Annotated in this window: 51 protein-coding genes (1 of these 51 running past the window's edge); 33 read left to right on the forward strand and 18 right to left on the reverse strand. The window is 70.0% G+C overall.

The window, feature by feature from the left end:
- Positions 1-149: 149 nt before the first annotated feature.
- On the reverse strand, positions 150-1,565 hold the full coding sequence (locus AQJ84_RS43720) for a hypothetical protein (protein WP_310591745.1): 1,416 nt from the start codon (positions 1,563-1,565) through the stop codon (positions 150-152).
- Between the two features lie 328 nt (positions 1,566-1,893).
- Between AQJ84_RS43720 and AQJ84_RS13005 the strand changes: the two genes are divergently transcribed.
- The 3 genes from AQJ84_RS13005 to AQJ84_RS13015 all read left to right on the forward strand — a co-directional run bounded on the left by AQJ84_RS13005 (position 1,894) and on the right by AQJ84_RS13015 (position 5,315).
- Positions 1,894-3,144, forward strand: a complete 1,251-nt coding sequence (locus AQJ84_RS13005; protein WP_078632212.1) for a glycosyl hydrolase family 18 protein — start codon at positions 1,894-1,896, stop codon at positions 3,142-3,144.
- Positions 3,145-3,278: 134 nt separating this feature from the next.
- Positions 3,279-4,283 (forward strand): phosphotransferase family protein, encoded by a 1,005-nt coding sequence (locus AQJ84_RS13010; RefSeq protein ID WP_053190202.1) that lies wholly within the window; start codon positions 3,279-3,281, stop codon positions 4,281-4,283.
- Positions 4,284-4,373: 90 nt separating this feature from the next.
- On the forward strand, positions 4,374-5,315 hold the full coding sequence (locus AQJ84_RS13015) for a class I SAM-dependent methyltransferase (protein ID WP_030042884.1): 942 nt from the start codon (positions 4,374-4,376) through the stop codon (positions 5,313-5,315).
- Here the strand turns inward: AQJ84_RS13015 and AQJ84_RS13020 are convergent.
- From AQJ84_RS13020 to AQJ84_RS13035, 4 genes are read right to left on the reverse strand one after another with little or no spacing between them, the layout of a single operon-like run.
- Positions 5,307-6,083, reverse strand: a complete 777-nt coding sequence (locus AQJ84_RS13020; RefSeq protein ID WP_030042883.1) for a succinate dehydrogenase/fumarate reductase iron-sulfur subunit — start codon at positions 6,081-6,083, stop codon at positions 5,307-5,309. The two genes, AQJ84_RS13015 and AQJ84_RS13020, sit on opposite strands and share 9 nt — an antisense overlap.
- The gene (locus AQJ84_RS13025; RefSeq protein ID WP_030042882.1) at positions 6,080-8,023 is read right to left on the reverse strand and encodes a fumarate reductase/succinate dehydrogenase flavoprotein subunit; all 1,944 of its coding nucleotides are present in this window, start codon (positions 8,021-8,023) and stop codon (positions 6,080-6,082) included. Before AQJ84_RS13025 ends, AQJ84_RS13020 begins: the two co-directional genes overlap by 4 nt.
- Complete coding sequence (locus AQJ84_RS13030; protein WP_030042881.1) at positions 8,023-8,862, reverse strand: hypothetical protein; 840 nt, start codon at positions 8,860-8,862, stop codon at positions 8,023-8,025. Before AQJ84_RS13030 ends, AQJ84_RS13025 begins: the two co-directional genes overlap by 1 nt.
- 60 nt (positions 8,863-8,922) lie before the next feature.
- Positions 8,923-9,213 carry a hypothetical protein gene (locus AQJ84_RS13035; RefSeq protein ID WP_030042880.1) on the reverse strand — a complete coding sequence of 97 codons (291 nt, stop codon included), beginning with the start codon at positions 9,211-9,213 and terminating at the stop codon, positions 8,923-8,925.
- Between the two features lie 298 nt (positions 9,214-9,511).
- On the opposite strand from AQJ84_RS13035, the gene AQJ84_RS13040 reads away from it, so the two are divergent.
- From AQJ84_RS13040 to AQJ84_RS13090, 11 genes are all read left to right on the forward strand, one after another.
- A complete protein-coding gene (locus AQJ84_RS13040) occupies positions 9,512-11,839 on the forward strand; it encodes an ABC transporter family substrate-binding protein (protein WP_053190201.1) in 2,328 nt (775 codons plus the stop codon).
- A gap of 139 nt (positions 11,840-11,978) precedes the next feature.
- A complete protein-coding gene (gene typA / locus AQJ84_RS13045; RefSeq protein WP_030042878.1) occupies positions 11,979-13,886 on the forward strand; it encodes a translational GTPase TypA in 1,908 nt (635 codons plus the stop codon).
- A gap of 666 nt (positions 13,887-14,552) precedes the next feature.
- Positions 14,553-15,590: an ABC transporter permease gene (locus AQJ84_RS13050; protein ID WP_030042877.1), complete on the forward strand. Its 1,038-nt coding sequence runs from the start codon at positions 14,553-14,555 to the stop codon at positions 15,588-15,590.
- 100 nt (positions 15,591-15,690) lie between these two features.
- Positions 15,691-17,499 carry an ABC transporter substrate-binding protein gene (locus AQJ84_RS13055; protein WP_030042876.1) on the forward strand — a complete coding sequence of 603 codons (1,809 nt, stop codon included), beginning with the start codon at positions 15,691-15,693 and terminating at the stop codon, positions 17,497-17,499.
- 98 nt (positions 17,500-17,597) lie between these two features.
- Positions 17,598-18,578, forward strand: coding sequence for an ABC transporter permease (locus AQJ84_RS13060; RefSeq protein WP_030042875.1), 981 nt, complete (start codon positions 17,598-17,600; stop codon positions 18,576-18,578).
- A gap of 10 nt (positions 18,579-18,588) precedes the next feature.
- Complete coding sequence (locus AQJ84_RS13065) at positions 18,589-19,650, forward strand: ABC transporter ATP-binding protein (protein ID WP_053190200.1); 1,062 nt, start codon at positions 18,589-18,591, stop codon at positions 19,648-19,650.
- A gap of 11 nt (positions 19,651-19,661) precedes the next feature.
- Positions 19,662-20,786, forward strand: coding sequence for an ABC transporter ATP-binding protein (locus tag AQJ84_RS13070; protein WP_059198819.1), 1,125 nt, complete (start codon positions 19,662-19,664; stop codon positions 20,784-20,786).
- Positions 20,787-21,096: 310 nt separating this feature from the next.
- Positions 21,097-21,672: an IS607 family transposase gene (locus AQJ84_RS13075; protein ID WP_030038357.1), complete on the forward strand. Its 576-nt coding sequence runs from the start codon at positions 21,097-21,099 to the stop codon at positions 21,670-21,672.
- Positions 21,665-23,293, forward strand: a complete 1,629-nt coding sequence (locus AQJ84_RS13080) for an IS200/IS605 family element transposase accessory protein TnpB (protein WP_030038358.1) — start codon at positions 21,665-21,667, stop codon at positions 23,291-23,293. The genes AQJ84_RS13075 and AQJ84_RS13080 overlap by 8 nt, the downstream gene beginning before the upstream one ends.
- Before the next feature lie 298 nt (positions 23,294-23,591).
- A complete protein-coding gene (locus AQJ84_RS13085; RefSeq protein WP_030038359.1) occupies positions 23,592-24,008 on the forward strand; it encodes a VOC family protein in 417 nt (138 codons plus the stop codon).
- A 161-nt stretch (positions 24,009-24,169) separates the two neighbouring features.
- The gene (locus AQJ84_RS13090; RefSeq protein ID WP_030038360.1) at positions 24,170-24,673 is read left to right on the forward strand and encodes a DinB family protein; all 504 of its coding nucleotides are present in this window, start codon (positions 24,170-24,172) and stop codon (positions 24,671-24,673) included.
- 174 nt (positions 24,674-24,847) lie between these two features.
- On the opposite strand, the gene AQJ84_RS43025 is transcribed toward AQJ84_RS13090, so the two are convergent.
- From AQJ84_RS43025 to AQJ84_RS13120, 6 genes are all read right to left on the reverse strand, one after another.
- Complete coding sequence (locus AQJ84_RS43025; protein WP_128092197.1) at positions 24,848-25,360, reverse strand: hypothetical protein; 513 nt, start codon at positions 25,358-25,360, stop codon at positions 24,848-24,850.
- Between the two features lie 437 nt (positions 25,361-25,797).
- Positions 25,798-26,844, reverse strand: a complete 1,047-nt coding sequence (locus tag AQJ84_RS13100) for an ABC transporter ATP-binding protein (protein ID WP_059198820.1) — start codon at positions 26,842-26,844, stop codon at positions 25,798-25,800.
- A 26-nt stretch (positions 26,845-26,870) separates the two neighbouring features.
- Positions 26,871-27,908: an ABC transporter ATP-binding protein gene (locus AQJ84_RS13105; RefSeq protein ID WP_053193167.1), complete on the reverse strand. Its 1,038-nt coding sequence runs from the start codon at positions 27,906-27,908 to the stop codon at positions 26,871-26,873.
- 49 nt (positions 27,909-27,957) lie between these two features.
- Positions 27,958-28,938 (reverse strand): ABC transporter permease, encoded by a 981-nt coding sequence (locus AQJ84_RS13110; protein WP_030038352.1) that lies wholly within the window; start codon positions 28,936-28,938, stop codon positions 27,958-27,960.
- Between the two features lie 99 nt (positions 28,939-29,037).
- Positions 29,038-30,795 carry an ABC transporter substrate-binding protein gene (locus AQJ84_RS13115; protein ID WP_030038351.1) on the reverse strand — a complete coding sequence of 586 codons (1,758 nt, stop codon included), beginning with the start codon at positions 30,793-30,795 and terminating at the stop codon, positions 29,038-29,040.
- 83 nt (positions 30,796-30,878) lie between these two features.
- Entirely contained in the window at positions 30,879-31,913 is a 1,035-nt protein-coding gene (locus AQJ84_RS13120; protein ID WP_209442713.1) for an ABC transporter permease, read from the reverse strand.
- A 506-nt stretch (positions 31,914-32,419) separates the two neighbouring features.
- Here AQJ84_RS13120 and AQJ84_RS13125 point away from each other — a divergent pair.
- Genes AQJ84_RS13125 through AQJ84_RS13145 form a run of 5 tightly spaced genes read left to right on the forward strand, consistent with a single transcriptional unit; the run spans position 32,420 to position 38,013 of the window.
- On the forward strand, positions 32,420-34,051 hold the full coding sequence (locus AQJ84_RS13125) for a peptide ABC transporter substrate-binding protein (protein ID WP_030038349.1): 1,632 nt from the start codon (positions 32,420-32,422) through the stop codon (positions 34,049-34,051).
- Positions 34,052-34,057: 6 nt separating this feature from the next.
- The gene (locus tag AQJ84_RS13130) at positions 34,058-34,981 is read left to right on the forward strand and encodes an ABC transporter permease (RefSeq protein WP_030038348.1); all 924 of its coding nucleotides are present in this window, start codon (positions 34,058-34,060) and stop codon (positions 34,979-34,981) included.
- The gene (locus AQJ84_RS13135; RefSeq protein ID WP_030038347.1) at positions 34,974-35,987 is read left to right on the forward strand and encodes an ABC transporter permease; all 1,014 of its coding nucleotides are present in this window, start codon (positions 34,974-34,976) and stop codon (positions 35,985-35,987) included. Before AQJ84_RS13130 ends, AQJ84_RS13135 begins: the two co-directional genes overlap by 8 nt.
- 9 nt (positions 35,988-35,996) lie before the next feature.
- The gene (locus AQJ84_RS13140; protein ID WP_030038346.1) at positions 35,997-36,971 is read left to right on the forward strand and encodes an ABC transporter ATP-binding protein; all 975 of its coding nucleotides are present in this window, start codon (positions 35,997-35,999) and stop codon (positions 36,969-36,971) included.
- Positions 36,964-38,013 (forward strand): ABC transporter ATP-binding protein, encoded by a 1,050-nt coding sequence (locus AQJ84_RS13145; RefSeq protein ID WP_030038345.1) that lies wholly within the window; start codon positions 36,964-36,966, stop codon positions 38,011-38,013. The genes AQJ84_RS13140 and AQJ84_RS13145 overlap by 8 nt, the downstream gene beginning before the upstream one ends.
- A 148-nt stretch (positions 38,014-38,161) precedes the next feature.
- Here AQJ84_RS13145 and AQJ84_RS13150 read toward each other — a convergent pair whose 3' ends face one another.
- Positions 38,162-40,282, reverse strand: a complete 2,121-nt coding sequence (locus AQJ84_RS13150) for a S9 family peptidase (RefSeq protein ID WP_053193155.1) — start codon at positions 40,280-40,282, stop codon at positions 38,162-38,164.
- 199 nt (positions 40,283-40,481) lie between these two features.
- Between AQJ84_RS13150 and AQJ84_RS13155 the strand changes: the two genes are divergently transcribed.
- The 7 genes from AQJ84_RS13155 to AQJ84_RS13180 all read left to right on the forward strand — a co-directional run bounded on the left by AQJ84_RS13155 (position 40,482) and on the right by AQJ84_RS13180 (position 46,814).
- Positions 40,482-40,676 (forward strand): hypothetical protein, encoded by a 195-nt coding sequence (locus AQJ84_RS13155; RefSeq protein WP_030038342.1) that lies wholly within the window; start codon positions 40,482-40,484, stop codon positions 40,674-40,676.
- Positions 40,677-40,706: 30 nt separating this feature from the next.
- The gene (gene mshB, locus AQJ84_RS13160) at positions 40,707-41,564 is read left to right on the forward strand and encodes an N-acetyl-1-D-myo-inositol-2-amino-2-deoxy-alpha-D-glucopyranoside deacetylase (RefSeq protein WP_030038341.1); all 858 of its coding nucleotides are present in this window, start codon (positions 40,707-40,709) and stop codon (positions 41,562-41,564) included.
- Positions 41,561-41,974 carry a DUF6113 family protein gene (locus AQJ84_RS13165; protein ID WP_053193153.1) on the forward strand — a complete coding sequence of 138 codons (414 nt, stop codon included), beginning with the start codon at positions 41,561-41,563 and terminating at the stop codon, positions 41,972-41,974. The genes mshB and AQJ84_RS13165 overlap by 4 nt, the downstream gene beginning before the upstream one ends.
- A 158-nt stretch (positions 41,975-42,132) precedes the next feature.
- Positions 42,133-44,598, forward strand: a complete 2,466-nt coding sequence (locus AQJ84_RS43455; RefSeq protein ID WP_053193151.1) for a hypothetical protein — start codon at positions 42,133-42,135, stop codon at positions 44,596-44,598.
- Between the two features lie 244 nt (positions 44,599-44,842).
- On the forward strand, positions 44,843-45,016 hold the full coding sequence (locus AQJ84_RS43030; protein WP_157875025.1) for a hypothetical protein: 174 nt from the start codon (positions 44,843-44,845) through the stop codon (positions 45,014-45,016).
- A 20-nt stretch (positions 45,017-45,036) separates the two neighbouring features.
- Positions 45,037-46,203, forward strand: coding sequence for a sensor histidine kinase (locus tag AQJ84_RS13175; protein ID WP_053193149.1), 1,167 nt, complete (start codon positions 45,037-45,039; stop codon positions 46,201-46,203).
- On the forward strand, positions 46,200-46,814 hold the full coding sequence (locus tag AQJ84_RS13180) for a response regulator transcription factor (protein WP_030038337.1): 615 nt from the start codon (positions 46,200-46,202) through the stop codon (positions 46,812-46,814). Before AQJ84_RS13175 ends, AQJ84_RS13180 begins: the two co-directional genes overlap by 4 nt.
- A 24-nt stretch (positions 46,815-46,838) precedes the next feature.
- Here the strand turns inward: AQJ84_RS13180 and AQJ84_RS13185 are convergent, their stop codons facing one another.
- Together AQJ84_RS13185 and AQJ84_RS13190 are read right to left on the reverse strand one after the other, a co-directional pair.
- On the reverse strand, positions 46,839-47,690 hold the full coding sequence (locus AQJ84_RS13185; RefSeq protein ID WP_053193147.1) for a transglutaminase family protein: 852 nt from the start codon (positions 47,688-47,690) through the stop codon (positions 46,839-46,841).
- Between the two features lie 29 nt (positions 47,691-47,719).
- Complete coding sequence (locus AQJ84_RS13190) at positions 47,720-48,736, reverse strand: GNAT family N-acetyltransferase (RefSeq protein WP_030038334.1); 1,017 nt, start codon at positions 48,734-48,736, stop codon at positions 47,720-47,722.
- A 140-nt stretch (positions 48,737-48,876) separates the two neighbouring features.
- Here AQJ84_RS13190 and fdxA point away from each other — a divergent pair, with 140 nt between their 5' ends.
- Both fdxA and AQJ84_RS13200 read left to right on the forward strand, forming a co-directional pair.
- On the forward strand, positions 48,877-49,197 hold the full coding sequence (gene fdxA, locus AQJ84_RS13195; RefSeq protein ID WP_003973842.1) for a ferredoxin: 321 nt from the start codon (positions 48,877-48,879) through the stop codon (positions 49,195-49,197).
- Positions 49,198-49,336: 139 nt separating this feature from the next.
- Positions 49,337-50,431: a bifunctional succinyldiaminopimelate transaminase/glutamate-prephenate aminotransferase gene (locus AQJ84_RS13200; protein ID WP_030038333.1), complete on the forward strand. Its 1,095-nt coding sequence runs from the start codon at positions 49,337-49,339 to the stop codon at positions 50,429-50,431.
- 80 nt (positions 50,432-50,511) lie between these two features.
- On the opposite strand, the gene AQJ84_RS13205 is transcribed toward AQJ84_RS13200, so the two are convergent.
- Both AQJ84_RS13205 and AQJ84_RS13210 read right to left on the reverse strand, forming a co-directional pair.
- Positions 50,512-50,961, reverse strand: a complete 450-nt coding sequence (locus AQJ84_RS13205) for a hypothetical protein (protein WP_030038332.1) — start codon at positions 50,959-50,961, stop codon at positions 50,512-50,514.
- Positions 50,962-51,301: 340 nt separating this feature from the next.
- The gene (locus AQJ84_RS13210; protein WP_078631587.1) at positions 51,302-52,282 is read right to left on the reverse strand and encodes a heavy metal transporter; all 981 of its coding nucleotides are present in this window, start codon (positions 52,280-52,282) and stop codon (positions 51,302-51,304) included.
- Between the two features lie 86 nt (positions 52,283-52,368).
- On the opposite strand from AQJ84_RS13210, the gene dapE reads away from it, so the two are divergent.
- Positions 52,369-53,448 (forward strand): succinyl-diaminopimelate desuccinylase, encoded by a 1,080-nt coding sequence (dapE, locus tag AQJ84_RS13215; RefSeq protein WP_030038330.1) that lies wholly within the window; start codon positions 52,369-52,371, stop codon positions 53,446-53,448.
- Between the two features lie 128 nt (positions 53,449-53,576).
- On the forward strand, positions 53,577-54,335 hold the full coding sequence (locus AQJ84_RS13220; RefSeq protein WP_030038329.1) for an LOG family protein: 759 nt from the start codon (positions 53,577-53,579) through the stop codon (positions 54,333-54,335).
- 98 nt (positions 54,336-54,433) lie between these two features.
- Here AQJ84_RS13220 and folP read toward each other — a convergent pair whose 3' ends face one another.
- A complete protein-coding gene (gene folP / locus AQJ84_RS13225) occupies positions 54,434-55,294 on the reverse strand; it encodes a dihydropteroate synthase (RefSeq protein WP_030038328.1) in 861 nt (286 codons plus the stop codon).
- Positions 55,295-55,447: 153 nt separating this feature from the next.
- Between folP and AQJ84_RS13230 the strand changes: the two genes are divergently transcribed.
- The gene (locus tag AQJ84_RS13230) at positions 55,448-55,798 is read left to right on the forward strand and encodes a DivIVA domain-containing protein (protein ID WP_030038327.1); all 351 of its coding nucleotides are present in this window, start codon (positions 55,448-55,450) and stop codon (positions 55,796-55,798) included.
- Positions 55,795-56,382 carry a DNA-3-methyladenine glycosylase I gene (locus AQJ84_RS13235; protein WP_030038326.1) on the forward strand — a complete coding sequence of 196 codons (588 nt, stop codon included), beginning with the start codon at positions 55,795-55,797 and terminating at the stop codon, positions 56,380-56,382. The genes AQJ84_RS13230 and AQJ84_RS13235 overlap by 4 nt, the downstream gene beginning before the upstream one ends.
- Before the next feature lie 67 nt (positions 56,383-56,449).
- Here AQJ84_RS13235 and chcB read toward each other — a convergent pair whose 3' ends face one another.
- Entirely contained in the window at positions 56,450-57,253 is an 804-nt protein-coding gene (gene chcB, locus AQJ84_RS13240) for a 2-cyclohexenylcarbonyl CoA isomerase (protein WP_030038325.1), read from the reverse strand.
- Positions 57,254-57,635: 382 nt separating this feature from the next.
- On the opposite strand from chcB, the gene AQJ84_RS40820 reads away from it, so the two are divergent.
- Positions 57,636-57,671, forward strand: the 5' end (the start) of a protein-coding gene (locus tag AQJ84_RS40820; protein ID WP_069086806.1) for a DUF3117 domain-containing protein. The gene runs 132 nt beyond the window's last position; only the first 36 of its 168 coding nucleotides appear in the window; the start codon lies at positions 57,636-57,638; its stop codon lies off the right edge, out of view.

Raw genomic sequence — 57,671 nt, forward strand, 5'->3', positions numbered from 1 at the left:
CCCGTGAACTGCGGAATCTGATCCGGCTTGATCACGCCCCACTCACCCCGTTAATCCGTACCGCACACTTGGAATCACTCGCGTTGCGATCGGATCAGCGTACTAAGTGGGCGAGATGGCGGCTGGAAGCGTCACGGACAACTGCGTTGCTACGTGGCTGAAAATCCCCGCCGCCCCCGGGTCTCCGGCCCACCGAAACTGCCCGCCGGGCTGGCCGGTGAGGTGCCGTCCAGGAGGATGCCGCCCAGTACCGCACCGGCGGTGCCGCTTGCGTGTCCGTCCGCTCCTGCGTGGGGGTTGCCGTGTGTTCGTACGTCCTGTTCGGCGATCTCGCGGGCCCGCTGGGCGAGTTCGTCGGCGCGGGGGCGGTCCTCAGGGGTGCCGGTCGCGAGCACGCGTTCCGCTTCTGCCAGGTGGAGGCGGGCGGTGGCGCCCACCGCGGCTCGGTGCGTCGTGACGAAGTCGGCAGCCGCGGTGGTGGTGCTGCGGGCAGCGCACAGGGCGGCGGTCGCGAGGACGCCGGAGCGGCCCGTGGCGACGGGGGTCACCGCCCGGACGATCCGGCGCAGGGAGTCCAGGGGGTCGTAGGGCTGTCCGGACGTCAACTCGACTCGTACGGCGGCCAGTACGGCGTTCGCGTGCAGGACCGTCGTCCGCACCTCACCGGGCGGCATGTCCGTCACCCGGGTCCCCGCGTCGGCGATCTCCGCCTCCGCACCGGTGAGCGCGGCCGGGACGAGCGCGGCGGCCTCCTCCAGTTCGGCGGCGAGCCGGTCGACTCCGGTGATGAGGACGGTCGCCTGGGACACGGCGCCCTCGGCTGCGCGCAGATCGTTCGCCGCTCGCTCCGCCTCCCCTCGATCCGACGCCTGACGGGCCTGGTTGAGATGGGTGGTCGCGAACACCAGCCGGTCCTTGGCCTGTTCGGGGTATCCCGTCACGGCCGCCGACGCGGACGACGCGTAGCGTCGGCCCAGGTCGGCCAGGACCACCTCGGTCGTGCCGACGCGCCCCGCCAGTTCCCGGAAACGGGTCTCGGCCGTCTCCAGTGCCTCCGCCAACTGCCCCTCCAGTGCGCGGAGCCGGTCGAAGGCGGGGGCCTCGGAGTCCAGGCGGCGGCCGACCTCCTGGCAACGGCCCACGATCCCGGCGAGGGCATGGTGCCGGGACGCCTTGTCGGCCGGGATGCCGGCGTCGTACTGCTGCCGTATGCGGAAGGCGGCCGACAGTTCCGACTCCGCGTCCCGAAGCGCCTGCGCGAAGGGGGCGACGGCCGTCGATCCGGCGCGAGCCTCGGCGAAGTCCAGGTCCTCGCGGCTGGTGCGGATCCAGTTGTCGGCCTCGGTCAGCAGTGACCGGGACTGCTCGTCGAGGTCGGTGACGGGCGGGGTGGTGGGGGCGGCGGAGGCGGAGTGGGCGGGGTGGGCGCTTCCGCCGGGGGTGGTGCGGGTCCGGGCTCGTCGGGTGCGGCGTACGTACCCGTAGCCGGCCAGTGCGCCGACCGCGCCCAGAACCACGAGCGGGAGGGCCAGGTCCGCGACCGATGCGTCCGAAGTGTCGGACACGTCAGAGCCGCCCTCGCCCTCCGGGGCAGCCGCGGACACGAAGGTACCGGCGCTCGCGGTGACCGGAAGGTCCCTGCTGATCGCAACCGGAACGTTGGTGCTGATCGTCATCCCCGGCAACACCAGCCACGCGATCCCGACCGCCCCGCCTGCCACGGCATGCGCCACCCGCACCGGTATGTGGGAGCGGGTCCGCCGCGGTCGGCCCCGGATCAAGGATGACGTCACATTCCGGAGCGTATGGGGAGGAATGCCCCCTCGCGACCGGGGTGGGGTGGGCGGGCGATCGGGCCAGGGACGCGCAACGGAACGTTCTGGGGGGACAGGGATGGCAGCACCGCAGGAGCAGGAGCAGGAGCAGGGACACCAGCGGGAGGAGACCCGAAGCCCAGAGCGAGAGCCGGAGGAACAGGCACCGGAGACACTGGCAGCGGAGGAACAGGTACCGGGGGAACAGGCACCGGACGAACAGGCACCGGAGAAACCGGAGCAGGAGCGAATACGGGCCGAGGCAGCCGGTCAGGATCAGGAACAGCGACCCCAGCCCGACACTGCCCGCAAGCCCCCGCGCCGCCGCTGGGTCCGCTGGACCCGCCGGACCGCCCTCGCACTCGTCCTGATCGTCGTCGTCCCGGTCCTCGCCTCCCAGATCGCCCTCAGGATCAACTACGCGGGCGACCCTGCGGACGGCACGTACACCCGGAACAAGGACGCGATCTGGCTGGGCCACGCCTGGGTCGACGGCCGGAAGAAGGACGCCGACGTCACCGCACTCGCCCGGGACCTGGAGACCACCGGGATCCGCGACCTCTACGTCCACTCGGGTCCGCTGGAGCACGACGGCACGCTCCCCGAGTCGGCGTACCCGCGTGCCCGGTGGTTCATCGACGCCGTGCACACCGCGGCGCCCGGCATCCGCGTCCAGGCCTGGCTCGGAGACGTACTCGCCACGGAGAGCCCCAACGGCATGCGGCTGGAGCGTCCCGAGACGCGCGCGGCCGTCGTCGCCTCCACCCGGCAGATCCTCGCCACCGGCTACGACGGGGTCCACTTCGACCTCGAGCCCCTGCACTCGGACGACGACGACTACCTGACCCTCCTCGACTCCCTGCGCGAGGTCACCCGCGCGGACCGGGCGCAGCTGTCGATCGCGGCCCACCAGATCGACCCGGTCCCGGGCTTCCACTCCTTCTGGGGCACGGTCGCCGGCCACCCGAAGTGGTGGTCGCAGGAGTTCTTCGGGCAGGTGGCCCGCCGCGTCGACCAGATCGCGGTGATGTCATACGACACCATGCAGCCGCTGCAGAGCACCTACGGCGGCTATGTCGCCCAGCAGACCTCGCTGGCGTTGGAGGTCACCCCGAAGTCCACCGACCTGCTGATGGGCCTGCCCTTCTACCACGAGAACCGGTTCGGGCACTGGAACCACGCGGAGACGGTCTCCGCCGCCGTCCGGGGTGTCCGGCTCGGCCTGTCCCGCACGGACGCCGACCGCGCCGACTTCGGCGTCGCCGCGTACGTGGACTTCGCGGCCACGGAGGAGGACTGGACGGCATACCGCGAGGGATGGGTGCGCTGACGGCCCACGGCCCACGGCCCACGGCTGACGGCTGACGGCTGACGGCTGACGGCCGATTGACATCGACGCCGACGACGGCCGACCGCGCCGGAAACCGGCTGCGGTAGGCCTTCGGCGGGTGCGAGCATCCGACGATGACCGTCACCCGCAAGCCCCTCACCCGCGCCGATCTGGCCCCCCTCGCCCGTGCGGCCACCGGCCCCCGCCGCACGCTCGCCGGCGTCGACAGGCTGCGTGGCGGCTCCAAGAAGGGCGTCTACCGGCTGACCTTCGACGACGACTCCACCTCTGTCGCCTACGTCTGGTCGGCGGACGAGGACTACTGGGACGCCGGGCCCTCGGACCCGCGCGACCCGTTCTCCCACGGCACCGGCCTCGACCTGCTCACCGCGGCGCACGACCGGCTGGCCGCGGCCGGTGTCCGCACGCCCCGCCTCCTGTACGCCGACGCCACGCACACGCACCTGCCGGCGGACGCGGCGGTCGTGGAGGACGTCACGGGCGGGAGCCTGGAGGAGACGCTGGAGCGCGACCCGGTCGCGGGCCGGGCGGCGCTGGAGCGGCTGGCCGACCTGCTCGCCACGCTGCACGCGCAGGAGGGGCCGGCCTTCGGCAAGGTCGCCCTCGTCGACAACGGCGGTGTCTCGTCGGCGCGCTCCTGCGAGCAGCGCGTCACCGAGGGCGCGCTCGGCGACATCGCGGCCACCGCCGTACGCGACGAACGGATCGCCGCCGCACGCGACGACCTGGAGAGCGCCGTACGGAAGCTGTCCGCCGCGGTCCGGCCGCGTGGCCGGCACACCCTCGTCCACGGCGAACTCGGCCCGGACCACGTCCTGCTGGACGGCGGGGGCGCCCCCGTCCTGATCGACGTCGAGGGACTGATGTACCTCGACGTGGAGTGGGAGCACGTCTTCCTGGAGCTGCGCTTCCACGAGGCGTACGACCTCCTGCGCACCCCCGGCCTGGACGAGGACCGGCTCCGCCTCTACCGCCTGGCCATGCGCCTGTCCCTGGTCGCCGGCCCCCTCCGTCTCCTCGACGGCGACTACCCCGACCCGGGGCCGATGCGGGCCATCGCCGAGCACAACCTGCGCAGGGCGCTGGAGCTGGTCGGGCGTCGGGGCGCGGTGACGTAAGCGTTCCGTGGCCGAGACGTCATGCGCCCTTCGCCCGCGCGGGTGCGTCTGTTGGTTGTGAGCGGGCTGTGAGCGTCCTACCGTCCCCGGATGCGAGCGCTACTCACCAGCAGGACGGCCCGCCGTGCCCTGCGGCCGATCGTCGAACTCATCGACCAGCGCATCGAGCGCCAGGTCCGCCGAGCCCTCGGGAACACCGTCGGCCACCCCGCCGGCGGTGCCACGCCCGACGCGGTGCGGAGGGAAATGGAGAAGCTGCGCAGCCGCCAGCGCCCCCTGGAGCTCTTCTTCGACGGCACCGGACGCGGCGCGTCCCGGCTGCCCTCCGCACCCCACCTCGACCGCACGATCGCCGAGCTGGCGCAGGTCACCGGCGACCGGGAAGGCGCCGAGCGCAATGTCGCCCAGGCCTTCCGGCTGCTCATCGCCATGGAGGCGCTCGGGGTCGGCCGGATCGCCGGCGGCACCATGAACATCGTCGGCAAGCTGTCCGCCGTACCGCTGCTGGATCCGCCGAACGACGACATCCTGGAGATCGGCACCCTGTACGGGATGTTCGGCGCGGCCCTGATCCGGATGATGGAACGCGCGGGGCGCGACCCGCGGCTGACGATCGTCGATCCGCTCGCGGGCACCCAGTTGCAGCCCGGCGCCAGCATGGGCGACGACGCCTCGGGCACACCCGTGCAGGGAGCGGCGGTACGCGTCAACCTGGGCCTGGCGGGAGCGGCCGGTGCCGCCGCCCGGATCCGGCAGGGCTTCTCCGAGGACCCCGAGGTGCGTGCCCTGGTCGCCGACCGCCCCTACGGCGTGATCGTCGTCGACGGCGACCACTCCGCGGCCGGTGTCGCCGCCGACCTGGAGTGGGCCGAGCAGATCGTCGCGCCCGGCGGCATCGTCGTCCTGGACGACTTCGGGCACCCGAAGTGGCCGGGCATCAAGGAGGCCTTCGACAAGCACATGGCCACGGACACCCGGTTCACCTTCCTCGGTCAGGTCGCGCACTCGGGGTACCTCAGGGCCTCAGCCTGACGAGGTCCGCCGCCGGATCCTGTCGCCGAGCCACACGAGCGGGTCGTACTTGCGGTCGACCGCCCGTTCCTTCAGGGGGATCAGCGCGTTGTCCGTGATCTTGATGCCTTCGGGGCAGACCTCCGTACAGCACTTGGTGATGTTGCAGTAACCGAGGCCGTGCTCGTCCTGCGCGGTCCGCTTGCGGTCCAGGCCGCTCTCCTCGGCCGCGTCCAGCGGGTGCATGTCCAGCTCCGCGACCCGCATCAGGAAGCGCGGCCCGGCGAAGGCCGCCTTGTTCTCCTCGTGGTCGCGGACCACATGGCAGGTGTCCTGGCACAGGAAGCACTCGATGCACTTGCGGAACTCCTGCGACCGGTCCACGTCCTCCTGCGTCATCCGGTACTCACCGGGACCGAGGTCCTCCGGCGGCACGAAGGCCGGCACCTCGCGCGCCTTCTCGTAGTTGAACCCGACGTCCGTGACGAGATCCCGTACGACGGGAAAGGCGCGCAGCGGGGTGACGGTGATCGTCTCCTCGCGGGTGAACACCGACATGCGGGTCATGCACATCAGCCGGGGCCGCCCGTTGATCTCCGCCGAGCACGAACCGCACTTGCCCGCCTTGCAGTTCCAGCGGACGGCGAGGTCGGGGGCCTGGGTGGCCTGGAGGCGGTGGACGATGTCCAGCACCACCTCGCCCTCGTTCACCTCGACCTCGAAGTCCTCCAGGCCGCCGCCCCGCACATCACCGCGCCACACCTTGAAGTGGGCCGTGTAGCCGCTCATTCGTAGAGCTCCTCTTCGGCGAGGTACTTGACCAGCTCCTCCTTGTCGAAGAGGGCGAGCAGGTCGGGACGGACGGGGTCGGTGGACTCCCGGGTGAGGTCGATCTGGCCGCGCACCGGGTCGGTGGCCGCCAGCCCACCGGTCGGGTCCGTGAGCCGGCACAGCAGGTTGACGCGGCGCCACGCGCGTTCCATCGCCGGGTGGTCCTCGCGTGTGTGACCGCCGCGCGACTCCGTGCGCTCCAGCGCGGCCCGGGCCACGCACTCGCTGACCAGGAGCATGTTCCTGAGGTCGAGGGCGAGATGCCAGCCGGGGTTGAACTGGCGGTGCCCCTCGACGCCGGCCCGCCGGGCCCGTACGCGCAGCTCGGCCAGCTTGTCCAGGGCCTGCCGCATCTCCCCCTCGCGGCGGATGATGCCGACGAGGTCGTTCATCGTCTGCTGGAGTTCCTGGTGGAGGGTGTACGGGTTCTCCGGCGGGCGGCCCTCCTCCTCGCCTGGCGGCTGCCCCTCGGCGGAGAAGGGGCGCAGCGCCTCCGCGGCCGCCGCGTCGATCTCGACGTCGTCCACGGGAGGCCGGCCCCCGGCGAGCCCGGCCGCGTACTGCGCCGCGTGCAGTCCCGCCCGGCGCCCGAAGACCAGCAGGTCGGAGAGCGAGTTGCCGCCGAGGCGGTTCGAGCCGTGCATGCCGCCGGCGACCTCACCGGCCGCGTACAGTCCCGGCACCCCGCGGGCGGCCGCCGTGTCGGACTCGACGGCGATGCCGCCCATCACGTAGTGACAGGTGGGCCCGACCTCCATCGGCTCCGCGGTGATGTCGACGTCGGCCAGCTCCTTGAACTGGTGGTACATCGACGGCAGCCGACGCCGGATGACCTCGGCGGGCATCCGCGTCGACACGTCCAGGAAGACCCCGCCGTGCGGGGAGCCGCGGCCCGCCTTCACCTCGGAGTTGATGGCGCGGGCCACCTCGTCGCGGGGGAGCAGCTCGGGGGGACGCCGGTTGTTGTCGGGGTCCTCGTACCAGCGGTCGCCCTCCTCCTCCGACTGGGCGTACTTCTCCTTGAAGACGTCGGGGATGTAGTCGAACATGAACCGCTTGCCCTCGGAGTTGCGCAGCACTCCGCCGTCGCCGCGCACCGACTCCGTGACGAGGATGCCCTTCACCGACGGCGGCCAGACCATGCCCGTCGGGTGGAACTGCACGAACTCCATGTTCAGCAGGGGCGCGCCCGCCAGCAGGGCCAGCGCGTGGCCGTCGCCGGTGTACTCCCACGAGTTCGACGTGACCTTGAAGGACTTGCCGATACCGCCGGTCGCGATCACCACGGCGGGGGCTTCGAGGACGAAGAAACGGCCCGTCTCGCGGTCGTAGGCGAAGACCCCGGACACGCGGCTCCCGTCCTTGAGGACCCGGGTGACCGTGCACTCCTGGAACACCTTCAGGCGGGACTCGTAGTCGCCGGTCTCCTTGAAGTCCTCCTGCTGCAACGACACGATCTTCTGCTGGAGGGTGCGGATCAGCTCCAGGCCCGTGCGGTCGCCGACGTGGGCGAGCCGCGGGTACTCGTGGCCGCCGAAGTTGCGCTGCGAGATCCGGCCGTCCTTCGTACGGTCGAAGAGGGCGCCCCAGGTCTCCAGCTCCCACACCCGCTGCGGAGCCTCCTGGGCGTGCAGCTCGGCCATCCGCCACTGGTTGAGGAACTTGCCGCCGCGCATGGTGTCGCGGAAGTGGACCTCCCAGTTGTCGCCGGAGTTCACGTTGCCCATCGCCGCGGCGATGCCGCCCTCGGCCATCACCGTGTGCGCCTTGCCGAACAGCGACTTGCAGATCACCGCGGTACGGGCACCGCGCTCGCGCGCCTCGATGGCGGCCCGCAGTCCGGCGCCGCCGGCACCGACCACGACGACGTCCCACTCCTGGCGGTCGACCACGGACATCAGAACAACCTCGGATCGTCGAAGGCGCCGGAGGCGACCAGGTACACGTAGAAGTCGGCCAGCGCCACGCTCACCAGCGACGCCCAGGCCAGCTGCATGTGGCGGGCGTTCAGCCTGCCCACCAGTTGCCACGCCTTGTAGCGCACGGGGTGTCGGGAGAAGTGCTTGAGCTTGCCGCCGACGATGTGCCGGCAGGAGTGGCAGGAGAGGGTGTACGCCCAGATCAGCACGATGTTGACCAGGAACACCAGGGTGCCCAGGCCCATGTGGCCCCACGCGTAGTGCTCGTCACGGAAGGCGAGCACGGTGTCGTAGGTCAGGATCCCGGCGACGAGGATCGCGGCGTAGAAGAAGTACCGGTGGATGTTCTGCAGCACCAGCGGGAAGCGGGTCTCGCCCGAGTACTTCTTGTGGGGCTCGGCGACCGCGCAGGCCGGCGGGGACGCCCAGAAACCCCGGTAGTAGGCCTTGCGGTAGTAGTAGCAGGTCAGGCGGAAGCCGAGTGGGAAGATCAGGATGATGATCGCGGGGGAGATGCCCCACCAACTGCCGAAGAGGTCGGCGTTGGGGCCGCCGCGCATCGGCTCGCAGTTCTCCGCCAGGCAGGGGGAGTAGAACGGCGAGACGTACGGTGCCGCGTAGTAGTCGGTGTTCGCGAACGCCCGCCAGGTCGAGTACACGATGAAGGCGAACAGGCCGGCGGCCGTGGCGGCCGGGGCCAGCCACCAGCGGTCGGTGCGCAGGTGCGGGGCGGCGATCGCGGCGCGCGTACCGGTGCGTACGCCGCCGCGCGGGGGATGTGGTTCCTCGGTGGCTGGGGGTTCCGTACCAGTGGCCAATTCATGACTCCGGTCGGGTCGGGACTCCGGACGCTCAGGCCTCTTCGCAGGACAGGGGTCCTAGGGAGCGCGGCGGTCCCGGGCGCCGAGTCCCTCGTCGTCCGAGTCCGTCCACAGGCTGTTGTCGTACGGGGTGTCGGGGATCGATACGAGTTCCGGGCGCCGGGGCTTGGCCGGTCCGGCGTCGGTCTCCCGCAGCAGCGCGAGGCTCTCGCGCAGGCGGTCGGCGTCCGCCCGGACGCGGCGCATCTCCAGGCCACCGCTGCCGAGCTGCTGTTCCAGGCGTTTCACGGACCTGAGCAGCTCGTCGAGGCATCGCTGGGCTGACGTCAGTTCGTCGTGCACGGACATGACGTGACCTCACTTCCGTGGGCGGCGTCGCCCTGGGCGGGAACGGTCATGCGCCTGCGAGTGTTGCGCGTCACACCTCCCGGTGGGAAGCCGTGTGCATGGATTGGCGGATCGTGTCTCTCTCCGCGCGCCCCCGGCGCGCCGCGGATTGCGCCGCACGGGTGGCTTCGAGCCGTCCTCCGCCGTGTCGCCGCCCCCTGCTGAACCCTTTCCTCTTCAGTGGCCGCATACATCTGATCAGCTCCATATACCGCCAAACGTGATCAAAACCGGCGGCCCACTCCCGGAGGTAGAAGGCATGTCTCACGACGGCGTCGGACTGCGCGCGGTCATGCGCTCGGTCGCCTTCCTCACCGCGGGCGCGCTCGCGGTGCCCCTGCTCGCCGGATGCAGTTCCGAGGACCAGGCCGGCAAGCCCCTCGCGAAGCAGGACATCGCGCCGGCCGGGCGGGCCCGGATCGCCGACGGTGGCACGCTGCGCTGGGCCGTGGACGCCGTGCCGGAGACGCTGAACACGTTCCAGGCGGACGCGGACGCGGCGACCAGCCGGGTCGCGCAGGCCGTACTGCCGTCGATGTTCCGGCTGGACGAGCGGGGCCGGCCGGAGCGCAACCCGGACTACCTGGAGTCCGCGAAGGTCGTCGACACCGAGCCGAAGCAGGTCGTGCTCTACAAGCTGAACCAGCAGGCCGTGTGGAGCGACGGCCGCGAGATCGGCGCGGCCGACTTCGCCGCCCAGTGGCGGGCCCTGTCCGGCAAGGACACCGCGTACTGGACCGCGCGCAACGCCGGGTACGAACGCATCGAGAAGATCGAGCGCGGGGCGAACGACCTGGAGGTACGGGTCACCTTCGAGCGGCCGTACGCCGACTGGCGGTCGCTGTTCTCGCCGCTGTACCCCAAGGACGTCATGGGCACCCCGGACTCCTTCAACGACGGGGCCCGCCGCAAGCTCAAGGTCACCGCCGGTCCCTTCGCCGTGAAGAAGGTGGACCGCGGTGACGACGAGGTCGTCCTCACCCGCAATCCGCGCTGGTGGGGACAGCCCGCCAAGCTCTCCGAGATCGTGCTGCGGGCCGTACCGCACGACAAGCGGGCCGCCGCGCTGGCGGCCGGGACCCTCGACCTGGCCGAGGTCGACCCCGAGTCCGCCGAGCACCTCACCCTCGCCCAGCGGGCCGGCGGCAAGGGCACGCGCACGCCGCTGCAGGGCCCGGGGGAGCGCAAGACCTCGGAGGACGAGGCGAGCGCCGACGAGGAGAGGGGCTCCGACGAGGACGGGACGAGCGCCGACCAGGAGCGGAGCTCCGAGCGGGAGGCCGGCTCCGACGAGGCCGCGGGCTCCGGCACGGGCTCCGACTCGGACAGCGACTCGGACAGCGACTCCGACTCCGACTCCGACGGGAAAGCGGGCTCCGACGAGAAGCAGGGCAAGGCGGCCGGCGGGTTCGAGCGTCGTCGGGCGGCCCTGCCGGGGTTCGAGGTCCGCACGTCGCTGGAGCCCGCGTACACCCAGCTCGCCCTCAACGGCGCAGGCGGTCCGCTCGCCGACGAGCGGGTCCGCCGGGCCGTGGCCCGCGCCCTCGACCGGGAGGCGCTCGCGAAGGCCGTCCTCAAGCCGCTCGGACTGCCCGCCGTACCGGTCGGCAGCCACCTCGCCCTGTCCGGGCAGGCCGCCTACGCCGACAACAGCGGCGCCCTCGGCGGCCAGGACACCGACGAGGCGCAGGCGCTGCTCGCCGACGCCGGTTGGGTGCTCGGCGGGCCGATCACGAAGAAGAAGGGTGAGAAGGCGGCCGGCGCCGAAGGGGAGAAGTCGGGGAAGTCGGAGAAGTCGGAGAGCTCCGAGGAGGAGTCGGCCGGCGGCGACGACGGCACGTACATCGTCGGCGAGGACGACAAGGCGCCCGGCGAGGCCGACCGCGGCGGGGAGAGCGGCAAGCACCTCGCCCAGGACGGCAAGCAGTACACGAGCAAGTCGAAGCCGGGCGGCGCGCCCGGCGCCTACGCCCCCCTGGGCACCGCCGCCCCTGCGGCCGTCCCGGCCGGGCCCGCCACGCTGGCCAAGGACGGCAAGCCGCTCACCCTCCGTTTCGTGCTCCCCTCGGGCAGCGGCTCGCGGACCCTGCGCACCGTGGCCGACCGGATCAGCCGCATGCTGAAGAAGGTCGGCATCCGCACCGAGATCTCCAAGGTGGCCGACGAGAGCTACTTCAAGGACCACATCGCGTCCGGCCAGTACGACCTCGCCCTGTACTCCTGGCCCGCCTCCGCCTTCCCCGCCACCGACGCCCGGCCCATCTTCGCCAAGCCGGTGCCGGCCGCCGACGGCTCCCTGAACGTCGAGCAGAACTACACCCGCGTCGGTACCGACCAGGTCGACCAGCTCTTCGACCAGGCCGTCGGCACCCTCGACGAGGGCGAGCACCGCGGGCTCATCCGCAAGGCCGACTCCCGTATCTGGGCGGCGGCGGGCTCCATCCCCCTCTACCAGCGTCCCCAGCTCACGGCCGCGCGAAAGGACCTGGTCAACGCCGGTTCCTTCGGATTCGAGACACCGGTCTACGAGGACATGGGCTTCCTCAAGAAGGGCTCGAAGGCGGCCCCGGGCCCGTCACGGAAGTGAGCCGCGTGGCCCTGTGGAGGCCGTCTCCGTCAGGGCCACGTACCATGGGGTGAGGCCGTGGCGTGTCCAGCCCGGCAGGGTCCGCGCGACACAGATGTCAGCGCAGGCCGTCCTCACACTCCGGGAGAAGCGCCTCAATATGGCCACGCGCCACGACATCCGCAACGTCGCCATCGTCGCCCACGTCGACCATGGCAAGACCACCTTGGTCGACGCCATGCTCAAGCAGGCCGGTGCCTTCGCCGCGCACGCCGCCGAGTCGCTTGACGACCGCATGATGGACTCGAACGACCTGGAGCGTGAGAAGGGCATCACGATCCTGGCCAAGAACACCGCGGTGAAGTACCACCCGAAGGATGGCGGCGACGTCATCACGATCAACATCATCGACACCCCTGGTCACGCCGACTTCGGTGGCGAGGTCGAGCGCGGTCTGTCGATGGTGGACGCGGTCGTGCTCCTCGTCGACGCCTCCGAGGGCCCGCTGCCCCAGACCCGTTTCGTGCTGCGCAAGGCGCTGCAGGCCCGCCTGCCCGTCATCCTGTGCATCAACAAGACGGACCGCCCCGACTCGCGCATCGACGAGGTCGTGAACGAGGCGTACGACCTCTTCCTCGACCTCGACGCCGACGAGGACCAGATCGAGTTCCCCATCGTCTACGCGTGTGCGCGTGACGGTGTCGCCTCGCTGACCAAGCCGGAGGACGGCACCGTCCCGGCCGACAGCGACAGCCTGGAGCCCTTCTTCTCCACGATCCTGTCCCACGTGCCGGCTCCGGAGTACGACGAGGCGGCCCCGCTCCAGGCGCACGTCACCAACCTGGACGCCGACAACTTCCTCGGCCGTATCGCGCTCCTGCGCGTCGAGCAGGGTGAGCTGCGCAAGGGCCAGACCGTCACCTGGATCAAGCGCGACGGCACGATGGCCAACGTCCGCATCACCGAGCTGATGATGACCGAGGCGCTCACCCGCAAGCCGGCCGAGGTGGCCGGCCCCGGTGACATCTGCGCGGTCGCCGGTATCCCGGACATCATGATCGGCGAGACCCTCGCCGACCCCGAGAACCCGATCCCGCTGCCGCTGATCACGGTCGACGAGCCGGCGATCTCCATGACCATCGGCACCAACACCTCGCCGCTGGTCGGCCGGGGCGGCACCGGCAAGGGCGCGGACAACAAGGCCGCGGTCAAGGACCGCAAGGTCACCGCCCGTCAGGTCAAGGACCGCCTGGACCGCGAGCTGGTCGGTAACGTCAGCCTCCGCGTCCTCGACACCGAGCGTCCCGACGCCTGGGAGGTCCAGGGGCGTGGCGAGCTGGCGCTGGCCATCCTGGTCGAGCAGATGCGCCGCGAGGGCTTCGAGCTGACCATCGGCAAGCCGCAGGTCGTCACCAAGGAGGTCGACGGCAAGACCTACGAGCCCGTCGAGCGCATGACGATCGACGTGCCCGAGGAGCACATGGGCGCGGTCACGCAGCTCATGGGTGTCCGCAAGGGCCGGATGGACAACATGTCCAACCACGGCTCCGGCTGGGTCCGCATGGAGTTCGTCGTGCCGTCGCGTGGCCTCATCGGCTTCCGGACCGAGTTCCTGACCGGAACCCGCGGCACCGGCATCGCGCACTCCATCCACGAGGGTCACGAGCCGTGGTTCGGCACGCTGACCACCCGTAACAACGGCTCCCTGGTCGCCGACCGCGCCGGCGCCGTCACCGCGTTCGCGATGACGAACCTCCAGGAGCGCGGCGTGCTGTTCACCGACCCCGGCACCGAGGTGTACGAGGGCATGATCGTCGGCGAGAACTCGCGCTCCGACGACATGGACGTGAACATCACCAAGGAGAAGAAGCTCACGAACATGCGGTCTTCCTCGGCCGACTCGTTCGAGGCGATCGTCCCGCCGCGCAAGCTCTCCCTGGAGCAGTCGCTGGAGTTCTGCCGCGACGACGAGTGCGTCGAGGTCACCCCGGAGGCGGTTCGCATCCGCAAGGTGAACCTGGACGCCCGTGAGCGCGCCCGCGCCGCGAGCCGCGCCAAGCACGGCTGACACTCAGCCGGCTGACAGCCCGAAGCCCGGTTGCCCCCATGGTGGGGGCAACCGGGCTTTTTGCAACCGGTTTTCGCCTCGTTCGCGAGCGGCCGCTGTCCGAAATGCGGAGATCCCTGCCCGGTACACATGTAACACGTCCGTTTCGCACCCTTCTTGCGTCGAACAGTTTGTCCAAGTTTTGGAAGATGTACGCGTCAGCTGTGACTGAATTGAGATTTAAAGACGGTGGTCGGTAGTTGGCTCATGGCAGATAGTTAGCCGCGTAGCGCTCGGGTCAATGGGTCTCGCGCCGTGGGGACGGCGCCGACTCACGAGCACCAGGGGGTGTCTGACCCTCCGTCAGGGGTGTCGGAGGACAGACATGTGCCCCCTCCTGTTGGTGAACACGTGGAGTCATGAGGAGGAGTCCCATGCGCGGTGTCACAAGCACCAGGTGGGTCACAGCGTCATCCGTAGCCGTCAAGTGCCCGTCACTGTACGGCGATTGCCACTGAGCGCAGGCGGCCGGCGGCTCGGCACGCCCAGGCGCCTACGCGCGTCCGGCTGCGCGTTTCCCGCCTGCTTCGCGGTGTCCTGACGCTTCTTCATGATCCGGTCCGCGACCGCGCACTCCTGCGCCGGTCGTCGGCTCGGCACACCCACATCCTGTGAAATGGGCGAACTGTGACAAGTCCTATCGACATCGAGGGCGGCGGAACGTCGGTCGTCGTCGACGGCGAGAAAGAGCCGAAGGCGAAACCGGACGAGGCCAAGCAGCTCGAGGGCCGGTCTCCCGGCCAGCTGATGTGGATCCGCTTCAAGCGGGACCGCACCGGCGTGATCTCGGCCTACGTGGTGATCTTCTTCTTCGTGGTCGGGCTCGCCGCGCCGCTGATCTCCAAGCTGTACGGCAAGAACCCGTACACCGTGTACGCGGACGAACGCCCCGAACTCTTCGACAGCGCGGGTGTGCCGCTGCAGCCCAACGGCGGGATCAGCGGCGAGTTCTGGTTCGGCCTGGAGCCGGGCAACGGCTACGACGTCTTCACCAAGCTGCTGTACGGCATCCGCAACTCCCTGATGATCTCCCTGGCGGTCACCCTCGCGACGGTCCTGACGGGCATCATCCTCGGTGTCGCCGCGGGCTATCTCGGCGGCAAGATCGACTACTTCGTCAGCAGGCTGATCGACTTCCTGCTGGCCCTCCCCTCGCAGCTCTTCTTCATCGCGAGCATGCCGGTCGTGGTCTCGCTGTTCGTGAGCCCCAGGGACGAGACGCCCGTGTACGTCCGGGTGGTCGCCCTGATCTCGGTGATGTGGGTCCTGGGCTGGATGAGCCTGGCCCGCATCCTGCGCGGCACCGCGCTCGCCCTGCGGGAAAGGGAGTTCATCGAGGCGGCCAAGGTGAGCGGGGCACCGCCCGGGCGCATCATCCGCAAGGAGATCCTGCCCAACGTGGTCACGCCGATCCTGGTGCAGTCGACCTACATGCTTCCCAACTTCGTGACCGCCGAGGCCGGACTGTCCTTCCTCGGCGTGGGACTCGTCGAACCGACGCCGGACTGGGGCCAGATGTTCTCCAAGGCGGCGACCGAGCTCGTGATGCAGAACGACCTCACCTACATGTTCTTCCCGGGCATCTCGATGATCATCTTCATCGTGGCGTTCAACCTGCTCGGGGACTCGGTCAGGGACGCCTTCGACCCCAAGACGGCGCGCTGACCGCCAGGTTGTGGGCATCCGCCCGACACACACCGGCCGGCACGTAGGCCGGTTCGCACTGTCAATGCACTGGTGACACAAGATGGGTGGAATCTGAGTGATGGGTAAGGGTGGACGCCACGCGCACGCCGCGCTCTCACTGCTCGCGGCGGGGGCTCTCGTGCTCACCGGCTGCAGCGAGGGTGGCAGCAAGGGCAGCAGCAACAACAAGGACGACGAGAAGAACGCCGAGCGGCAGCAGTCCGGCATCTCCTTCGGGGACGCCAAGGCCTCGACCGGCCCGGCCGCCGAGGTCTCCGGCGCCAAACCGGGCGGCACCATCACGGTGCTCCAGCGGGACAGCTTCGCGCACCTCGACCCCGGACAGATCTACGTCTCGGACGAGATGGCGCTCTCGCAGCTGATCCACCGCGGGCTGACCTCCTACAAGGCCACCAGCGACGACGGTCAGAAGCACGAGGTCGTCGGCGACCTGGCCACCGACAGCGGCCAGACCACCGACGGCGGCAAGACCTGGACGTACAAGCTCAAGGACGGGATCAAGTGGGCCGACGGCTCCGCGATCACCGCCGCCGACGTCCGGCACACCTTCGAGCGGCTGTTCGCTCCGTTCGTCTCCAACGGCCCGACGTTCATCCAGCAGTGGATGGCCGACACCCCGGGCGCTGAGTACCGCAAGCTCCTCAAGGACGGCCCGTACGACGGCAAGCACCTGCCGGACAGCGTCCTGTCGACGCCGGACGACAAGACCATCGTCTTCAAGTTCAAGAACGCGAAACCCGACCTGCCGTACGCCCTCGCCATGGCGGGTTACTCCCTCGTGTCGGAGAAGAAGGACACCAAGGAGAAGTACGACAAGGCCCCGATGACGGCGGGCCCGTACAAGATCCAGGAGTTCAAGTCCGGCAAGTCGATGAAGCTGGTCAAGAACACCAACTGGGACCCGAAGACGGACGCGGTCCGCCACCAGTACGTCAACGAGTTCAACTTCGAGTTCAACAAGCAGTACGAGGACTCCACCAAGGCGATCCTCGACGACAGCGGCACCAACGCGACCGCGATCAGCTTCAGCAACCAGGTCGACGCGGGCAACCTGTCGAAGGTCCTCGCCGACTCGGCCCTCAAGTCCCGCACGGTCTCCGGCTACCAGCCGTACGTCGGGCAGATGAACATCAACCTGTCGCAGCCCGAGATGAAGTCGAAGGAAGTGCGCGAGGCCATCGCCTACGCACTGCCCATCACCCCGTTCGTGCGCGCCTACGGCGGCACCGACGCGATGGAGGTCGCCGGCGGTCTGATCAGCCCGACGGTGTCCGGCTACGACGCGAGCTTCGACCCCTTCGGCAAGAAGAAGAAGCCCGCGGGTGACCCGGCCAAGGCGAAGGAACTGCTCGAGAAGGCCGGCAAGGTGGGCCTGAAGCTGACCTTCGGCTACATCAACACCCCTGAGGGCCAGCAGTACTCCACCGCCATGGCCGCGGGTCTGGAGAAGGCCGGCTTCGACGTGCAGCGCCAGGAGATCCCGGCCGAGACCTACTACGACCAGGTCAGCAAGGTCAAGAACAACTACGACATCTACCACACCGCGTGGGGTGCCGACTGGCCGAGCGCGTCCACCGTGATCCCGCCGCTGTACGACGGCCGCCAGATCCAGGACGGTGCCTCCAACTACTCGCACATCAACGACCCCAAGGTGAACGCCGACATCGACCGCGTCACCGCCCTGACCGACCCGGTCAAGGCCGCCGAGGAGTGGAACAAGATCAACGAGTACATCGTGAAGGACGTCGTCTCCAACATCCCGACGGCGTACTACAAGCAGACCCAGATCGCCGGGTCCAAGATCGGCGGCCTCGTGTACGACGACGTCATCGGCGGCGTCGACCCGCGCAGGCTGTTCGTGAAGTAACCCGTCCAAGCGGCCTCAGGTGCGCCCCGTCCCGTCCCGCGACGTGACGTGGCGCACCGCGCCGCCCAGGCTTCCGACGCCCGAAAGCTGCCACTGAGATGCTGCGCTTCCTCTTCCGCCGGATCCTCGGCTCCCTGGTGATCCTGCTTCTGCTGACCGTGGTCGCCTTCCTGCTGTTCTTCGGTATGCCCCGCGATCCGGCGCTGCTGATGTGCGGCAAGACGTGCACCCCCGACGCCCTCGCGAACATCCACCACACCCTCGGGCTCGACAAGTCGATCCCGGAGCAGTACTGGATCTTCCTGCAGGGTCTGGTGATGGGCCGCGACACCTTCCCGCAGGGGCCCTGCCCGGCCCCCTGTTTCGGCTACTCGTACCACACCAACGAGGCGGTCTGGTCGACCCTGATGGACCGGCTGCCGCTCACGCTCTCCCTGGCGTTCGGCGCCACCATCGTCTTCCTGTTCGTCGGGCTCGGTACCGGACTGGTCGCCGCATGGAAGCGCGGCACACTCGTCGACAAGTCGTTCACCGCCGGCTCGATGGTGATCAGCTCGATGCAGATCTACTTCCTCGGCCCCCTGGCGCTGGCGATCCTGGTGTACCAGACGCACATCTTCGACGAACCCAGGTACACCAGCCTCACCGACAACCCGGCCGCCTGGTTCACCGGACTGCTGATCCCCTGGGCCGTGCTCTCGACGATCTTCGCCGCGCAGTACACCCGTATGGCGCGCTCCGCGATGATCGAGCAGCTCCAGGAGGAACACGTCCGCACGGCCCGCGCCAAGGGCATGAGCCGCCGCTTCGTGTTCTTCCGGTACGCATGGCGCGGCTCCCTCATCCCGATCATCACCATCCTCGGCATCGACCTCAGCTCGCTGCTCGGCGGCGCGATCATCACCGAGTACACCTTCGGGCTACCGGGGCTGGGACGGCTCGCGGTGGAGTCCGTGCAGTTCAGCGATCTTCCACTGCTGCTCGGGGTGATGATCTTCTCCGCCGCCGCGATCCTGCTGTGCAACATCATCGTCGACGCCTGCTACGCCTTCATCGACCCGCGCGTGCGGCTGTCCTAGGAGCTCTGTCGTGACCACTGTGACCAAGGAAGCCGGTGCTCCTTCGCCGGCCGACGCGGGCGCCTTCCTCTCGGTGCGGGACCTGCACGTCAGCTTCAAGACCGAGGACGGGATCGTCAGGGCCGTGGACGGGCTCTCCTTCGACCTGGAGCGCGGCAAGACGCTGGGCATCGTCGGCGAGTCCGGCTCGGGCAAGTCCGTGACCAACCTGACCATCCTGGGCCTGCACAGCCCGAAGTTCACCACCGTCGAGGGCGAGATCCTCCTGGAGGGCAAGGAGCTGACGACCGCCCGGGAGTCCGAGCTGGAGAAGCTGCGCGGCAACAAGGTCGCCATGATCTTCCAGGACCCGCTCACCGCCCTGTCGCCGTACTACACGGTGGGCCGGCAGATCGCCGAGCCGTTCATGAAGCACATGGGTGCCTCCAAGAAGGCGGCGTGGGAGCGGGCGGTGGAGATGCTCGGCAAGGTCGGCATCCCCAACCCCAAGGAACGGGCGAAGGACTACCCGCACCAGTTCTCCGGCGGCATGCGCCAGCGCGCGATGATCGCGATGGCCCTGGTCTGCGACCCCGACCTGCTGATCGCGGACGAGCCGACCACCGCCCTCGACGTGACCGTCCAGGCACAGATCCTCGACCTCCTGAACGACCTCCAGCAGGAGTTCGGGTCGGCGATCATCTTCATCACGCACGACCTCGGCGTCATCGCCGACATGGCCGACGACATCATGGTGATGTACGCGGGCGGCGCGATCGAGCGCGGCACCACGAACCAGGTCCTCCGCTCCCCGCAACACCCGTACACCTGGGGCCTGCTGAACTCCATGCCCCGGCTGGACTCGGACCTCTCGGCCGCGCTCGCGCCGATCCCCGGCGCCCCGCCCTCCCTGCTCACCCCGCCGTCCGGCTGCCGTTTCCATCCGCGCTGCACCTTCCAGGACCGCGTCGGCGGCAACCGATGTGTCACCGAACGCCCGCCGCTGGCCCCGGACCGGGCCTCCGCCTGCCATCTCACGGCGGAGCAGAAGCGGACCATCTTCGTCGAAGAGATCAAGCCCCGCCTGGGCTAGGAGGACCCGTCATGAAAGAGGACCTCGTCCTCCCCGCCCCACGCGAGGCCGCCACGGACGGCGCCGGTGAACCGCTGCTCGTGGTGGAGGGGCTCCGCAAGCACTTCCCGATCAAGGGCGGCTTCCCGATCCGGCGCACGGTCGGCGCCGTGCAGGCCGTCGACGGCATCGACCTGACCGTGCGAGCCGGCGAGAGCTTCGGCCTGGTGGGGGAGTCGGGCTGCGGAAAGTCCACGACCGGCCGGCTGATCACGCGGCTCCTGGAGCCCACCTCCGGGACCATCTCGTACCGCGGCAAGGACATCACGCACGCCGGCCGCAAGCAGCTCGCGCCGATCAGGTCCGAGATCCAGATGATCTTCCAGGACCCGTACTCCTCACTCAACCCCCGCCAGACGGTCGGCAAGATCATCTCCGGGCCGATGGAGATCAACGGGATCGAGCCGACGGGCGGCCGGGAGAAGCGGGTCCGTGAGCTCCTGGAGATCGTCGGCCTCAACCCCGAGCACTACAACCGTTTCCCGCACGAGTTCTCCGGCGGCCAGCGCCAGCGCATCGGTGTCGCCCGCGCCCTGGCCCTCGAACCGAAGCTGATCGTGGCCGACGAACCGGTCTCCGCACTGGACGTCTCCATCCAGGCACAGGTCGTCAACCTGCTCCAGAAGGTCCAGCAGGAGCTCGGCATCGCGTTCCTGTTCATCGCCCACGACCTGGCTGTCGTACGGCACTTCTCGCAGCGCGTGGCGGTCATGTACCTCGGCAAGGTGATCGAGGTCGGCGACCGCGAATCCATCTACACCCGCCCCCGCCACCCCTACACGCACGCCCTGCTGTCGGCCGTACCCGAGGTGAACCTGCACGACGAGGAGGCCGGCCGGCGGGAGCGCATCCGGCTGGCCGGCGACGTCCCCTCGCCCATCTCGCCGCCCTCCGGCTGTCGGTTCCGCACCCGCTGCTGGAAGGCACAGGACAAGTGCGCGGCACAGGAGCCGCCGCTGGTCCGGCTGTCCGGGAACCGCGACGGCCACCTGACGGCCTGTCACTTCCCGGAGGACCCGACGATCGAGGGCCGCGAGGAGGACATCGTCCTCGACCCGGCGCTGGCCGCGCTGGAGGAGGACATCGAGCGCCCGTAGCCGCAGGCCGGCCGGCCGCCGGGCACGGTGGCGACGTCCGGTGCGGCGGGGGCGCACGGTCCCCGCTTTCCTCGTCGCCGCACTGCCGGTCAGTCGGCTGCCTGGGACGGTGGCGATGTCCGGTGCGGCGGGGCGCGCGGCCCTCGCCCTCCTCGTCGCCGTACTGCTCGACGACCGACCCGCAGCCCCGCCTCGTCCTGGAACCGGGACGAGCTGTCGGCGTCGAGGAAGCACGGGGGTGTCCACCTGCTGCTCCTCGAAGTCGGGCAGGTGAGCGTAACCATGTAGGAGTGAGTGTCGTTGTCGGAGTGTGAATCTGACGGAATGGGCGAAGACGCAGGGCGTGCATCCGCAGACCGCGTATCGCTGGTTCCGTGAGGGGACGTTGCCGGTACCGGCTCAGCGGGTCGGGCCGCGCACGATCCTGGTGAACATCGATGCGAACACCACGCCCGAGGCCATCGGCGGTCTGGGCCTGTATGCCCGCGTGCCCTCGCACGATCAGAAGACCGATCTGGAACGCCAGGTCGCTCGGCTGTCGGCGTGGGCGGCGAAGGCCGGTCACCGAGTCGTTCGTGTGGAGGCGGAGATCGCTTCCGGGATGGACGGCTGTCGTTCCAAGGCCCGGCGTCTGCTGGCCGACCCGAACGTGAGCACCGTGGTGGTGGAGCACAAGGACCGGCTCGGCCGGATGAACGTCGAGCTTGTCGAGGCTGCCTTGTCCGCGACGGGCCGTCGCCTGCTGGTGGTGGATGACGGCGAGGTCGAAGACGACCTGGTGCGGGACATGGTGGAGGTACTGACGTCGTTCTGCGCCCGTCTGTACGGGCGCAGGTCGGCGAAGAACCGCGCCCGCAAGGCACTGGAAGCGGCCGAACATGGCTGACCTCCGCCCGATCGCCGTGCCGTTCGTCGCCCTCGGCCCGTCCGGTGTGGCGGTTCGTACCCGGCTGGGGGACCTCACGCCCTCGGATGAGAAGGTTCTGCGCTTGGTGGGTGCGCACTTGGGCTCGCTCGCCTCGAAGGACCTTAAAACGCGTTGCGCCGACGGCCTGGAGCACTCCACCGAGTCATGGGCGGCCCGTAAGCGGGACCTGACGGCCCAGTCGTCGTCCAGGTGGGCCGGGTCGATCACGAAGGCCACGCATGACCAGTGGGCGCTCGCCCGGCGCGGCCAGGCCGCACACGTGCAGTCCCTCGAAGCCGGTATCACGACGATCCGGCACCGGCTGTCGCTGCCGGTCGGGCAGAAGGGCACCAAGCGGACTTTGGGCGGCTACCGCTCGGCGCACGAGTGGTTCCACAAAGCGCGCCGCCTGCATGTGCTGGAGGACCGGCTCGACCGTGTTCGGGCCGACCGGGAAGCGGGCCGGGTGCAGGTCGTGCGTGGCGGTAAACGTCTGCTGGGCACCCGTGACAACCTCGACAAGGCGCAGCTCACCGAGGCCCAGTGGCGTGAGCGGTGGGAAGCCGGGCGCTGGTTCCTGAAGGCGGACGGCGAGTCGGGGAAAAGGTTCGGCAACGAGACGATCCGCATCACGCCCGGGGGCGAAGTATCGATCAAACTCCCGGCCCCGCTCGCCGGCCTGGCGAACGCCGAGCACGGCCGGTACGTACTCGCTGCGAAGGTGCGATTCCCTCACCGGGGGCATGAGTGGGCCGACCGCGTGGAGGCCAACCGGGCCGTGGCCTACCGCATCCACTACCACACGGAGCGCGGGCGCTGGTACGTGGACGCCTCCTGGCAGATCCCCCCCACCAAGACCATCCCACTCAAAGCCGCCCTCGCCGATGGCGTGATCGGTGTGGACACCAACGCCGATCACCTCGCCGCATGGCGCCTGGACACTCACGGCAACCCGACTGGCCGGCCGCGCCGGTTCTTCTACGACCTGTCCGGCAACGCCCAGCACCGCGACGCCCAGCTACGTCACGCCCTCACGCGGCTGCTGAACTGGGCCAAGACCTGCGGCGTCAAGGCCATCGCGGTCGAAGACCTCGACTTCCAGGCCGAGAAAACCAGAGAGAAGCACGGTCGCAAGCGCCGATTCCGGCAACTCATCTCCAGCATGCCGACCGGCAGGCTCCGCGCCCGGCTGACCTCCATGGCCGACGCCACAGGTATCGCGATCATCGCCGTGGACCCGGCCTACACGAGCAAGTGGGGCGCCCAGCACTGGCAAAAGCCCATGGCCGGCCCCACCCGTAAGACCACCCGGCACGATGCGGCGAGCATCGCGATCGGACGACGCGCCCAAGGTCACCCGATCCGGCGACGGACGACACCGCCCCGTGCACACCAGAGCGATGTGCACGAGCATCGGACCGTCCAGGCCGACCGGCGTGCCCCTGGACGTGAGGGACCCCGCCCCCGCATCCCCGGACCACGGACACGATCCGTGCCGCCGGACGCGGCGCGTACGCGGGCAACCAGGACATCCACAACCGTTCGGGGTGTCCGCAGTGACCAGGTATGGGTCCAAGACTCACTCCTGCTCACTGATTAGGAACGGTGGACCGGCTGAGCACCTGCGCAGTCGTCCGGTTCCGCACCCGACGTCCAGGGCGGATCGGGCCGACACCACGGAGCCGAGGCAGAAGTCGCCCCCCGCCTGCCCGGGTTCGGCGTCTCGTGCAGCGCGAGGCGCAGACGGCCTCCAGCGCGTTCGACGCCGCCGGCACGGTCCCGGGGCCCGCGAACGACCGATCAACCGTCGCGGCGGTCTGTCACGCCGGGGTGCGGCGGATGACAGGATCGGGAGTTCGCACGGGGTCGTCCGCACGGGACGCGGGAAGGGGCGGGAGTTGCTGCATCACGTGGAGCTGTGGGTGCAGGACCTGGGGCGCGCGGCGGGACCGTGGGGATGGCTGCTGGAACGCCTGGGCTACGAGCAGTACCAGAGCTGGGCCGACGGCCGCAGCTGGCGGGCGGGGGAGACGTACATCGTCCTCGAACAGTCACCGGCGCTGCGCCCCGGCGAGCCGTACGACCGGATGCGGCCGGGCCTGAACCACCTGGCCTTCCACGTGCCGAGCCGCGCGGACCTCGACGCCCTGGCCGGGGCGGCGCCGGAACACGGCTGGACCCTGATGTTCCCCGACCGCCACCCCTACGCGGGCGGACCCGGCCACTGCGCCGGATATCTGGAGAACGGGGACGGTTTCGAGGTGGAGCTGGTGGCGCGGGAGGGCGGGCGCAGCCCGGCGAGCGGAACCGGGTGACGGAACCGGGTGACGGAACCGGGTGACGGAACCGGGTGACGGAACCGGGTGACGGAACCGGGTGACGGAACCGGCTGACGGAACCGGGTGACGGAACCGGCTGACGGGCGGCTCGCTTAATGGTTCGACAATCGGACGCCGGTCCGGGATGCTCACCGTCGATGACAAGAACAGACACTCCTCCCGCGTGGGACGAGCGCACCCAGCTGACCACCTTCCTCGACTACGCCCGTGACACCGCCCGTGCCAAGTGCGAGGACGTCTCGGCGGAGAACGCCCGCAAGGCGCCCCTGCCGGGTTCGCCGCTGATGACCCTGAGCGGACTGGTCAACCACCTCCGCTGGGTCGAGTACTACTGGTTCCAGGTGGTCTTCCTCGGCGAGGAGGACAAGGGCCCCTGGACGGACGAGGACCCCGACCGCGAGATGCGCATCGCGGTGGACTTCCCGCTCTCCGACGTCCTCACGGAGTACGCCGAACAGGCCGCCCGTTACCGCGAGTTGGTCGCCGCCCACGACCTCGACGCCAAGGCCGAGCGCTCGAACGGCGACGGCCGTCGGGTCGACCTCCGCTGGATCCTCCTCCACCTGATCGAGGAGACGGCCCGGCACAACGGCCACCTGGACATCGTGCGCGAACTGGTCGACGGGCGCACCGGAGTGTGAGGCTTTGGGTGGAGTCTCAAATGTGCCGGGCCCTCAGGCGGGCCGGCCGAGTCGCTCACTCCCCGGCGGGGAGGCGCAGGTGAGGATCCGTCCTGACCGTCGGCCGGTCAGGACGGAAGATTTCATGTCGGCGTCGATTCCCCCCAAGACACTACGTCGGAGGCGACGAAAAAATCAGTACTTGATGACCCATGTCATCTTCTTCCGCCCGGGGGAATTTCCGGTGCCGGTGCTCTTGCCGCACTTCACCTGTCCGCTGACCACCTTGAGGTAGCTGCACTTCGTGGAGAAGATGGTCGTCTTGGCGTTGTTGCGGAGGCTTGCCCAAGTCCAGCCCTGTGCCTTGTCGCAGGTGCGAGCGTACAAGGCCTTTTCCTTGCCGGAATGAGCCAGGCACCAGCCGGCACGGTTGTACTCCGTGTAGAGCTTGGATCCGTTGTTCCCCCACCACTGCTTCTTCGTGTTCTTACACGTCGCCTGCGTTATCTTCTCGTCCTTCCAGTTCATCTGTAGGCACTTTCCAGTGGCCTGGTTGACGAGGTGGAAGGCGGTGCCACCGCCCGCAGCCTGTGCAGGTGAAACGGAGCCCAGAACCGAGACTCCGAGGGCGAAGGCTCCGGCGGAAATCCCCAGTTTCTTGATGCTCTTCACAGTGATCCACTCGCTTCCTGGTGTGACGGCGACCATGCGTTATGCAGATCATTCTTACTGCCGTGCACCTGACAGCAGGGGGACTTGAGGAACCTCAGAGGTGGGAACCCCTAATTTTGCATGGAGTTGCCGACTGATCGGTCGAGCGGAGGGGCGCGCGCCTTGCGAACGGAATACCGATGCGGCCCAGCACAGTCCGGATCGACTGGGGTGGTGATGGATCGACCATGCATCGCAGGGCAGGGTCCAGGGCTGACCCCACAGCCGCGGATGGCGCTTGGCTCAAATTGAGGAGCGCGGCCGTGGGCTGCGGACTCGATCTCGCAATCCCGCCTTGGCCGGACATGGCATGAGAAGGCCCGCACCCCGGGGAGGGGCGCGGGCCTTCGTCCCCTGGATCGGACGTTCGTGGGCTCGGGTCAATGGGCCGGGAAAGTCCGTTCCATCAGGGGGCGGCTGACCAAAGGGGTGTGTCAGGCCGCCGCCTGGGGGTCCTTGGAGAGACGGGGAGCCGGAACGGTTCCGTCCGTCTCAGGGTAGTGGCAGGCGGTGAGGTGGCCGGGCTTGTTGCCCTCGACCTGGACCAGCGGCGGGGCCTCGCTCGCGCACTTGTCCGTCGCCTTCCAGCAGCGCGTACGGAAGCGGCAGCCGGAGGGCGGGTTGATCGGGGACGGCACGTCGCCCTTGAGGAGGATACGCTCCCGGGCCGGCACGTCGTCCGCGGTGGCCTCGGGCACGGCGGACAGCAGGGCCCGCGTGTAAGGGTGGCGCGGATTGCCGTAGAGGTCGTCCCGGTCCGCGATCTCGACGATCTTGCCGAGGTACATGACCGCCACGCGCTGCGAGAAGTGGCGGACGATCGCCAGGTCGTGGGCGATGAAGACGAAGGCGATGCCCAGGTCCTTCTGCACCTGCTGGAGCAGGTTGACGACCTGTGCCTGGATGGAGACGTCCAGTGCGGAGACCGGCTCGTCGGCCACGATCAGCTTCGGTTCGAGGGCCAGCGCGCGGGCGACACCGATGCGCTGGCGCTGGCCGCCGGAGAACTCGTGCGGGAAGCGGTTGTAGTGCTCGGGGTTGAGGCCGACGATCTCCAGGAGCTCACGGACCCGCTTCTCCCGGCCGCCCGTCGGCTCGATCCCGTTGATCTCCATCGGCCCGGAGATGATCTTGCCGACCGTCTGCCGCGGGTTCAGGGACGCGTACGGGTCCTGGAAGATCATCTGGATCTCGGACCTGATCGGCGCGAGCTGCTTGCGGCCGGCGTGCGTGATGTCCTTGCCGCGGTACGAGATCTTGCCGCCCGTCGGCTCCAGGAGCCGCGTGATCAGCCGGCCGGTCGTCGACTTGCCGCAGCCGGACTCGCCGACCAGGCCCAGGCTCTCGCCCTCGGCGACCGAGAAGTCGAGCCCGTCGACGGCCTGCACGGCGCCGACCGTGCGCCGGATCGGGAAGCCGCCCTTGATCGGGAAGTGTTTGGTCAGACCGCTGACGTCCAGGAGGGGGTTCGCGTTGCTCATGATGGTGAAGTCCCGTCTCGTGTCCGTCAGTTGTGCCGGGATACGGCGAAGTCGGCGAAGAATTCCTGGCGCTGCTCCGGCGTGAGGTGGCAGGCGGAACCCCTGCCGCCCACGACCTCGAGCGCCGGCTGCTCGGTCGAGCACAGCCCGCCCGCGACCTTCTCGGCGAAGGAGCACCGCGGGTGGAAGCGGCAGCCCGACGGCGGGTTCAGCAGCGAGGGCGGCGAGCCCGGGATCGGCGACAGCGGCACGTCCACCGGGCCGTCCAGGGTCGGCATCGAGTTCATCAGACCCAGCGTGTAGGGGTGCCGTGGGGTACGCAGCACCTCCTGCTTGGTGCCGCGCTCCACACACCGGCCGCCGTACATCACCAGCACGTCGTCCGCGATGTCGGCGATGACACCGAGGTCGTGCGTGATGAAGACGATCGCCGTGCCGAACTCCTGCTGGAGGTCCTTCAGCAGGTCCATGATCTGCGCCTGGACCGTCACGTCGAGCGCCGTGGTCGGCTCGTCCGCGATCAGCAGCTCGGGGTCGCAGACCAGGGCCATCGCGATCATCGCGCGCTGGCGCATACCGCCGGAGAACTGGTGCGGGTAGTCGTCCACCCGCATGTCCGGCTGCGGGATCCCCACCCGCTTCAGCATCTCGATCGCCCGCGCCCGGGCCTCCTGCTTGGAGGCGCCGGTGTGCTTGCGGTACGTCTCACCGATCTGCTTGCCGATGGTGTGGTACGGCGACAGCGAGGCCAGGGCGTCCTGGAAGATCATCGCCATCTTGTTGCCGCGCAGCTTCTCCAGCTCGGACTCCCGGGCCGTGATCAGCTCCTTGCCGTCGAGCAGGATCTCGCCGTCGATCGCGGTGCGATGCCGGTCGTGCAGGCCCAGGATCGTCAGGTTGGTGACGGACTTGCCGGACCCCGACTCACCCACGATGCCGAGCGTCTTGCCCTTCTCGAGGTCGAAGGTGAGCCCGTCGACGGCCTTGACGATGCCGTCCTCGGTGGAGAAGTGGACTTTCAGGTCCCTGACGGAGAGGAAGGCCTGCTGATCGGTGCTCGTCACGGGGACGCTCCTGGGGGGTGATGCCGGGGGGTAGCTGAGGGGACCCGGGTCAGGCGAGCCGGATGCGCGGGTCGATGAGGGCGTAGACGGCGTCCACGATGATGTTGGCGAAAACGATGCCGGCCGCCGCGATCATGGTGAGACCGAGCAGCATCGGCAGGTCGCTGTCGGTGACCGCGCGGACAGCGCGCAGACCGAGCCCCTGGATGCTGAACGTCGACTCCGTGATGATGGCGCCGCCGATCAGGGTTCCCATGTCGATGCCGAAGATCGTCACGATCGGGCCCATCGCACCGCGCCAGGCGAAGCGGAAGAAGACGGAGCGGCGGGACAGGCCCTTTGCCCGTGCCGTGCGCACGTAGTCCTCGCTGAGCTGTTCCACCAGCTGCGAGCGGGTCATACGCGTGTAGTTGGCCGTGAAGATGATCGACAGCACGAGCCAGGGCAGCAGCAGGCCCGAGGCCCAGGCGACGGGGCTGTCGGTGAAGGGCGTGTACGAGGGCTGGTCCAGCAGGTGAAGCTGGCTCACCAGCAGGAACATCGCGATGTAGCCGACGAAGTAGATCTGCATCGACGAGCCGATGAGGGAGAAGGAGCTGGCGGCCTTGTCGAGGAACGTGCCCTGCTTGACCGCGGCCACCATGCCCGTGCCGATACCGATGATCAAGAAGAAGAAGGCCGCGCCGATGGCCAGCGAGATGGTGGTGGGGATATCGCCCTTGAGCGTCTCGAAGACCGGTTGGTTGTTGGCGAACGAGTAGCCGAGGCAGGGCGCGTTGCAGTGTCCGACACCCGTGTAGTCGCGACCCACGAAGATGCCCTCAAGCCAGTGCCAGTACTGCACCGGCATCGGGTCGGCGATGCCGAGGTTCGCCCTCACCTGCGCCAGCAGGTCGTCAGGGCAGACCTTGCCGCAGGCCATCCGCGCCGGGTCGCGCGGGATGGCGTAGAAGAGGAAGAAGGTGACGGCGCTGATGATCAGCAGAATGACGAGCGCGCCGAGCACTCGACGGATCAGGAAACGGAACATGGGTGAAGGCTTTCCGGACGGGGCGCCGTCGCCGGGGGGTGTGGGGAGCGTGGACGGGGCCGGGGCGGCGGTCGGTCGGACCGCCGCCCCGAGGAAACGTCAGGCCTTGGCGAAGACCTTGCCGATGGCGACGCAGGTGTCACCGGCGTTGTAGACCACGCCGCCGACCTTGGAACCGTAGAAGTAGTTCCGGATCGGGTTGTAGTCCGGGACGCAGGCCGCGAGCTCCATGATCTGCTTGTCGATCGCGCCCCAGGCCGCGTTGGCCTTGTCCGCGTCGGTGATGGCGGTGGCCGCGGCGATGGCCTTGTTCACGCTGGTGTTGTCCAGCTGCGACCAGTTGACGCCGCCGTCGGCGATCTGGCTACCGTCCCAGCAGGGCTGGATGACCGCGTAACCGGCCGGCCAGTCCGGGCCCCAGCCGGCCGCGAACATGTCGAACTTGTTGTCCAGCTGGCCGATCTCGGAGTAGAACGTGGTCTTGTCCACCTGCTGCGTCACCACGTCGAAGCCCGCCTTGGTGAGGGCGTTCTTGATGGTCACGGCTTCCTTGACGGCCTTGTCGGACTGCTGGAAGGCGATGACGATCTTCTGGCCTTCGGCGCCGGCCTCCTTCAGGAGCGCCTTGGCCTTCTCCGGGTCACCGGTCGGCTTGGTCTTCTTGCCGTACAGGTCGAAGTCCACGTGGCCCGGGGTGAGCGGGGAGATGATCGTGGTCGCGGTCGCGGTGACGGCCGAGCCACCGCGCTGCTGCTTCAGCTGCTGCGCCGGCCACGCCCAGTTGAGCGCCTGACGGACCTTGACGTCCTTGATGCGCGTCATGTTGATGGGGAAGTAGTAGCAGGTCGTGTCGACCTGGGTCAGCACGCGCTTCTTCATCGTGGCGTCGCCGAACACCTTCGTGATGCGCTCGGGGGCGACCTCGTTGAGCAGGGAGAGCGCGTACTGGTCGTTCCCGGAGTCCGCGATGTAGCGGTCCGTGGAGGCCAGCGACTGGAAGCCGAACTGCATGACGACCTTGTCCGGGTAGCCGTTGCGGCACGGGTCCTTGTCCGCCTCCCAGTGCTCGTTGCGCACCAGGGTCAGGGACTTGTCGACGCTGCGGGACTGGATCTTGTACGGGCCGCAGGAGTACGGGCGCTGGTCGTACTTCTTCTTGGTGTCGTGCTTCTTGGGCACGATCGCGAAGCCGCGCATGGCCAGCATGAACGGGAAGTCGGCGTGCGCCTCCTTCAGACGGAAGGTGACGGTGTTGCCGTCCGTCTCGATGGAGGAGAGGTGCTTGCCCTCGTAGGGGCCCTTGTACTTGTCGCCGCCCTCGAGCCAGCCCTGCGGGTAGCGGGGGCCCTCGGTGACGAAGGAGGCGAAGAGACGCTCGAACGTGTGGCGGACGTCGTCGATGGTGACGTCGGCGCCGTCCTCCCACTTCACGCCGTCCTTCAGCGTGAAGGACCAGGTCTTGCCGCCGTCCTTCACCGTGCCCGCGTCCGTGGCGAGGTCGCCGACCAGGGTGGTGTTGCCCTTGGAGTCGACCCGGTAACCGGTCAGGCCACGCAGGAACAGGACCGAACCGGCGCCCGTGTACGACGAGTAGATCTGCGCCGGGTCCAGGTGGTCGAAGTCGATCTGGTCGAGCGTGTAGATCGTGCCGCCCTTGCGGGCACCCGGCATCTCCGGGGCGGGGCCCTGGGAGTCGGTCTTGGTGCCGACCGTGATCTTGGCAGCCTTGCCCTGCGGAGCCTTGGTGGAGCTACCGCCGTCGCCACCGGCGTTGCCGCTGCTGCACGCGCTCAGAACGGTGGTCGCGCCTGCCGCCACGGTGGTGGCTATCAGGAAGTTTCTGCGGGAAAAGGACATGGCTACCTGCCTGATGTGATGGATGAGAGAGACGGGCTACGAGCTGTCGGTCTCCGGACGACGATGACCGGGCCGGGTGGGACTCAGCGCTTGGACTTCGGGTCGAGTGCGTCGCGGACCGAGTCGCCGAGCAGGTTGAAGGCGAGGACGAAGATGATCATCGATACGCCAGGGAAGATCATGAACGTGATGTCGTCCGTGTAGAACTGCGCACCGCGCTGGATCATCACGCCCCAGTCCGGGGTCGGGTCCTGGATGCCGACGCCGAGGAAGGCGAGACCCGCCTCCGCGGTCACGAACGCCGGGAGGGCGAGCGTGGACTGGATCAGGATCGGCGTCCACAGGTTGGGTAGCAGTTCCTTGAAGATGATCCGGGCCGGAGAGGCACCGGTCACCTTCGCCGCCTCGACGAACTCGCGTTCCCGCAGGGCGAGTACCTGACCGCGAAGGAGACGCGCGATCGAGGCCCAGCCGAAGGCCGTCAGGAGCACGATCAGGCAGACGCCGCGCGCCCAGGCCGGGATCTCCTCGTCCGCGGCGTAGAAGAGGCCGTACACGACCGGCGTGAAGGCGATGAAGAACAGAGTGGAGGGGAACGACAGCACGATGTCGATGACCCGGCTGACGAAGTAGTCCGTCCTTCCGCCCAGGTAGCCGGCGGTGATGCCCACAACCACACCGATGACGGTCACGAGGATCGTGGTGACCGTGGCGATCATCAGCGAGGTCCGGATGCCGTAGAGCAGGAAGGTGAAGACGTCGCGTCCCATGGACGGCTCGACGCCGAACCAGAAGTCGCCGTCGATGCCACCGTTGGGCTTGATGGGGAAGCCCGCATCGTTGAGCAGGGTGCCGATCGGCGCGTCCTGCCCGTACTGCGTGTACGGGTTCTTGCCGTACAGCTTGGCAATCAGCGGAGCGGTGATCGCGATCACGAAGAAGAAGATCACGATGCAGGCCGATGTGAAGCCCGTACGGTCACGTTTGAACCGGCGCCACGCGAGCTGCCCGGGAGACCTGCTCTCGGTGGCCTTCGGAGCGGGAGAAGTGATCGACTTCTCGACGGTCTCGTCGGTCACCTCGAGCGGGGCAGCCGCAGATGGAGTTGGGGGGGTCATGGTGCTCCTGGCCCACGGAAAAGTCTGATGACTCCGCAGGGCACTCCCTACGGGCTACGCCGGACTTTTTCAACGCAATTCGTTCAAGGTCAATAAATTCTCGGTCGGCTTGGGTTTCTCTTTACGTTCTTTACCTTCCCTTGACTGTCCCGTAGCTACGCGTGTAGCGCCTCGTGATCAGGTCGTGTCTTACATCGGGCCAATTGGACTATTCAGGCAATGAGTTCGATATACGGACGGCTCTATATCGGAATGCGTACACCAGGGGGTTGTTTTCCAACGGTTCGGCATCGCTTGGTGAAGATCCATTGCGTGCCCCGACGAAGATCCACTGTTTGGTAACCGGATCGTCCGGTTCGTCGCCTCGATCGGGCGCGTGCATCCGGATGACGCGTCCCTCCAAAGGCCCGGGCCTATGTGCGACATTCACTGTTTGCCCCGATATTTACCGATAACGGATCGGCGCCCGCGCGTCGGTGTCACAGGGCATTCATAGGAGGCACTCCATGCGTGGAGCCACTCACGCCAAATGGGTCGCGTGCGCGACAGCGGCCGCCCTCACGGCAACGGCCTGCGGAGGCGGCGGCAGCGCCAGCGGCGGCGACACCGGCGCGGTGCTCAGCTCCTCCTGGGGTGACCCGCAGAACCCGCTGGAGCCGGCCAACACCAACGAGGTGCAGGGCGGCAAGGTCCTCGACATGATCTTCCGGAGTCTGAAGCGGTACGACCCGGAGACCGGCAAGGCCGAGGACATGCTCGCCGAGAAGATCGAGACCTCGGACTCGCAGACCTTCACCATCACCGTCAAGGACGGCTGGACCTTCAGCAACGGCGAGAAGGTCACCGCCCAGTCCTTCGTCGACGCCTGGAACTACGGCGCCAGCCTGAAGAACAACCAGAAGAACGCGTACTTCTTCGGCTACATCGAGGGCTACGACAAGACGCACCCCGAGAACGGCGGCAAGCAGAGCGCCGACACGCTCTCCGGACTGGACGTCGTCGACGCCCGGACCTTCACCGTCAGGCTCAACCAGAAGTTCTCGACGTTCCCCGACACCCTCGGCTACCCCGCCTACGCCCCGCTCCCGAAGGCGTTCTTCGACGACCACGAAGCCTGGGTGAAGAAGCCGGTCGGCAACGGCCCCTACACCGTCGACTCGTACACCAAGGGCTCCCAGATGTCCCTGCGCGCCTGGGACGGCTACCCCGGCGACGACAAGGCGCAGAACGGCGGCGTGGACCTGAAGGTCTACACCGACAACAACACCGCCTACACCGACCTGATGGCCGGCAACCTCGACCTGGTCGACGACGTGCCCGCCTCCCAGCTCAAGAACGTGCGGAACGACCTCGGCGACCGCTACATCAACACCCCGGCCGGCATCATCCAGACCCTCGCCTTCCCGTTCTACGACGACGCGTGGAACAAGCCGGGGATGGAGAAGGTCCGCACCGGACTGTCCCGGGCGATCAACCGTGAGCAGATCACCGACACCATCTTCCAGAAGACCCGCACCCCCGCCACCGACTGGACCTCCCCGGTCCTCGGCGAGGACGGCGGCTTCAAGGAAGGTCTGTGCGGGGACGCCTGCGAGTACGACGCCGCCGCGGCCAAGAAGCTCATCGAGGAGGGCGGCGGTCTCCCCGGCGGCCAGGTCAAGATCACGTACAACGCGGACACCGGCTCCCACGGCCAGTGGGTCGACGCGGTCTGCAACTCGATCAACAACGCCCTCGACAACGACCGGGCCTGCGTCGGCAACCCGGTCGGCACCTTCGCCGACTTCCGCAACCAGATCGGCGACGAGAAGATGCCCGGCCCGTTCCGCGCCGGCTGGCAGATGGACTACCCGCTCATCCAGAACTTCCTGCAGCCGCTCTACTACACCAACGCCTCCTCCAACGACGGCAAGTGGACCAACAAGGACTTCGACAAGCTCGTCGACGAGGCCAACGCCGAGACCGACACCGCCAAGGCGGTCGCGAAGTTCCAGGAGGCCGAGGAGGTCCTGAGGGACAACATGGGCGCCATCCCGCTCTGGTACCAGAACGGCAGCGCGGGCTACTCGGACCGGCTGTCCAACGTGAAGCTCAACCCCTTCAGCGTCCCCGTCTACGACGAGATCAAGGTCGGCTGATCGTCCATGGGACGGTACGTCGTCCGGCGGCTGCTCCAGATGATCCCGGTCTTCGTCGGGTCCACGCTGCTGATCTTCCTCATGGTCAACGTGATGGGCGACCCGATCGCGGGCCTGTGCGGCGACAAGCAGTGCGACCCGGCGACGGCCGCCCAGCTGGAGAAGGAGTTCGGCCTCGACAAGCCGGTCTGGCAGCAATACCTGACCTACATGGGCAACGTCTTCACCGGCGACTTCGGCACCGCGTTCAACGGGCAGGAGGTCACCGAGCTGATGGCGACGGCGTTCCCGGTCACCATCCGGCTGACGATCGTGGCGATCCTCTTCGAGGTCGTCATCGGCATCACGCTGGGCGTGATCACCGGCCTCAGGCGCGGCCGGCCCGTCGACACCACGGTCCTGATGTTCACCCTCGTCGTGATCTCCGTCCCCACCTTCGTCACCGGCCTGCTGCTCCAGCTGCTGCTGGGCGTCGAGTGGGGCTGGATCAAACCGTCGGTGTCGACGGAGGCCACCTTCGGCGAACTGATCGTGCCGGGTCTGGTCCTCGCCTCGGTCTCCCTCGCCTACGTGACCCGGCTGACCCGCACCTCCATCGCGGAGAACAAACGGTCCGACTACGTCCGTACGGCGGTCGCGAAGGGACTGCCCAGACGCCGCGTCATCACCCGGCACCTGCTGCGCAACTCCCTCATCCCGGTCGTCACCTTCATCGGCACCGACATCGGCGCCCTGATGGGAGGCGCGATCGTCACCGAGCGCATCTTCAACATCCACGGCGTCGGCTACCAGCTCTACCAGGGCATCCTCCGCCAGAACACGCAGACGGTCGTCGGCTTCGTGACGGTCCTCGTCCTGGTGTTCCTGGTCGCCAACCTGATCGTCGACCTGCTGTACGCCGTCCTCGACCCCAGGATCCGCTATGCCTGAGCCCCTGCCGCAGGAGCCGTACACGTCGGGCGGGGGCCGGGCCGCCGAGGACGGGGCGATCGCCGCGACCGGGATGGGAGGCGCGATGGACCTCGCCACCAGCGAGGGCGAGACCCTCGAGAAGAGCCCGGGTTGGCCGGGCGGCGGCGACCCCCAGGACAGGCCACGCTCCCTGTGGTCCGACGCGTGGCGTGACCTGCGGCGCAACCCGGTCTTCATCATCTCGGGTCTGGTCATCCTCTTCCTCGTCCTCATCTCCCTCTGGCCCTCCCTGATCGCCTCCGGCAACCCCCTCAAGTGCGACCTCGCCAAGGCCCAGGAGGGCTCCCAGGCCGGCCATCCCTTCGGCTTCGACGGCCAGGGCTGTGACGTCTACACCCGCACGGTCTACGGCGCCCGTACGTCCGTCACGGTCGGTGTCTGCGCCACGCTCGGGGTGGCCCTGCTGGGCTCGGTGCTCGGCGGGCTCGCCGGGTTCTTCGGCGGGTCCGGGGACTCGGTGCTGTCCCGGATCACCGACATCTTCTTCGCCATCCCGGTCGTCCTCGGCGGCCTCGTGCTGCTGTCGGTCGTCACCAGCGACAGCGTGTGGCCGGTGATCGGGTTCATGGTCCTGCTCGGGTGGCCGCAGATCTCCCGTATCGCCCGCGGCTCGGTCATCACCGCCAAGCAGAACGACTACGTGCAGGCCGCCCGGGCGCTGGGCGCCTCCCACTCACGGCTGCTCCTGCGGCACATCGCACCCAACGCCGTCGCGCCGGTGATCGTCGTGGCGACCATCGCGCTCGGCACCTACATCGCGCTGGAGGCGACCCTGTCGTACCTCGGCGTCGGGCTGAAGCCGCCGACGGTCAGCTGGGGCATCGACATCTCCGCCGCGTCCCAGAACATCCGCAACGCCCCGCACATGCTGCTCTGGCCGGCCGGGGCGCTCGCGCTCACGGTGCTCGCGTTCATCATGCTCGGCGACGCGGTGCGCGACGCCCTCGACCCGAAGCTGAGGTGAGCCGCCGTCATGCTGCTCGAAGTGCGTGACCTGCACGTGGAGTTCCGCACCCGGGACGGGGTCGCCCGGGCCGTCAACGGCGTCGACTACGGCGTGGACGCGGGCGAGACCCTCGCCGTGCTCGGCGAGTCCGGCTCCGGGAAGTCGGTCACCGCACAGGCGATCATGGGCATCCTGGACATCCCGCCGGGGCGGATCACCGGCGGCGAGATCCTCTTCCAGGGCCAGGACCTGCTGCGACTGAAGGAGGAGGAGCGCAGGAAGATCCGCGGCGCCAAGATGGCGATGATCTTCCAGGACGCGCTGTCGTCGCTGAACCCGGTGCTCTCCGTGGGCGACCAGCTCGGCGAGATGTTCGTCGTGCACCGGGGGATGTCCAGGAAGGACGCCCGGATCAAGGCCGTGGAGCTGATGGACCGGGTGCGCATCCCGGGCGCGAGTCAACGCGTCAAGCAGTACCCGCACCAGTTCTCCGGCGGAATGCGCCAGCGCATCATGATCGCGATGGCGCTCGCCCTGGAGCCCGCGCTGATCATCGCCGACGAGCCCACCACCGCCCTCGACGTCACCGTCCAGGCCCAGGTCATGGACCTGCTGGCCGAGTTGCAGCGCGAGTACAACATGGGCCTGATCCTCATCACCCACGACCTGGGCGTGGTCGCGGACGTGGCGGACCGGATCGCGGTGATGTACGCCGGGCGGATCGTGGAGTCGGCCCCGGTCCACGACATCTACAAGGCGCCCGCCCACCCGTACACCAAGGGCCTGCTGGAGTCGATCCCGCGCCTGGACCAGAAGGGCCAGGAGCTCTACGCCATCAAGGGCCTGCCGCCCAACCTCATGCACATCCCGCCGGGCTGCGCCTTCAACCCGCGCTGTCCCATGGCCCAGGACGTGTGCCGAACCGACGAACCGCCGCTGTACGAGGTCTCCGAGGACCGCGGAAGCGCCTGCCACTTCTGGAGGGAGTGCCTGAATGGCTGAGCCGATTCTGGAGGTCAGCGGTCTGGTCAAGCACTACCCGCTCACCACGGGCATCCTCTTCAGGAAACAGGTCGGCGCCGTGAAGGCGGTCGACGGCGTCGACTTCACCCTCCACCGCGGCGAGACCCTCGGCATCGTCGGCGAGTCCGGCTGCGGCAAGTCGACGGTCGCCAGGATGCTGGTCCACCTGGAACGGCCGACGGCCGGTTCGATCAAGTACAGGGGCGAGGACATCGGCAAGCTGTCCGGCCGCGCCCTGAAGACCGTACGGCGCAACATCCAGATGGTGTTCCAGGACCCCTACACCTCGCTCAACCCCCGCATGACGGTGGGCGACATCATCGGGGAGCCCTTCGACATCCACCCCGAGGTGGCCCCGAAGGGCGACCGGCGCAGGAAGGTGCAGGAACTCCTCGACGTCGTCGGCCTCAACCCGGAGTACATCAACCGCTATCCGCACCAGTTCTCCGGCGGCCAGCGCCAACGCATCGGCATCGCCAGGGGGCTGGCCCTGCGCCCCGAGGTCATCGTCGCCGACGAACCGGTGTCGGCCCTGGACGTGTCGGTGCAGGCACAGGTCATCAACCTGATGGCGAGCCTGCAGGGCGAGTTCGATCTCTCCTACGTCTTCATCGCGCACGACCTGTCGATCGTCCGGCACATCTCCGACCGGGTCGGGGTCATGTACCTCGGCCGGATCGTGGAGATCGGCAGGGACGCCGAGATCTACGACCACCCGACGCACCCCTACACCCAGGCGCTGCTCTCCGCGGTCCCGGTGCCCGACCCCGAGGCGCGTGAGCACCGGGAGCGGATCATCCTGACGGGTGACGTGCCCTCGCCGACGAACATCCCGTCGGGTTGCCGCTTCCGCACCCGCTGCTGGAAGGCCCGGGAGCGCTGCGCGTTGGAGGTGCCACCGCTCGCGGTCCCCGCCGAGTTCCGCTTCGCCCCCGGCCCGGCCGCCCACGACTCGGCCTGCCACTTCGCCGAGGAGAAGCAGGTGGTGCCGCCGGACGAGCACACGGACGGCATGCCATAACCGTACAAACGAACAGCAATCGCGTTAACAAGCAGGCAACTTGGCCGACCCGATCTCGATATACGGACGCGTCAGGCTGAACGACGTACGGCCGTGCGGGTGCCGTGAACGGGCCGGGGTGACATTGTCGCCCCGGCCCGTTACCTGTCTAGGGCAGGTTCAACGACCGCTTGAGGAAGTCCAGTTGCAGCCGCAGCAGGTTCTCGGCGACGGTCTCCTGCGGGGTCATGTGGGTCACGCCGGACAGCGGCAGGACCTCGTGCGGGCGGCCGGCGGCCAGGAGCGCGGAGGACAGCCGCAGGGAGTGGGCGACGACCACGTTGTCGTCCGCGAGGCCGTGGATGACCATCATCGGGCGGTGCGGTTCCGCGGCGTCCACCAGGCCCGAGTCGTCGAGCAGCGAGTTGCGGCGGTAGACCTCGGGCCGCTCGCCCGGGTGGCCCAGGTAGCGCTCCTGGTAGTGGGTGTCGTACAGCCGCAGGTCGGTGACCGGGGCGCCGACCACGGCCGCGTGGAAGACGTCCGGGCGGCGCAGCGCCGCGAGCGCGGCCAGATAGCCGCCGAAGGACCAGCCGCGGATCGCGACCCGGTCCAGGTCGAGCGGGAAGTCGGCGGCGAGCGCCTGGAGCGCGTCGACCTGGTCCTGCAGGACCACCTCCGCGAGATCGTCCCTGACCGCCTTCTCCCAGGCGGGCGAGCGGCCCGGCGTGCCCCGGCCGTCCGCCACGATCACGGCGAAGCCCTGGTCGGCGAACCACTGCGAGGTCAGGTACGGATTGTGCGCGGCGACCACCCGCTGGCCGTGCGGCCCGCCGTACGGGTCCAGCAGCACCGGCAGGAGAGTGTCGCCGTGGTAGTCCGTAGGCATAAGCACGGCGCACGGAATTCGCCGTGCGCCCCCCTGTGTCAGAGTCACGCGCGGGGTCAAACCGGGATCTTCGGCGTACGAGGTGACAGTCGCCACTGGCTTCCCGTCGCGCAGCACCTGCACCTTGGCCCCCGGCCGGTCCAGTGCGGCGGACACCAGGACCGTCACGCCCCCGGCGCGAACCGCCGAGTGCACGCCGGGCTCGTGCGAGAGGCGCTCCAGGCCGAGCTCGTTCACTCGGTAGACGTGCACCTCGCCGGTCTCCGGGGACTCCGCGTCCTCGCCGGCCGACGCCGAGACCAGCACGTCGTCGTCGGAGACGTCCAGCACCGCCCGAACGTGCAACTGGGCTCGTGTCAGTGGCCGTTCACCGACCGCGAGCACTCGCGCGCCTCCCTCGTCGGCGACCCGCACCAGCCGCCCCGAGGGGCTCCAGGACGGCACGCCGGGGAAAAGTTCCAGCCAAACTGGATCTTCGTCCGCGTGCACCATCCGGGTCGCACCGGTGTCCGGGTCGACCGCCAGATACAGCTGACTGCGCTGGTCGCGCGCTTGTACGAGCAGCAGTGGCGCACCCGCCGCTGACCAGTGCACACGCGCCAGATACGGGTAGTGCGCCCAGTCCCAGACAACCTCCGTGCGTGTCCCGTCCAGGCCGAACACGTACAGCCGTACGTCCGCGTTCGCGGTGCCCGCCGCCGGGTACGGGACGTGTTGTGGATCACGCTCCGGGTGGGCCGGATCGGAGATCCACCACCGCTGCACCGGCGTGTCGTCCACGCGTGCGACCAGCAGCCCGTCCGACTCCGGCGACCACCAAAAGCCCCGCGAACGCCCCATCTCCTCGGCCGCGACGAACTCCGCCAGACCGTAGGTGACCTGGTCCGACTCACGCTCGGCCAGCGCCCGGTCACCCTCGCCCTCGGCGCCCACGACCCGCAGGGCGCCCTTCGCCACGTACGCGATGTGCCGTCCGTCGGGGGAGGGGCGCGGGTCGATCACCGGCCCGGGGACGGGAAGCTCACGGGCCGTGCCGGCCCGCAGTTCGGCCGTGAAAAGCCGCCCTGACAACGCGAAAGAGGCCAGCTCGACGGCGGCGTCGGTGGCGTAGCCGACCACCCCGGCGCCACCCTCACGGCTGCGTTCGCGCCGGGCCCGCTCCTCGGGTGACAGGCGCTCCGAGGCGCCGCCCAGCAGGGCCCGCGGGTCGGCCGCGACGCGCTCCCCGCCCTCCGGCAGGTCGAGCACCCACAGTGAGTTGGCCCGGTCCGTGCCGGAGCCCGAACGCAGGAAAACGACTCGGGAACCGTCGGGCGCCACGGTGAAGGCGCGCGGCGCGCCGAGGGTGAAGCGCTGGGTCCGGGCGTGCCGGCGGGGGAAGGAGTCAGGCTCGGTCGTCATGGTCCGACCATATTGGCCATGCGCCCCCTTGTGCGGCCCATGTGCGGCCGTGCGCCGACCGATGCGCACGTACGGATAGTTATGATCACTAGCGCATAGTGGGTATCAACCTGCTGGCTCCTGTACGGACTTGTCCGCCCTCATCGTTCCGTTCCCGTCCGACCCCCCATGTCCCTGGGTTCTTTGGAGGTGAGCCGCCGTGGCACTCTCGATTTCGGCGGTGGTGCTGCTGGCGATCATCGTCTTCCTTCTGATCAAGAAGTCAGGGCTGAAGGGCGGGCACGCGGTGGTGTGCGTCCTGCTCGGCTTCTACCTGGCTTCGTCGACGGTGGCCCCGACGATCAGTGAGCTGACGACGAACATCGCGGGCATGATCGGCAGTATCAAGTTCTGACCCGCCGTGGTGGCCTCGTAGGCTGGGGCCATGACGGAACAGCCCGGCCGGCGTCTGCTGCTGGTGCACGCGCACCCGGACGACGAGTCGATCAACAACGGCGCGACCATGGCCCGCTACGCGGCCGAGGGTGCCCGGGTGACCCTGGTCACCTGCACCCTCGGCGAGCGTGGCGAGGTCATCCCGCCCGGGCTCGGGCATCTCACCGGCGCCGCCCTGGGCGAGTACCGGCTGCGCGAGCTCACCGCCGCCATGGGTGAGCTCGGCGTCCGGGACTTCCGTCAGCTCGGCGGGGCCGGCCGCTACCGGGACTCCGGGATGATGGGCATCGCCGACAACGACGACCCCGACTGCTTCTGGCAGGCCGACGTCGACGAGGCCGCCGCCCACCTGGTCGAGGTGATCCGCGAGGTGCGCCCGCAGGTCCTCGTCACCTACGACGAGAACGGCGGCTACGGCCACCCCGACCACATCCAGACCCACCGCGTCGCCCTGCGCGCCGTCGAGCTGGCCGCCGAGGCGGGCGTCGAGATCGCCAAGGTCTACTTCAACCGCGTCCCGCGCTCCCTCGCCGTGGACGCCTTCGGGCGCCTGGAGCGGGACCTGCCGGGCCTGCCCTTCGCCAAGTCGGCCGCTGTCGACGACGTACCGGGCGTGGTGGACGACGAGCGCGTCACCACCCGCATCGACGGCACCGCGTACGCCGCCGCCAAGGCCGCCGCGATGCGCGCGCACGCCACCCAGATCACGGTCGCCGAGCCGTACTTCGTCCTCTCCAACGAGCTCGCGCAGCCACTCTTCACCACCGAGTACTACGAGTTGGTGCGCGGCGAGCAGGCGGGCGCGGAGGAGACGGACCTCTTCGCCGGGACCGAGGAGACGCGATGAGCGACCGGACGACCTCCATGCTGGCCCAGCCCCTCCAGCGGCCCTCCCTCGGACGGGTCGCCGTCTACCTCGGGCTGTTCGTGCTCGGTGCGCTGGTCGGCGTCGCCGGATCGCTGGTGCAGTCCGCCTGGTTCCCCGGCGGACTCCTGCTCGCCCTCGCCGCCGAGGCCGGGCTCTGCCTCGGCGGGGCGAGAGCGGCCGGCAGCCGGGCCGGGGCCGTCGCGCCCGCCGCCGGCTGGATGCTCGCGGTCATCCTGCTCACGGCCAGCCGTCCGGAAGGGGACTTCGTCTTCGCCGCGGGCAGCGGCTCGTACCTCTTCCTGCTCGGCGGCATGGCTGTCGCTGTGATCTGCGCCACCCTTGCCCGCGGGCGGCAACCGGCCGGCGACGCCGTCCGACTTGGCAAGTGACGTACCACTTCGCCATACCGAGCGCGTGCGAGAACCGTGTGGGTTTCCTCGGCGGTCGTGGGATACGCGCCAGACGTGGCCAGTATGGTGGTGCGCGCCGCCGAGCCGCCCGAGAGAGGTCGTAACGCGGGCGGCGGAGCCAACCGGGAGAACCTGCCTTGAGTCGTGAAACTGACAGTCCGTCCTCCGGGCCCAACGGGCGCGGCGGAGCCGCATACCCCTCGGGCACACCGCCGTACGGGACGCCCACGGCTTCCGACGGCGGTCCGGACGCGGGCCGTTCGGCCGCGCGGCCGGAGGAACGCAAGACCGAGACCACGCTGACGACCCGGATCCGGATCAACATCCCTGGATCGCGGCCCATTCCGCCGGTTGTCGTGCGCCAGCCCGTCGCCGAGGCCGAGCCCGCCGACACCGGCGCGGACGCGGAGACGTCGACGCAGGGCACCGCCACGCCCCCGGGCGCCGTCGAGCCTCCCGCCGAGCCCGCCGGGGCCGGCGACGAGAAGGCGAGTGAATGGTTCGCGCCCCGCAAGTCCGGCCCGGCCAAGGGCGGTCAGGGCGGCGGTTCCACCAACGGGGCCGGTCTGCCGGGCGGTTCGGGTGCCGGTCCTGCTCCCGGTGCGCCGGGTGCGCCCGCAGCCGGGCGCGCCGGCGGCGGCCGGCCCGGTGGTGTGGTCGGTTCCATGGGTGCGCCGGGTGGCGCCCGTCGCGGCGGAGCCCAGGCCGGTCCCCGCCCGGGCGGTACGAACGGCGCCGGGCTCCCCGGTGGAGCCACCGGCGGCCCTGTCGCCCCCGGGCACGGTGGCGGCACCGGTTCCTTCGACGTGACCGAGGCGCTCTCCGCGGGCGGCCCGCCGGCCGGCGGCTCCCGCCCCGGTCCCGGCGAACCCCGCCGCGACGGCCTGCCGTACTTCTCGGAGAACGGCAGCGGCGACAAAAGCGGCCAGAACGGCCAGAACGGCCAGAACGGCCAGACTGGTCAGAGTGCGCTGAGCGGTTACGACACCGATCTGAGCGCCTACGGCAGCCAGGGCGACCGCAACGGCCAGGGCGCCTACGGCGGTCCGGGCGGCCCCAGCGGTTTCAACGGCCACAGCGGCTCCGGTGGACGAGGCGGCCCGGGCGGCCCCCAGAGCCCCGCGGGTCCAACCGGTGGTCCGGTCACCGGCGACGGGCCTGTCGTGCCGCCGCTCGGCTCGGGCCCCGACACCCTCGGCGGCTCCTACGACTTCAACGGGCCCGAAGGCCCGCGCGGACCCGGTGCCCCCGCGGGCCGCGGCGGCCCGGCTGCTCCCTCCGGAGGCCGCGGCCCGGCCGGCCCCGGCGCTCCTCAGGCCTTCGGCGGCCCCGCGGGCCCCGGTGGCCCGGGTGGCCCCGGTGCGCCCGGCGGCGGACCCACCGGCCCGGGCGGTGCCCCCCTGTTCGCCGGCCCCGGCGGTGGTCTGAGTGACGACACCGCGATCCTCACCCCGCAGAAGCCGGCCCCCGGGCCCGGCCAGGGCGGCTACGGCGCCGCCGACAACGTCTCCGGGCACACCGTCACCAGCGGCATCCCCGTGGTGCCGGCGGACCGGGGCGCGGCCTTCCCGCCGGGCGCCCAGACCGGCACTCCGGTCCCGCCCGCGCCGAAGGCACCCGACGCCGGCGCGAAGAACACGGCGGCCGCGCCCAAGAAGAAGAAGGGCCGCAGCAAGCTCGCCCTGCTCGGTACCGGTGTGGTCGTCATCGCCGCCGGTGCCTACGGCGCCGGACTGCTGATGAACAGCTCGGACGTGCCCAAGGGCACCACCGTGCTCGGTGTCGACATCGGCGGCGGCACCCGGGACGACGCCGTCGAGAAGCTCAACAAGGCCTTCGACGGCCGGGTCGACAAGGACCTGAAGCTCACGGTGGAGGGCAAGAGCGTCACGCTCAAGCCGGAACAGGCCGGGCTCCAGTTCGACATGGCGGCCACCGTCAGCTCGGCCGCCCACAGCGACTACAACCCGATCTCCGTGATCGGCTCGCTGTTCGGCAACCACCGGGTCGTCGAACCGGTCATGCCGGTCGACGAGGAGAAGCTGCACGCCGAACTCCAGGACTCCGCCGGCGGCGCCGGCTCGGCGACCGACGGCACGATCGAGTTCGAGTCCGGCAAGGCCGTGGCCGTGTACGGCAAGGCGGGCAAGGGCGTCGACGTCGACAAGTCGACCGCGGCGGTCGAGGCGGCGTACCGCACCCAGGTGGAGACCGGCACCGCCGGCGCGGTGACGCTCCCGACGACCACCAAGGAGCCGACGGTCTCCAACGCCGAGGTCGACCGGATGATGAAGGAGTTCGCCGAGCCGGCGATGTCGGCCAACGTCACCGTGCAGACGGACGCGGCGCACTCCGTCCCGCTCAGCCCGGAGAAGTCCATCTGGAAGTTCCTGCGGGTCAAGGCCGTCAACGGCAAGCTCACCGACTCCTACGACGAGGCCGCGCTCAAGGAGCTGTACGGCAGCACCTTCGACGGCGTCCTGATCACCCGGGCGTCCGGTGAGAAGACTCCGGTCACCGTCGAGGACGTCTACGGTGCCCTGCGGCTCGCGCTGAAGAGCAAGACCGACCGGGTGGGCGTGATCGAGACGAACCCGAACTAGCGGATCGCGGCCACGACGAGGGGGCACCCGGCACACGCCGGGTGCCCCCTTCGGCCTGGGCCGTCGGGAGGGCCGTATGACATCTGTCATCCGGCAGTCAGGACCGCCGGCACTGCCGGGCGCCGGGCCCCCGCGGCCACCCTGGACCCATGACGACGACAGCGGTGGCCACCACCCGGGCGGCCGGGTTCGACCAGGTGGGCGACCGGCCCCCGGGAGGCCGTCGCCGGCCGACGGCACGACCGTGCCCACGGCCACGATCCCGTCCTGGTCACAGGACACCGCCGTGTGGCCGCCACCGCACGCGTACGCTGCCCCGGGGCAGGCGATCGAGCGGAGCCGGGCCCCGCACGCCCGGGACGTGGCCCTCCTCGCCGTCTTCCTTGTCCTGTTCGCGGGCGGCGCGGCCCGGCCGTAGCGGAAGGACACGCTGAAGGCGTGAGTGGCAACGGGATCACCATCGGGCAGCGGCCGCACAACGGCCGGCAGCGGGTCATCAAGCTCCTGTGGACCGGGATCTGGCTCGCCTACCTGAGCGCGCCCGTCAACGACCTGTTGCACGGCGGCCACAGCGCCGGTGTCCGGGTCCTCGGCTGGCTCGGCCTGGTGGCGTTCGTGGCCTGGTACTTCGCGCTGGTCTTCCGTGCCGGGCGCGGTGACGCGAACAGAGTGGTGCTCGGTTCGCTGGCCGTCCTGACCGCCCAGTCCACGATCCTCGCGCTCACCCTGGGCCGGGAGTGGCTCGTCCTGTTCGTGTACGTGTCGGTGGCGTCCGGCGCGGCGCTCCCGGCGCGGCTCGCCCGCCTGACCATCCCGGCCGTCTCGGGCCTGCTCGCGCTGCTCGCCCTGGTGGTCCCGGGCGGCGAGGCGTTCCTGGCCGGCCTGCTCCTGCCGGCCCTCCTCGGCGGGTTCTCCATGTCCGGCGTACGCGAACTCATCCGGACGACCGTCGCGCTGCGGGAGGCCCGTGCCACCGTCGCCCAACTCGCCGCCAACGAGGAGCGCCTGCGGCTCGCCCGCGACCTGCACGACCTGCTGGGGCATTCGCTGTCGCTGATCACGCTGAAGAGCGAGCTGGCCGGCCGGATGCTGCCCGCCCACCCGGAGCAGGCGGCCCGGCAGGTCGCCGACATCGAACAGGTCAGCCGCCAGGCCCTGGTGGACGTCAGGGAGGCGGTCACCGGCTACCGCCGCCCGCGCCTGCCCGCCGAACTCGCGGGCGCCCGGTCCGCGTTGACGGCGGCGGGCGTCACCGCCCTGCTGCCCGTCGAGCCCGACCTGGCCGGCGTGCCCGAGGAGAGCGAGTCCGTGCTGGCCTGGGCGCTGCGCGAGGCGGTCACCAACGTCGTACGGCACAGCGGTGCCCGGCGCTGCACGGTGGACCTCGTCCGCCGTCGGACCCTCGACGGCCCCGTCCTCGAACTCTCCGTCGAGGACGACGGATCGGGCGGACCGGGCGACGGTCCCGGCAACGGCCTGACCGGCCTCACCGAGCGTCTGACGAAGGCGGGCGGCTCCCTCGAGGCGGGCGGCACGCGGCACGGTTTCCGGGTTCTCGCCCGCGTCCCCGCCGCCGACACCGCGCACGTAGGATCCGCCCCATGACGCGCACGATCAAGGTCCTGCTCGCCGAGGACCAGTCGATGGTCCGCGAGGCCCTGGCCGCCCTGCTGGGCCTGGAGGACGACATCGAGGTGGTCGTCCAGGTCGCCCGCGGTGACGAGGTACTGCCTGCGCTGCGCGAGCACGACGTGGACGTGGCCCTGCTCGACATCGAGATGCCGGGCGCCACCGGCATCGAGGCGGCGGCTCTGGTGCACGCGGAGCTCCCGGCGGTGAAGCTGGTGGTCCTCACCACCTTCGGCCGCCCCGGCTACCTGCGCGGCGCGATGGAGGCCGGCGCCGACGCCTTCCTGGTCAAGGACGCGCCCGCGTCCCAACTCGCGGACGCGGTACGCAAGGTACTGGCGGGCGAGCGGGTCATCGATCCCACGCTGGCGGCGGCGGCCCTGGCGGACGGCGCGAACCCCCTGACGGACCGGGAGCGTGAGGTGCTGCGCGCGGCGGCGGACGGCTCCACGAACGCGGAGCTGGCCACGGTCCTGCACCTGTCCCAGGGCACGGTCCGCAACTACCTCTCCACGGCCATCCAGAAGCTGGCGGTGCGCAACCGGGCGGAGGCGGTGCGGATCGCCAGGGACAAGGGCTGGCTGTAGCGTCCCGCGCCCGCCCCCCACCCGTCAGTTCAGCATCGCCCGCGCGGCGTGCGCCTGCTGCCTGACCCGGGCCGCGGCAGGCTCGTCCACCGCGCCCACCACCTCCGCGTACGCCTCCAGCTCCGCCGCCCCGTCGACGAAGTCACCCCGCTGAACGAGCAACTGCGCCCGCTCGTACCGCAACCGCGCGGGATGCGAGGGCAGCAGCAGCGACAACTCCACCGCCCACAGCGACACGTCCGACCGCTCCGGCCGGGCCGCGGCCCAGGCCCGGATGTTGTTCAGGATCCGCAGCACGACCTCCAACGGCTCCGCGGGACCGAGCATCGACGGCTCCAGGGGCGCCCCCGTCGCCCCCGCCACCAGCAGCTCCGCGTCACTCCCGGCCAGCACCCGCCCCCCGTCGAACGGATCAGCCAGCACCTGCTCGTCGGTCGGGCCGAAGCCGACGACGAAATGCCCGGGCAGCGCGACCCCGTACACCGGCGCCCCCGCCCGCCGCGCGACCTCAAGCCACACCACCGACAGCAGGATCGGCAACCCGCGCCGCCTCCTGAGGACCTCGTGCAGCAGCGACGACTCCAGCCGCTGGTAGTCCGCGGGGGACCCACGGAACCCGTGCCGCTCGCCGAGCAGCTCACACAGGGCCACCGCCCAGGAGCGCGGCCCGCCGGGCCGGAACGGCAGCTGCCCGGCCAGCCGGTCCAGCTCGATCTGCGCGGCGTCCAGGCCCGCCTCGTCGAGCGTCCTGTCCGCCTCCGCGCCCAGCAGCAGGCACAGCGTGGACAGGTCGGGCCGCTCGGAGCGGGCCTCCTCGGCGAACCGGCGGCGCAGTTCGGCGGAGCGTTCGGGGGACGGGGGGTAGGGGGGACGCATAGCTGGCTCGTGCCCTTTCGCGGCGATCGCTACCGGTCGTTCCCGGCACTCGAGGGTGCCCGGTAGTGGTGGTACGTGTGGTGCGCGCTGAAGCCCAGACCGGCGTACAGGGCCCGCGCACCCACGTTGTCCGTCTCGACCTGGAGCCAGGCCGCCGAGGCGCCCTCGTCCAGGGCCCGCCGGGCGAGCGCCGCCATCACGAGGGACGCCAGCCCCTGCCGCCGTAGCGCGGGATCCACCTCGACGGCGGCGAAACCGGCCCACCGCCCGTCCACGACACACCGGCCGACGGCGGCGGGAGGTTCGCCCTCCGTCGCCCCGGGCAGCGTCGCGAACCACACCGAGGGGCCGCTGCCCAGCACCCGCAGGGCCACCTCGCTCACCCCCTTGCGCTGGTACCGGGCGAGCCACGCCTCGTCGGCCTCCCGGGACAGGGCCACCCCGGGGGCCTGCGTCCGGTCCGCGACCGGCGCCAGCGCCCCGGTCCACAGCTCGGCGCTCACCTCCCGCGTCCACTGGCGCCGCTCCAGCTCGGCACAGAGCGCCTCCTGCGTCCCCGGGGCGCCCGTCGCGGTCTGGACGTAGGCGGGCAGCCCGCGGTCGCCGTACCAGCGGCGTACGGCCGTCAGGGCCTCGTCGAGGGGCAGGCCGGGGTCGCCGAGCGGCAGCACCGAGTTGGCGCGCCGGGTGAAACCGGCCGCGGCCCGCAGCTCCCAGTCCCCGAGCCGCTCGCTCTCCAGCGGCCGCCAGGCCCGGGAGGCGACACGGGCAAGCTCCTCGTACGAGGCCGCGGGACCCCGACGGCGGGCCGGGGCGGACGGAACGACCTTGCCCGCGACCAGCGAGGATTCCGGAATCCGGACGGCCACTCCGTCCCGTCGTGTGATCAGGAGCACACCGTTGTCCCATGATGTGAGAACACCCACCGTGTCGGTGAACTTCTCGCCCGCGACCCCAGGTTCGCCCAGGCGCCGTACGGACACTCGTTTACCCACGTCAGCGGCGGTGATACGGACCACGAGACGTCCGGTCGCGGAGATTTCCACAGGTAGGTCCACCCCTCCTGTTCGGATCATGGCCAAGAACGGAGATACTAGGGGCGGGCATCGACGACGCCGCGCTCCCGCGCGCCAGGCGGCGGAGCCTGAGGAGGCTCGCCAGCGCCCTATCGAGGAGGAACGACAGCGTGACCTACGTCATCGCGCAGCCTTGTGTCGACGTCAAGGACAAGGCGTGCATCGAGGAGTGCCCGGTCGACTGCATCTACGAGGGCCAGCGGTCCTTGTACATCCACCCGGACGAATGCGTCGACTGTGGTGCCTGTGAGCCGGTCTGCCCGGTCGAGGCGATCTTCTACGAGGACGACACTCCGGAGGAGTGGAAGGACTACTACAAGGCGAACGTCGAGTTCTTCGACGAGCTCGGCTCTCCCGGTGGTGCCAGCAAGCTGGGCCTGATCGAGCGCGACCACCCCTTCGTCGCCGCGCTGCCGCCGCAGAACCAGTAAGAGCGGCCCGCACCTCCCCCAGCTCTCGGGTTCGCTCGAACCGGGGGGACCCCATCGCCTCGGTCCCGTACGGCTCGATCCACCCGGGTCGCCGTACGGGGCCGAGGCGTTTGCCGTATCAGAAAGTGAGCCAGAAGCCGTGTCCGCAGTCTCAGACCGCCTCCCCACGTTCCCCTGGGACAAGCTGGCGCCGTACAAGGCGACGGCCGCCGCGCACCCGGGCGGCATCGTCGACCTGTCCGTCGGCACCCCGGTCGACCCGGTTCCCGAGCTGATCCAGAAAGCGCTGATCGCCGCGGCGGACTCCCCGGGCTACCCGACCGTCTGGGGCACGCCCGAGCTGCGCGACGCGATCACGGGCTGGCTGGAGCGCCGGCTGGGCGCCCGCGAGGTCACCCACCGCCACGTCCTGCCGATCGTCGGCTCCAAGGAGCTCGTCGCCTGGCTGCCGACCCAGCTGGGCCTCGGCCCCGGCGACCGGGTCGCCTACCCGCGCCTGGCCTACCCGACGTACGAGGTCGGAGCACGGCTGGCGCGCGCCGGGTACGAGGTCTACGACGACCCGACGACGCTGGACCCGGCGGGCCTGAAGCTGCTGTGGCTGAACTCCCCGTCCAACCCGACGGGCAAGGTGCTCTCGAAGGACGAACTGACCCGGATCGTGGCCTGGGCCCGCGAGCACGGCGTCCTGCTCTTCTCCGACGAGTGCTACCTGGAGCTGGGCTGGGAGGCCGACCCGGTCTCCGTCCTGCACCCGGACGTGAACGGCGGCTCCTACGACGGCATCGTCGCCGTCCACTCCCTCTCCAAGCGGTCCAACCTGGCCGGCTACCGTGCCGCGTTCCTGGCGGGCGACCCGGCGGTCCTCGCGCCGCTCCTGGAGATCCGCAAGCACGGCGGCATGATGACCTCGGCCACGACCCAGGCGGCGGCGGTCGCGGCCCTCGGCGACGACACCCACGTCCGCGAACAGCGGGAGCGCTACGCGGCCCGCCGCGCGGTGCTGCGTGAGGCGCTGGTCGGCCACGGCTTCCGCATCGAGCACAGCGAGGCCAGCCTCTACCTGTGGGCCACCCGAGACGAGTCCTGCTGGGCCACCGTCGCCCACCTGGCCGACCTCGGCATCCTGGTCGCGCCGGGCGACTTCTACGGCGAGGCGGGCGAGAGGTTCGTACGCGTGGCCCTGACGGCGACGGACGAGCGGGTCCGGGCGGCAGTAGAGCGGCTCGGATAGCGAGACGACAGAGCGACGGGGCCCAGGAACCCCTGGACCCCGTCGCTCCGTGGATCGGGTACTCGGCGTGGATCGGGTACTCAGCCGATCGGCAGGCTCTTCACCGGCAGCTGGTCGGCGGCCGGCAGCCCACCCTTGGTGAGGGAGTCCGTCGGCAGGCCGCCCTTGGTCGCCGTACCGGCGGTGTCACCGAGGATGTCCCCGGCGGAGACCGCCGCCTCGCCCGCGGTCTTCTGCGCCGCGGGCGCCGCCTTCTTCACGGCCTTGCCACCGGTCTTGCCCGCGGTCGGAACGGCCTTCCCGACCGTCTTGCCGCCGGTCTTGCCCGCGGTGTCGGTCAGGTTCTGAGCCGCACCGTCGACCGTGTCGCCGACGCTCGCCCCGTCCAGGGCGGTCAGCCCACCGAGGTTCGGGGTGGCCGGCAGCTCGGGGGCCGCGCTGGCGGAGCCGGCCGCACCGACCCCGGCGGCCGCTCCGGCAGCGACGAGCAGCGCGGCACGAGCGATCCGTCGGGTCAGGGGGAGGGACATGTTGCTCCTTTGACGGGAGGGAACGATGAAATGTCCGGCCTGGCCCGGCAGTTGGTCGACCGGCTGTCGACCGACCGAGTGTTGATCTCCGGGCTCGGACGCAGTGACTACCGCTCGAAGCCCGGGAAGGTTGCGGCGAGCCAACGTAAAGAGTTGGCAATGCGTCGCATTGTCGACTCCGGATAAAAACGGGCAAAAACCGCCCGGTCCGAAAGTGTGCCGAATCCTTACAGCCCTTTGCCCGCAAGGGTTTCGCCCGATTCGGGGGTGACACGACGAAAACCTGAGCACACCCACGCCCGAACCCGGCGGACGTAACCCTTCCGGGTGAGTGCCCGTACTACTGCGCAGTGACGATCCGGACCGAGCCCACGGCCCGCTCCCCGCCCTTGGCGTCCTGCGAGCCGGCCGTACGCCACTGACTGTCGGTGTTCCCGGCCGTCCACTGCCGCCCGGCGTACGAGACCCGTTCGATGTGCAGCGCCGAGGCGTTGGCCACGGCCCAGTGCGCCAGCTGCCAGCCGCGCTCCCGGACACCGCGGCCGGAACCCCGGCCGGTGTCGGCGGTCACCGGCAGTGTGACGGTCCGCCCCCCGCCCCCGCTCGTGGACGCCGTCGGCGTCGGGGTGGGTGTCGCCGCGGCGCCCACCTCGGCCGAGGTCGTCTCCAGCACGTCCCGTCCGAAGTCCCGTACGAGCGCCGTGCGCACCGCGTCCGTTCCCGCGGCCTGGGTGCCCGCCTGGCGGCCCTCGCAGGTCAGCGTGGCCGCCGACTGTCCGGTGAGCGCGGCGGCGAGCAGCGTGGCGTCCGGTTCGTGCTTGGCGTACGCCGTCGGGTAGCCGCTGCGCTGCACCTTCTGCGCGGCGACCGTCAGCGGCAGCTTCGTGTAGTCGGGCACCTTGGCCAGGTGCTCGTAGAAGATGTCCGCCGAGTACGTCGGGTCCAGGATCTCCTTCGGGGTGCCCCAGCCCTGCGAGGGCCGCTGCTGGAACAGGCCCAGGGAGTCACGGTCGCCGTGGTCGATGTTGCGCAGCGCCGACTCCTGGAGCGCGGTGGCGAGCGCGATCGTCACGGCACGCTCGGGCATGCCGCGTCCGGTGCCGACGGCGGCGATCGTCGCCGCGTTCACCGCCTGCTCCGGCGTGAACTCGTAGGTTGCTCCGTCGTCTCTGCCGGAGACGACCTTGCACCCCGGTGTGCCCGCGCCGCCGGTGACGTACTGCACGAGGAGGTAGCCGGCGACGGCACACAGGACCACGAAGGCCGCCCCGAAACGGAAGAGGCGGCCGCGACGCTTGGGAGTAGGGGACAGCTCTGGCACCCGCCACAAGATACTGGAGAGTACTGTGCGCGTCGTGCCCGGTGGGGAAAGTCAGGGGCCGACTCCGGGGCGTTAGGGTCGACAGCATGGCCGACACCCCTCTTGACCTCACGCTGGACGCCGCGCGGCTCACCGCGCAGCTCGTCGACTTCCCCTCCGTGAGCGGCACCGAGAAGCCCCTCGCGGACGCGATCGAGACCGCGCTGCGCGCCCTGCCGCACCTGACGGTGGACCGGTACGGCAACAACGTCGTCGCCAGGACGAACCTCGGCCGCTCGGAACGCGTCCTTCTCGCCGGACACATCGACACCGTTCCGATCGCGGACAACGTCCCCTCACGGCTCGACGACGAGGGCTACCTGTGGGGCTGCGGCACCTGTGACATGAAGTCGGGGGTGGCGGTGCAGCTGCGCATCGCGGCGACCGTCCCCGCCCCCAACCGCGACCTCACCTTCGTCTTCTACGACAACGAAGAGGTCGCCGCACACCTCAACGGCCTGAAGCATGTGGCCGAGGCCCACCCCGACTGGCTGGAGGGCGACTTCGCGGTCCTGCTGGAGCCGACCGACAACCAGGTGGAGGGCGGCTGCCAGGGCACGCTGCGCGTCTTCCTGAAGTTCAAGGGACAGCGGGCGCACTCCGCGCGCGCGTGGATGGGCGCCAACGCGATCCACGCCGCCGCCCCCGCGCTCGCCAGGCTCGCCGCGTACGAGCCGCGCCGGCCCGTCGTGGACGGCCTCCGGTTCCACGAGGGACTCAACGCCGTGGGCATCGAGGGCGGCGTCGCCACCAACGTCATCCCCGACGCCTGCACCCTCGTCGTCAACTTCCGCTACGCGCCCGACCGCAGCGAGGAGGAGGCGGAGGCGTTCGTCCGCGAGTACTTCGCGGACTGCGGCGTCGACGAGTTCGTCGTCGACGACCACACCGGCGGCGCCCGGCCCGGCCTCACCCACCCCGCCGCGCAGGCCTTCATGGCGGCCGTGGGCGGCGAGGCCCGCCCGAAGTTCGGCTGGACGGACGTGGCCCGCTTCAGCGCGCTCGGGGTACCCGCGGTGAACTACAGCCCGGGCCAGCCGCTTCTCGCGCACAAGGTGGACGAGCGGGTGAAGGCGTCCCTCATCCCCGAGGCCGAGGAGCGACTGCGGTCGTGGCTCACGGCGTGACGTGAGCGAACGCCCTGGTGAGGCGGCCGTGCGCGGTGGCGCTTCATGGCGGACATGCTCACGTCCCCCGTCCGTAACCCACGTAGATCTACGCTGAGGTGGAAACACGGCAAGCGGAGGGAGCGCACATGGCTACTGGCAACCCCGAGGGCAAGAAGCAGCCACCGGAGGAGCAGCGCCTGGGGCCGGTGCTGCGCAGGAGGGGGCAGGTGCAGCAGAGCACGACGGATCAGCGTCTGCTGGACGAGCGTGCCCCCTCGGACTGGGTCCACACGGACCCCTGGCGCGTGCTGCGCATCCAGTCGGAGTTCATCGAGGGCTTCGGCACGCTGGCCGAACTCCCGCCCGCGATCAGCGTCTTCGGCTCGGCGCGCACGCCGGCCGACTCGCCCGAGTACGAGGCGGGCGTACAGCTCGGCCGAGGCCTGGTGGAAGCGGGCTTCGCGGTGATCACGGGGGGCGGCCCCGGTGCCATGGAAGCCGCCAACAAGGGCGCCCGGGACGCGAAGGGCGTCTCCGTGGGCCTCGGCATCGAGCTGCCCTTCGAGCAGGGCCTGAACCCCCACGTCGATATCGGGCTGAACTTCCGGTACTTCTTCGTCCGCAAGATGATGTTCGTCAAGTACGCGCAGGGCTTCGTGGTCCTGCCGGGCGGACTCGGGACACTGGACGAGCTGTTCGAGGCGCTGACCCTGGTCCAGACCCAGAAGGTCACGCGCTTCCCGATCGTCCTCTTCGGTACGGAGTACTGGGGCGGCCTCGTGGACTGGGTGAAGAACACGGTGATCGCCCAGGGCAAGGCCTCGGAGAAGGACCTGCTGCTGTTCCACCTCACGGACGACGTGGACGAGGCGGTGGCGCTGGTGTCGAAGGAGGCGGGCCGCTAGCTCGGGAGGCCGTTCGTCGTCCGAGAGGTCGGGTGGTGGGCGGGCGTGGGCCCGGGTCCGGGTCCGGGGAGGACGGAACCCCCGGTGCGGCAGCGGGCCTACGCCAGTCCCCGCCGGGCGACCGCGGGCGGACGGTGCCCGGCGATCGAGGCCACCATGTCCACCACCTGCCGGGTCTCCGCCACCTCGTGCACCCGGTACACCTGCGCCCCCAGCCACGCCGACACCGCGGTGGTGGCCAGCGTGCCCACCACCCGCTCCTTCACCGGCTTGTCGAGGGTCTCGCCCACGAAGTCCTTGTTGGACAGGGACACCAGCACCGGCCACCCGGTCTCGACCATCTCACCGAGCCGCCGGGTCGCCTCGAGGCTGTGCCGGGTGCTCTTGCCGAAGTCGTGCCCGGGATCGATCAGCACGGACTCCCGCGGCACCCCCAACGACACCGCCCGCTCGGCCAGCCCGGTCGTCACCCGCAGAATGTCGGCCATGACGTCGTCGTACGACACCCGGTGCGGTCGCGTACGGGGCTCGGCGCCCCCCGCGTGCGTGCACACCAGCCCCACCCCGTACCGCGCGGCGACCTCCGCCAGCCCCGGGTCCACCCCGCCCCACGCGTCGTTCAGCAGATCCGCCCCCGCCTCGCAGACGGCCTCGCCGACCTCCGCCCGCCAGGTGTCCACGCTGATGACGACCTCGGGGAAGCGCCGCCGGACCTCGGCGACGAAGCCCACCGTCCGCCGCGCCTCCTCTCGCGCGCTCACCTCGTCACCCGGGCCGGCCTTGACCCCGCCGATGTCGACGATGGCCGCGCCCTCCGCCACCGCCTGCTCCACGCGCGCGAGGGCCGGCTCGTCGCGGAAGGTCGCCCCCTGGTCGTAGAAGGAGTCCGGGGTCCGGTTCACGATCGCCATGATCACCGGCTCGTGCGCGTCGAATTCACGCCTGCCCAGCCTGAGCATCCCCTGTGACCTCACTTCATACGTCTGTGTCTTCGGCGTCTGCGGCCGCCTGCGACCCTAACTGTCAGACTCGCATGGCACGATCGGAGCCTGACACATCAGACGCCGGCGCCCCGCACGCCGGCACCGACCATGGGGACCTCAGCGATGGTTATGTTCTTGTTCCTGGTCATCGCGCTGGCCGTGGTGGTGACCGCGGCGACGCTCGCCGTCCTGGGCGGCGGCGAGGGCGACGGCCCGCTGCCGGAGGTCGCTCCCGAGCGCCTGCGGGACCCGCTGCCGCCGCACCGCCCCGTGAACCGCGCGGACATCGAGACCCTGCGCTTCCCGCTGGCCGCCCGCGGCTACCGCATGGCCGACGTCGACGACGCGCTGGGGCGCCTCGGCGCCGAGCTCGAGGAGCGGGACGCCCGGATCGCGGACCTGGAGTCCGCGCTGGCCGGCGCGCAGGCCGGCGCGGCCCACGGCCGCCTGGAGAAGCCCGCCGCGGAGGACCAGCAGTGAGCGACGGATCCGCTCTCGCCGGTCCGGACGGCGCCCTGCGCTGCCCGTGGGCGCTGTCCACCGAGGACTACGTGGCGTACCACGACGAGGAGTGGGGCCGCCCGGTCCACGGCGACGACGCGCTCTTCGAACGGCTCAGCCTGGAGGCCTTCCAGTCCGGCCTGTCCTGGATCACGATCCTGCGCCGCCGCCCCACCTTCCGCGCCGCCTTCGCCGGCTTCGAGATCGCCAAGGTCGCCGCCTTCACCGACGACGACCGCGAGCGCCTCCTTGCCGACCCGGGCATCATCCGCAACCGCGCCAAGGTCGACGCGACCCTCGCCAACGCGCGCGTGCTGGTCGACTGGGCCCCGGGCGACCTGGACGACCTGATCTGGTCGCACGCTCCCGACCCGGCGACCCGCCCGGTCCCCCGGACGCTCGGGGACGTGCCGGCGGTCACCCCCGAGTCGACGGCCCTGTCCAAGGCCCTGAAGAAGCGGGGCCTGCGTTTCGTCGGACCGACGACGGCGTACGCCCTGATGCAGGCGTGCGGCCTGGTCGACGACCACTTGGAAGCATGCGTGGCGAGAGCCGCCCGCTAGGGGCGCGGGGAACCGCGGGACCAGCCACCACGGACCCGCAGCCCCTCTCGGCGCCGGCGCCGCGAGCTCACCGGCCCAGGTACTTCGGCTTCTCCTTGTTCACGAAGGCCTGCACCGCGATCCCGTGGTCCTCCGACCGGCCCGCCCGCGTCTGCAGCTCGTCCTCCTTCTCCAGGGTCTCGGCCAAAGAGTGCGACAGCCCGTAGGCCATCGCCTCCTTGATCGCCCCGTAGGCCACGGTCGGCCCCTCGGCCAGCGCCCGCGCCACCTTCTCCGCCTCGCCCCGCAGGTCGGCCGTCGGCACGACCCGGTTGGCGATGCCGAGCTCGTAGGCGTCCTGCGCCGTGATGCTCCGCGGGAAGAGCAGCAGGTCGGCCGCCCGGCCCGGCCCGACCACCCGGGGCAGCGTCCAGGAGATGCCGGAGTCGGCGGTCAGCGCCACGCCCGCGAAGGACGTGTTGAAGGCCGCCGTGTCCGCCACGATCCGGTAGTCCGCGGCCAGCGCGAACCCGAACCCGGCACCCGCCGCGACCCCGTTCACCCCCGCCACCACGGGCTTGCGCATCTCCGTCAGCGCCCGCGCGATCGGGTTGTAGTGCTCCCGCACCGTGCTCATGGTGTGCCCGGTCCCGGCCTCGCGGTCGGAGACCAGCAGCCCGATGTGCTCCTTGAGGTCCTGCCCCACGCAGAAGGCCCGGTCCCCGGCGGCGGTCAGCAGCACCGCCCGTGCGGCCTCGTCGGCCGCCGCGGCCTGCACCGCGTCCCGGAGGGCGACCTTGGTCGCGATGTTCAGCGCGTTCATCGCCTCGGGGCGGTTCAGCACGATCGTCGCGAGTCCGTCACTCACCTCGTACAGCACGGTGTCGGCCATGGTGTGTCCCCTCCGGTTCACGGCTCGGACGTACTGGTCGGTACGTCCTGGAATTCCAGTCCGAGGGACAGCATGGCGGAGATCATCGTCCAGGGACCGGACCGTACGTGTGACCTGCGTCAAAGAATTCCGGAGCGTATTCCGTCGGCAGATCTGCGTGGGGCGGCGCAGTATCGCAGTCACATCGCCGAATTGAGTGGTTTTGCTCGCGCGCGTTGCCCAAGCGATGCCGACTGATGTTGGTCATCGGGTGCTGAGATGCGGGATAATGGCCTGGAAGCAATGTGTTCGATGCCGGTGTCGTGTGTCCCACCCCGGGACGCGCGTGCCCTCCAGGGCCGTCGGCTTTGACGATGAGCTGGTTTCAGGAAGGGGAACGAGCATGGCGGCCATGAAGCCGCGGACGGGCGATGGCCCG

It is taken from the genome of Streptomyces resistomycificus, from assembly GCF_001514265.1.
Classification (GTDB): domain Bacteria; phylum Actinomycetota; class Actinomycetes; order Streptomycetales; family Streptomycetaceae; genus Streptomyces; species Streptomyces resistomycificus.

Coding starts and splice junctions, on each gene's coding strand:
- AQJ84_RS13005 (WP_078632212.1), top strand. CDS start 1,894: ATGGCAGCACCGCAGGAGCAGGAGCAGGAGCAGGGACACCAGCGGGAG.
- AQJ84_RS13010 (WP_053190202.1), top strand. CDS start 3,279: ATGACCGTCACCCGCAAGCCCCTCACCCGCGCCGATCTGGCCCCCCTC.
- AQJ84_RS13015 (WP_030042884.1), top strand. CDS start 4,374: ATGCGAGCGCTACTCACCAGCAGGACGGCCCGCCGTGCCCTGCGGCCG.
- AQJ84_RS13020 (WP_030042883.1), bottom strand. CDS start 6,083: ATGAGCGGCTACACGGCCCACTTCAAGGTGTGGCGCGGTGATGTGCGG.
- AQJ84_RS13025 (WP_030042882.1), bottom strand. CDS start 8,023: ATGTCCGTGGTCGACCGCCAGGAGTGGGACGTCGTCGTGGTCGGTGCC.
- AQJ84_RS13035 (WP_030042880.1), bottom strand. CDS start 9,213: ATGTCCGTGCACGACGAACTGACGTCAGCCCAGCGATGCCTCGACGAG.
- AQJ84_RS13040 (WP_053190201.1), top strand. CDS start 9,512: ATGTCTCACGACGGCGTCGGACTGCGCGCGGTCATGCGCTCGGTCGCC.
- typA (WP_030042878.1), top strand. CDS start 11,979: ATGGCCACGCGCCACGACATCCGCAACGTCGCCATCGTCGCCCACGTC.
- AQJ84_RS13055 (WP_030042876.1), top strand. CDS start 15,691: ATGGGTAAGGGTGGACGCCACGCGCACGCCGCGCTCTCACTGCTCGCG.
- AQJ84_RS13060 (WP_030042875.1), top strand. CDS start 17,598: ATGCTGCGCTTCCTCTTCCGCCGGATCCTCGGCTCCCTGGTGATCCTG.
- AQJ84_RS13070 (WP_059198819.1), top strand. CDS start 19,662: ATGAAAGAGGACCTCGTCCTCCCCGCCCCACGCGAGGCCGCCACGGAC.
- AQJ84_RS13080 (WP_030038358.1), top strand. CDS start 21,665: ATGGCTGACCTCCGCCCGATCGCCGTGCCGTTCGTCGCCCTCGGCCCG.
- AQJ84_RS13090 (WP_030038360.1), top strand. CDS start 24,170: ATGACAAGAACAGACACTCCTCCCGCGTGGGACGAGCGCACCCAGCTG.
- AQJ84_RS43025 (WP_128092197.1), bottom strand. CDS start 25,360: ATGGTCGCCGTCACACCAGGAAGCGAGTGGATCACTGTGAAGAGCATC.
- AQJ84_RS13100 (WP_059198820.1), bottom strand. CDS start 26,844: ATGAGCAACGCGAACCCCCTCCTGGACGTCAGCGGTCTGACCAAACAC.
- AQJ84_RS13110 (WP_030038352.1), bottom strand. CDS start 28,938: ATGTTCCGTTTCCTGATCCGTCGAGTGCTCGGCGCGCTCGTCATTCTG.
- AQJ84_RS13115 (WP_030038351.1), bottom strand. CDS start 30,795: ATGTCCTTTTCCCGCAGAAACTTCCTGATAGCCACCACCGTGGCGGCA.
- AQJ84_RS13120 (WP_209442713.1), bottom strand. CDS start 31,913: ATGACCCCCCCAACTCCATCTGCGGCTGCCCCGCTCGAGGTGACCGAC.
- AQJ84_RS13125 (WP_030038349.1), top strand. CDS start 32,420: ATGCGTGGAGCCACTCACGCCAAATGGGTCGCGTGCGCGACAGCGGCC.
- AQJ84_RS13130 (WP_030038348.1), top strand. CDS start 34,058: ATGGGACGGTACGTCGTCCGGCGGCTGCTCCAGATGATCCCGGTCTTC.
- AQJ84_RS13135 (WP_030038347.1), top strand. CDS start 34,974: ATGCCTGAGCCCCTGCCGCAGGAGCCGTACACGTCGGGCGGGGGCCGG.
- AQJ84_RS13140 (WP_030038346.1), top strand. CDS start 35,997: ATGCTGCTCGAAGTGCGTGACCTGCACGTGGAGTTCCGCACCCGGGAC.
- AQJ84_RS13145 (WP_030038345.1), top strand. CDS start 36,964: ATGGCTGAGCCGATTCTGGAGGTCAGCGGTCTGGTCAAGCACTACCCG.
- AQJ84_RS13150 (WP_053193155.1), bottom strand. CDS start 40,282: ATGACGACCGAGCCTGACTCCTTCCCCCGCCGGCACGCCCGGACCCAG.
- mshB (WP_030038341.1), top strand. CDS start 40,707: ATGACGGAACAGCCCGGCCGGCGTCTGCTGCTGGTGCACGCGCACCCG.
- AQJ84_RS13165 (WP_053193153.1), top strand. CDS start 41,561: ATGAGCGACCGGACGACCTCCATGCTGGCCCAGCCCCTCCAGCGGCCC.
- AQJ84_RS13180 (WP_030038337.1), top strand. CDS start 46,200: ATGACGCGCACGATCAAGGTCCTGCTCGCCGAGGACCAGTCGATGGTC.
- AQJ84_RS13185 (WP_053193147.1), bottom strand. CDS start 47,690: ATGCGTCCCCCCTACCCCCCGTCCCCCGAACGCTCCGCCGAACTGCGC.
- AQJ84_RS13205 (WP_030038332.1), bottom strand. CDS start 50,961: ATGTCCCTCCCCCTGACCCGACGGATCGCTCGTGCCGCGCTGCTCGTC.
- dapE (WP_030038330.1), top strand. CDS start 52,369: ATGGCCGACACCCCTCTTGACCTCACGCTGGACGCCGCGCGGCTCACC.
- AQJ84_RS13220 (WP_030038329.1), top strand. CDS start 53,577: ATGGCTACTGGCAACCCCGAGGGCAAGAAGCAGCCACCGGAGGAGCAG.
- folP (WP_030038328.1), bottom strand. CDS start 55,294: ATGCTCAGGCTGGGCAGGCGTGAATTCGACGCGCACGAGCCGGTGATC.
- AQJ84_RS13230 (WP_030038327.1), top strand. CDS start 55,448: ATGTTCTTGTTCCTGGTCATCGCGCTGGCCGTGGTGGTGACCGCGGCG.
- chcB (WP_030038325.1), bottom strand. CDS start 57,253: ATGGCCGACACCGTGCTGTACGAGGTGAGTGACGGACTCGCGACGATC.